This window comes from Ramlibacter sp. PS4R-6, from assembly GCF_037572775.1.
Lineage (GTDB): Bacteria > Pseudomonadota > Gammaproteobacteria > Burkholderiales > Burkholderiaceae_C > Ramlibacter.
In genome coordinates this window covers 1,222,773-1,277,575 of record NZ_JBBHKA010000001.1, presented here as the reverse complement: position 1 = coordinate 1,277,575, position 54,803 = coordinate 1,222,773, and the positions used below count along the sequence as shown (strand labels likewise).

The window sequence follows — 54,803 nt, the reverse complement described above, 5'->3', positions numbered from 1 at the left end:
GACGATGCGCGCCTCGATCAGCACCTGGCGCACGGGGATGTCCAGGCGCGCGATCATGTCGCGCACCGCGTCCAGCCGCGAGCCGATGTCGGTGACGAACACCTGGTTCGTGCGCGGCTCGGCGATCACGCTGCCGCGCGCGGTGATGATGCGCGCCGCGCCCGTGCCGGCGCTCAGTTGCGCCGCGATGTCGGCAGCCTTCGTGTAATTGAGCTGGAACGCTTCCGTGCGCACGGGCTCCAGGCTCTGGATCTGGGCGCGCGACTCGAGGTCGATCTTTTCCTTCGCGGCGATCTCGTCCTTGGGCGCGATCCACAGCACGTTGCCGGTCTTGCGCATGCCCAGGCCCTTGGCCTGCAGCACGATGTCCAGCGCCTGGTCCCAGGGCACGTCCTTCAGGCGCAGCGTGACGGAGCCGGAGACGGAGTCGGACGTCACCACGTTGAAGTTCGTGAAGTCGGCGATCACCTGCAGGAGCGCGCGCACTTCGATGTTCTGGAAGTTCAGCGACAGCTTCTCGCCCCCGAACCCCGGGCCCTGCGACAGCTTGTTCGGGTCGACCTTCAGCTGGCGCACTTCAACGACGAACTGGTTGTCGCTCTGGTAGGCGCTGTGCTCCCACAGGCCGCGCGGCTCGATGGTCACGCGCACGCGGTCGCCGACCTGCGTGGTGGTCACGGTCTGGATCGGCGTGCCGAAGTCGGTCACGTCCAGGCGGCGGCGCAGGCCCTCGGGCAGCGAGGACTTCAGGAAGTCCACGATCAGGCTCTGGCCCTGCTGGCGGATGTCCACGCCGATCTGGTTGCTCGGCAGGGAGACGATGACGCGGCCGGAGGCATCGGTGCCCCGGCGGAAGTCGAGGTCGCGGACCGGCTGCACTTCCACGTTGCGGCTCTCGGCGAACGCGGATTGCTGCGCCGGCGCCGGGGCGGCGGCCACGGCGTTGTCGAAGATCACGAGGAGCGACTTGCCCTGCAGCTGCGCGCGGTAGCCCGACGGCGCCTTGAGGTTGACGACCAGGCGCGTGCGGTCGCCGGCCTGCACCACGTTGACCGAGCGCACGTTGCCCTGGTTGATCTCCACCGTGTTGCGGCCGAGGCCGTTGGACGCGCCGGGCACGTCGAGCGCGACTCGCGCGGGCGCCTGGATCGAAAAGCCCGCGGGCACGGCGGCGAGGGGCTGCGTGAAGTCGATGCGAATGACCTCGACGCCGCCCTGGATGGAGCCGGTGACGGCCTCGACGGCATTCTGGGCGTACGCGGGAAGGGCCAGGACCGCGGTGGCGAAGGCGAGCGCGAACGCCCGGGCCTTCCCCCACGTCGTCTTCATGTTGTTGTTCATCTCGACCTCTCTTGCAGTTGCAATGTGGCTTGGCGCTCGGTCCATTCGCCCGCGGCGTCCTGCACGATCTCGCGCAGCACGATCTCGGTCTCGCTGACCTTGACGATCTTTCCGTAGTTCTGGCCGAGGTAGTTGCCGGGCTTGACCTGGTACAGGAGGTTGTCCACGCGCAGCAGCGCGACGGGCTGCCCTTCCTTGAGCAGGGAGCCGACCATCTTCATCGAGTCGAGGGGGTAGGCCTCCAGCGGTTCCTTGCGGCGCGCCAGTTCCGGCGCCACGAGCGCGGCGTTCGAGGTGGACTGCGACGACTCGCGCTTGAGCGCCTGCGTGAGCTTCACGTTCGAGAACGGGTCCGTCGTGCCTTCCTGCGTGTAGGGCTGCGGCGTGAACTTCTTGGGCTCGGGGATGGGCGTGACGTGCGGCTTGGTGGCCGAACGCTGGTCCTTCATCCACGCCTGCAATTCTTCCTGCCCGGACGCGCCGCAGCCGGCGACGAGGACGCCGGCGCAGAGGGCGATGAGGCGCGACTTCATTTCTTGGCTCCCGCGGCCGGCTTCTGGGTCTTCCGCTGGGCGTTGACCTCCTCATTGTCGAGGTAGCGGAAGGTCTTGGCCGTGGCGTCCATCACAAGAGTGCCGTCCTTGGCCGGCGTGACCTGCAGGTTGTTCAGCGTCACGATGCGAGAGAGGTTCGCGATGTCCGAGGCGAAGGAGCCGACGTCGTGGAAGCGGCCGGTCACCTTGATGGCGATGGGCAGCTCGGCGTAGTACTCGCGCACGCTCACCTGGCCGGGGCGGAACAGCTCGAAGCTCAGGCTGCGGCCCAGGCCCGCCTGGTTGATGTCCGACAGCAGGGCGTCCATCTCGGCCTTGCTGGGAAGCTGCTTCTCGAGCTGCGTCACGTATTGCTGCACCTGCTCGCGCTGCTTCTTGAGCGCATCGAGGTTGATCGCCTCGCCGAGCTTCTTCTTGAAGTCCTCGCGCAGGGCGATCTCCTTCTTTTCCTCGGCCTGCAGCTGCTCGTCGACCGTGGACAGCCAGACGAACCACAGGGCCGTGACGATGGCGGCCATGAGCGCGACGCAGATCGCGATGCGCGGCAGGATCGGCCAGGACGGGGGGTCGTTGGGGTTCAGGCCGCGGAACTGGCCGAGCAGCGCGTTCTGGAGGGCGCCGGCGTCCAACTTGGGCAGGGTGGCTGTGGCCATGGTCAGGTCCTCGCGAGGCCGGAGGCCGGGGCCGATGCAGGGGGGATCGCCGCAGCGGCGGGGATGCCGCTGGCGGCGCCGGAAGCGCCGGACGCCGCCTTCGCGGCTTCGCTGGCGCGCATCAGGCGGACCCTCATCGTGAATGCGGAAACGCGCCGCGTGTCGCGCGGCGACAGCTGCACGGAAGCCGACTGGATTTCGACCAGCTCGGGCTTGGCGATCCAGGGGCTCTTGCCGCTCAGGTTGCGCAGCAGCTCGGAGACGCGTTCGTTGGATTGCGCCATGCCGTTGATCGTGACCACCTGGTTTTCCTGCTTCATGGTGGTGAGGTACACGCCGTCGGGCAGTTGCTTCACCAGTTCGTTGAGCAGGTGCACGGGCAGGTTGCGGTCGGCCTGCAGGTCTTCCACCGCCTGCTGGCGCGCCCGCAGCGCGGCGATCTCCTGCTGCAGCGTCGCGATGTCCTTGATCTGCGCCTCGAGCTTCTTGATCTCCGACTGCAGCAGCGCGTTGCGGTCCTGCTGGTTGTTGATCTGGACCTGGTACCAGCCGTAGATGACGCCGGCGATGAGGCCGCCGATGACGGCGGAGGCGCCCAGCGAGATGAAGAACACCTCGCGGCGGCGCTTGCGGGCCGCTTCCCGGTGGGGCAGTAGGTTGATGAGGATCACTGCACGAACCTCCGCATGGCCAGGCCACAGGACGTGAGGTAGGACGGGGCCTCGCGGCGCATCTTCTTCTCGCGCACGCCCTCACCGACGTGCATGCCCTCGAAGGGGTTCGCCAGGCTGCAGGGGAACGACGTCTGCGCGGTGACGGCTTCGGTCAGGCCGGGCAGCGCCGCGGAACCGCCGGCGATCATCACGTAGTCGACGCGGTTGTGCGGCGTGCTGGTGAAGAAGAACTGCAGCGCGCGCGCCACTTCCTGCGCCATGCTCTCCACGAAAGGCTTCAGGACGCTGACCTCGTAGTCCTCGGGCAGGTCGCCGTTGCGCTTCTTGTTCTCGGCCTCTTCCGGCGAGAAGCCGTACTGGCGCACGATCAGCTGCGTGAGCTGCGCGCCGCCGAAGGCCTGGTCGCGGTCGTAGAGCACCTCGTCGTTGCGGATCACCTGCATCGCGGTGGTGAAGCCGCCCACCTCGAACAGGGCCGTCATGGCGTCCACGCCGCCATTGGGCAGCGACTGGATCAGGCGGCCGGCGGCCAGGCGCGAGGCATAGGACTCGACGTCGATGATGACGGGCTTGAGGCCGGCGGCCTCGGCCAGGCCCTGGCGGTCCTGCACCTTCTCCTTGCGGGAGGCGGCGATCAGCACCTCGACGTCGCCGCTGGACGAGGGGCTGGGGCCGACCACGCAGAAGTCCAGGCTGACCTCGTCGAGCGAGAAGGGGATGTACTGGTTGGCTTCGGCCTCGACCTGCACTTCGAGCTCCTGCTCTGACATGCCGCCGGGCAGGATGATCTTCTTGGTGATGACGGCCGAAGGCGGCAGCGCCATGGCCACGTTCTTGGTGCGAGTGCCCGCTTTCTTGACCACGCGGCGCATGGCCTCGGCCACTTCCTCGAACTTCTCGACGTTGCCGTCGGTGATCCAGCCCTTCTCGAGCGGCTCAATGGCGCAGCGCTCCAGGACGTAATTGCCATCCCGGTCGCGGCCGAGTTCGACGAGCTTGACGCTCGAGGAGCTGATGTCCAGGCCCAGCAGAGGTGCCGGCCCGGAGCTGAAGAAGGACCCCAGAGAGATCAATTGCGTCTCCTGCAACCCGATATTTCGAGGCGTAACAAACCTAAGATTTCACTTCAATGCTAGCAGTGACATCCTTGTCGCACAAAGGATTTTTCGGTTTTCTCAGCCATGCCCCGTTGCCAAAAACCGACGTCGTTACCTGCCATACTCATGAACCCCAACCTTTTCACGGAATCTCATCCGTGCCGGGAGAAGCCGTTCCTGGGCGGTCCCGACCCACCCCGGGCGGGCTTCCTAAAATGGCCCGACCCTCCCCTGGAACCGTATGTCCTCAGAGCAAAGCGCCGGTGACACCGGCACGCCTTCCCTGCTGCGCGGCCGCCCGTTGCACTGGGCCCTGCGGGGCCTGCTGTGGGCCGGGGGCATCGCCGCGGCGGGCCTGGCTTCCGTCCTGATCATCGTGGGCGTCGCGCTGGCCGTCGCCTATCCGAACCTTCCCGACGTTTCGGACCTTTCGGACTACAGGCCGAAGCTGCCGCTTCGGGTTTATTCGGCCGACGGCGTCCTGATCGGCGAGTTCGGCGAGGAAAGGCGCAACCTCACGCCGATCAACGACATCCCCAAGGTGATGAAGGAAGCCGTGCTGGCCATCGAGGACGCGCGCTTCTACTCGCACAGCGGCGTGGACTACAAGGGCCTGCTGCGCGCGGGCCTGGCCAACCTGGGCAAGGCCAAGAGCCAGGGCGCCTCGACCATCACCATGCAGGTGGCGCGCAACGTCTACCTGTCGTCCGAGAAGACCTTCACCCGCAAGCTGTACGAGGTGCTGCTCACGTTCAAGCTGGAGCACCTGCTCTCGAAGGACCAGATCCTCGAGATCTACATGAACCAGATCTTCCTGGGCAACCGGGCCTACGGCTTCGCGGCCGCGGCGGACGCCTACTACGGCAAGCCCCTGAAGGACATCTCGATCGCCGAGGCGGCGATGCTCGCGGGCCTGCCCAAGGCGCCCTCGGCCTACAACCCGATCACCAACCCCAGCCGGGCCCGCACCCGCCAGCAGTACATCATCGACCGCATGGTGGACAACGGCTTCATCACCGCCGAGGAAGGCGAGACGGCCAAGAAGGAGGAGCTGAAGATCCGCACCGCCTCCGACCGCCTGGGCTCGCACGCCGAGTACGTGGCCGAGACGGTGCGCCAGCTGGTGCACTCGCAGTATGGCGACGAGGCCTACACGCGCGGCCTGAACGTCTTCACCACGATCAATGCCGTGCAGCAGGAGGCCGCGTACAAGGCCCTGCGCAAGGGGATCATGGACTACGAGAAGCGCCAGATCTACCGCGGCCCCGAGGAGTTCGTCGAGCTGCCCGAAAGCGCCAAGGAGCTGGAAGACGCCATCGACGACGCGCTCTCGGACCACCCGGACAACGGCGACGTGATGTCGGCCGTGGTGCTCGAGGCCAACCCGAAGAAGATCGTGGCGATGCGCCAGGGCGAGCGGGTGGAGATCGTGGCCGAAGGCCTGCGCCCCGCGCGATCGGGCCTGTCGGACAAGGCGCCCCCCAAGACCAAGATCCGCCGCGGCGCGGTGATCCGCGTGATGAAGACGCCCAAGAACACCTGGGAGATCACGCAGCTGCCCGAGGTGGAAGGCGCCTTCGTGGCGCTGGACCCGCGCGACGGCGCGATCCACGCGATGGTCGGCGGCTTCGACTTCAACAAGAACAAGTTCAACCACGTCGTGCAGGCGTGGCGCCAGCCGGGCTCGGGCTTCAAGCCCTTCATCTACTCGGCCGCGCTGGAAAAGGGCTTCACGCCCACCACCGTGATCAACGACGCGCCGCTGTTCTTCGACGCCGGCGTCACCGGCGGGCAGCCCTGGGAGCCGAAGAACTACGACGGCAAGTTCGAGGGCCCGATGCCGCTGCACACGGCGCTGGCGAAGTCCAAGAACATGGTGTCGATCCGCATCCTGCAGGCCGTAGGCACGCAGAACGCGCAGGAATGGGTCACGCGCTTCGGCTTCGACGCAGAGAAGCACCCGGCGTACCTGACGATGGCGCTGGGCGCGGGCTCGGTCACGCCGATGCAGATGGCCACCGGCTATGCGGTGTTCGCCAACGGCGGCTACCGCGTCAACCCGTGGCTGGTCACGAAGATCACCGACCAGAAGGGCAAGACCCTGGTGGAAAGCCAGCCGCCGCTGCCCAACGAATCGGTGCGCGCAATCGACGCGCGCAACGCCTTCATCATGAACCGCCTGCTGCAGGAGATCACGCGCGCTGGCACGGCGGCGAAGGCGCAGGCCACGCTCAAGCGCCCCGACATCTACGGCAAGACCGGCACGACCAACGACTCGGTCGACACGTGGTTCAACGGCTACCACCCCTCGCTGGTGGCGATCGTCTGGGTCGGCTACGACCAGCCCAAGTCGCTGGGCGACCGCGAGACCGGCGGCGGCCTGAGCCTGCCGGTGTGGATCAATTTCATGGAGACGGCGCTCAAGGGCGTGCCGATCATGGAGCCGTCAGCGCCCGAAGGCGTAGTCAACGTCGGCGGCGAGTGGTACTACGAAGAATACGCGCGCGGGGGCGGCGTGAGCAACGTGGGCGGCACCTCGCTCGACGGCATCACGGGCACCGGCGCACCGCCGCCCACGCAGCCGGGCGGAACGCCCTACGACCGCGGCCCGGACGCGCCGGCAACGCAGATGAAGTCGCCCTCCTCGCCCGAGGAGCGCAAGAGCATCCTCGACCTGTTCCGGAATTAGTCGAAGGCCAGCGCGACGCCGGCCTGCTGGCTGGCGTACTGCGAGAGGTTGGCGAAGAACTCGCCGTTGCCCTTGGTGTCCATCCACGCGGCGCCGTCGAACCTGTAGTGGAAGCCGCCGGCGCGTGCGGCCATCCACACCTCGTGCAGCGGCTTCTGCAGGTTCACGATGATCTGCGTGCCGTTGCGGAAGGTGAGCGTCACCATCCCGCCCACGCGCTGGTTGTCGACGTCGGCGTCGGTCTCGTCGTTGATGCGGTCGCAGCCCGCCTCCACGCGCGCCAGCAGCGCTTCCGCGCGGTCCATGAATTCGGGGTCGGTCATTACAATCCGGCGGTGACAAAGTTCTTGCGCCCCATTCTAGGCATCGCGTTTGTCCTCGCGGCCCTCGCGGGTTGCGGGCAGAAGGGCCCGCTGTACCTGCCCACCGGCGATGCCGCCGCCGCGCGCGCAACGCTGCCGCAGACGCTCAACCCGACCCCGCCCGACTCGGCCGTGACGAACACGGGCACCGGGCAGGCCAACCCCGCGCCGCGGCCATGACGACGACGAGCCTTCCCGGCGCACCCCATTTCCACTACCAGGGCGACGAGCTCTTCGCCGAGCGCGTCCGCGTGGGGGACCTCGCACGCCGGCATGGCACGCCGCTCTTCGTGTACGCCAAGGCTTCCATGCTGGCCGCGCTGGCCGCGTACCAGCGCGGCTTCGCGGGCCGCGACTTCCGCATCTGCTACGCGATGAAGGCCAATTCGTCGCTGGCCCTGCTGCAGGTGTTCGCGCAGGCCGGCTGCGGCTTCGACATCGTCTCGGGCGGCGAGCTCGAGCGTGTGCTCGCGGCCGGAGGCAAGCCGCAGGACATCATCTTCTCAGGCGTGGGCAAGACGCGCGCCGAGATGAAGCGCGCGCTCGAGGCCGGCATCGGCTGCTTCAACGTCGAGAGCGAAGCCGAACTCGAAGTGCTCAACGGCGTGGCGGTCGAGCTGGGCCAGGTCGCGCCCATCAGCATCCGAGTCAACCCCGACGTCGACCCCAAGACGCATCCCTACATCTCCACGGGCCTGAAGGGCAACAAGTTCGGCATCGCGCACGACCGCACGCTGCATGCGTACCGCCGCGCGGCCGCCCTGCCCGGGCTGCGCGTGGAAGGCATCGATTGCCACATCGGCTCGCAGATCACCGACGAGGGCCCCTACCTCGACGCGATGGAGCGCATCCTCGACCTGGTGCAGGCGATCGAGGGCGCGGGCATCCCCTTGCACCACATCGACTTCGGCGGCGGGCTGGGCATCACCTACAAGGGCGACGCGCCGCCGGCGGCGGACGCGCTGTGGCGCAAGCTGTTCGAGCGCATCGATGCGCGCGGCTTCGGCCAGCGGCGCTTCATGATCGAGCCCGGCCGCTCGCTCGTCGGGAACGCAGCGATCTGCGTGACCGAGGTGCTGTACCTCAAGCCGGGCGAGCACAAGAACTTCTGCGTCGTCGATGCCGCCATGAACGACCTGCCGCGGCCCGCGATGTACCAGGCCTTCCATGCGATCGAACCGGTCGCGAAGCGGTCAGGCAATTCGTCGCCCTACGACGTCGTCGGCCCCGTGTGCGAAAGCGGCGACTGGATCGGCCGCGACCGCGAGCTTGCGGCACAGCCCGGGGACTTCCTCGCCGTGATGTCGGCAGGCGCGTACTGCATGAGCATGGCCAGCAACTACAACACGCGAGGCCGCGCCGCGGAGGTACTGGTCGACGGCGACCGCGCCTTCGTCATCCGCGAGCGCGAGACGCCTGCGGACCTGATGCGGGTGGAGAAGCTGCTGCCCGGGGCTTGAAGCGGTTCCACACGCGCCAGCCAAGCAGCGCGGCCAGGATGCCCGCGTAGACGAACACCTCGGCGAAGTTGTTCTTGCCGGCCCGCATCCAGAAGAAGTGCAGGATGCCCAGCCCGGCGATCACGTAGACCAGCTTGTGCAGCGCCTGCCAGCGCCTGGCGCCCAGCGCCTTGACCGCCCGGTTGAACGACGTCAACGCCAGCGGCGTGAGCAGCACGAACGCGGTGAACCCCACGAGGATGAACGGCCGCTTGGCGATGTCCTTCGCGATCTCGGACCACACCAGTTCCTTGTCGAACACGCTGTAGGCCAGCAGGTGCAGCACGACGTAGAAGTAGGTGAAGAGCCCCAGCATGCGGCGAAAGCGCGCGAGCGCGGGCGTTGCCGTGATCATGCGCAGCGGCGTGACGGCAAGCGTCAGGCACAGGAAGCGCAGCGTCCAGTCGCCGAGCGATCGGATCAAATACTCCTGCGGGTTCGCGCCGAGGTTGTCGGTGGCCGCCGCGTAGAACAGCCACGCGAACGGCAGCAGCGACAGCACGAAGACGGCGGGCTTCGCCGCCGGGTGCATCAGGGCCTTGGCGGCATTCACCGTGCGATCAGTAGAACTTCTTCAGGTCCATGCCGGCGTACAGCTGCCCGACCTGCGCCTCGTAGCCGTTGAACATGAGCGTCTTGGTGCGCTTGGCGAACAGCCCGCCGCCCTCGCCGATGCGCCGCTCGGTGGCCTGCGACCAGCGCGGGTGGTCCACGTTGGGATTCACGTTGCTGAAGAAACCGTACTCGTTGGCCGCCGCCTTGTTCCACGCCGTCTTCGGCTCGGTGGGCGAGAAGCGGATGCGCACGATGCTCTTGGCGCTCTTGAAGCCGTATTTCCACGGCACCACCAGCCGTACCGGCGCGCCGTTCTGGTTGGGCAGCACCTCGCCGTACATGCCGAAGGTGAGCAGCGCGAGCGGATGCATTGCCTCGTCCAGGCGCAGGCCCTCGACGTAGGGCCAGTCGAGGACGCGCGAGCCGACGAAAGGCATCGTGTTGCGGTCCGCCAGCGTCTCGAACTCCACGAACTTCGCGCCGCCCAGCGGCTCGACCTTTTCGACCAGTTTCGACAGCGAGTAGCCGACCCAGGGGATCACCATCGACCAGCCTTCGACGCAGCGCAGGCGGTAGATGCGCTCTTCCAGCGGCGCGAGCTTCAGCAGGTCCTCGATCGCGTACTTGCCCGGCTTCTTGACGAGGCCCGTGACCTCCACGGTCCACGGCGTCGTCTTCAGGGTGTGCGCGTTCTTCGCCGGGTCGGACTTGTCGGTGCCGAACTCGTAGAAGTTGTTGTAGGTGCTGGCGTCCTTGTAGTCGGTGACCTTCTCCATCGTGGTCGCGCCTGGGACGCCGGACTTCACCGTCTGCAACACCGCATGCTTGCCCGGGCGCGCCACCTGCGCGAAGGCTTCGCGCGAGGCCCAGGATGCCAGCACGGAACCGGCGGCGCCGGCTGCCATGAGCTTCATGAACCCGCGCCGCTGCTCGTACACCGCGCGCGGCGTGATCTCGCTGGAAAGCGGGTGGATGAATCCGTCGTCGCGTGTCCTGATCAGCATGGCAGCTTCCTTCCTGGCCTTGGTCGGGATACGCGGCCGAGTCTTACATGGATGCCAAGACCCCGCGCCGCGCTCAGAGCTTGCCGTAGCTGTGCAGGCCCGACAGGAACATGTTCACGCCGAGGAAGGCGAAAGTCGTCACCAGCAGGCCGACGCAGGCCCACCAGGCCGCGACACCGCCGCGCAGGCCCTTCATCAGGCGCATGTGCAGCCAGGCCGCGTAATTGAGCCAGACGATCAGCGCCCAAGTTTCCTTCGGGTCCCAGCTCCAGTAGCCGCCCCAGGCCTCGGCGGCCCACAGCGCGCCGAGCACTGTGGCGATGGTGAAGAAGGCGAAGCCGACGGCGATGGACTTGTACATCACGTCGTCGAGCACTTCGAGCGACGGCGTCGCCGGGTTGATGCGCGAACGCAAGGCCACCAGCGCGGCGTCGATCGCGACCAGCGTCGCCGCGATCGACATCGTGCGCAGCACGCTGGACGCGGTGTCCGCGGCGAGGCCGCCGAAAGCCAGGAACAGGGCCGGGATGCCGATGCCGAAGGCCGCGGGGAATCCCACCAGGCCGATCCACAGCGAGCGCGCGGACGCCTGCTTGAGCAGGTAGGCCAGCGACACCATCGCCGCCAGCGAGAACGTACCGTAGCCGATGAAGTTGGCGGGCACGTGCAGTTTCATCCACCAGCTCTTGAGCGCGGGCACCAGCGGCTGGATCTCGTGCGCCTCGCGCACCACCGCGTACCAGAACATGAAGCCGACCGCGGCGCTGACCACCAGCATCACGAATGCGCCGAGCGCGCGCGTGTCGTAGTGGTCCTCGAAGTACAGGTAGAAGGCGGCGGTGAGCCAGCAGAACAGGACGAACACCTCGTACAGGTTGCTCACCGGGATGTGGCCGATGTCCGGCCCGATCAGGTAGCTCTCGTACCAGCGCGCCATCGTGCCGATCAGGGCCATCGCCACCGCGGCCCAGACCAGGCCCGAGCCGATGCGGGTCATCGCCGCGGCCTGGCCGCGCGCGAAGAAGCCGATCCAGTAGAACAGCGTCGCCATCAGGAACAGCACGCTCATCCAGAGGATCGCGGACTGGCTGGAGAGGAAGTACTTGAGCCAGAAGACGCTCTCGGCCCGCGCCAGGTCGCCCGCATACGACGCGATCGACAGCAGCGCGGCGCCGGCGACCACCAGCATCAGCGCGCGCAGCGGGCGCCAGAACCAGCCGATCCAGATCGCGGCGGGAACCGCCCCGACGAGGATGCCCTTCTCGTACACGTCCATGTATTGCGCGTAGTTGGCGAAGACATACGCCCCGCCCGCGGCGACGATGGCGGCAAAGAGCCAGTCGAACCACGTGCGGGTGGACAAGTAGCCCGGCGTGAGGGTCAGGGTGGTGGTGGCGGTGTTCATGCGGCCTTCGCTGCGAGGAGCGATTCTTTCAGATGCTCGAATTCCCGGTCGGTGTCGAGGGTGCGGCGGTTGCTCGACAGCGCCATGGCGCAATGGGCGCCCTCCCCGGCCGGCGTGACCCAGCACCACAGGCGCCGCTCGCGCACGTAGAGCATGGCGAAGACGCCCAGGATCAGCAAGGCGCAGCCCAGGTAGACGATGCCCTTGCCGGGGCCGCGCGTGACCTGGAACACGCTGGCCTGCACCTGCTGGAAGTCGGCCAGTTCGAACGCGATGGGCACGGGGTAGGCGTTGACGTCGCTGAGCGCCAGCACGGCCTGCGACATGAAGGCCTGCGTCTTCTCGCTGGGCTCCAGCAGCTTCAGGCCCGCCTGCTCGCGCGTGAGCTGCGCCAGCTCGAACAGAGCCCCGCTCAGGATGCGCACCAGCACCTCGCCGGCGCGGGCGCGCTCGGGCTCGGGCAGGTTGGCCTCCATGAAATCCGAGATGGCCTGCAGGCCCGCCACCGGCTTGCCGCCGGGCCCGGGCGGCGTACCGACACCCGCGAACATCGCCAGCGCGCGGCTGGCCGACGTGACCAGCTGCGCCGCGAGCTCCGGATTCGACGGGTCGGTGGCCTTGGCCGCGTAGCGCTTCACGGCCTTCTCGCGCAGGTCGGCGTCCATCAGCGCCTGGCGCAGGCGCACGAAACCGTCGAGCCCGCCCTGGTCGTCGGCCGGGACGCGCAGGTAACGGAAGGCCTCGGCGGGCGTCTCGCGCACGCCCATCAGGTAGACCGCGACGCCGTCGCCCATGTCCACCGGCGCCATGTAGTTGTTGAACTCGCGCGCCTGGCCCGCCGCGTCGCGCAACTTGTAGCTCACGCTCGGGCCGACGTTGCGCAGCTCCTTCTTCGTCGCCGACTTGTTGGCGGCGCCCAGCTGCGCGTCGAGCGAAGCGCGCAGGTCCACCTTGCGCACGTCCGCGCCGCCCTTGTCCATGCCGCCGAAGTTCTCGACGTTGATCACGCGCAGGCCCGTGAACTCCAGCGTCATCTTCTCCGCGCCTGCGCCCGGGCCCTTGGTCAGCTGCGTGCTGCCGCCGATCACGCCTTCGACCTCGAAAGGCTTGCCGCCGTTGACGGGCACGGCGCGCAGCTTCACGCGGGAGCCTCCGTCATCGAAGCTGGCCTGGTAGATCTCGATGCCGCGCCAGCTCGCAGGGTGGTTCACTTCCACGCGAGCGGGGATCTTTTCGCCGGTGGCCTTGTCGTGGATGACGATCTCGCTGGCGAACAGCTTGGGCATGCCCGTCGAGTAGTGCTCGACGATGAACTTCTTCAGCTCGATGGCGAAGGGCAGTTCCTGGATCACGATGCCGTCGGACTGGTTCAGCACCGCGGTGCTGGAGGCCGTGCCTTCGGCGACCATCAGGTTGCCGCGGAAGGTCGGGTTGCTCGCGGGCAGCCGGTGCTGCGCCGGCACGTCGGCGATCATCCCGCCGCCGTTGAACGCCGTCTTGCCGCCCAGCCACATCTGCGCGCGCACGATCATGTCGCCGTCGAGCAGGCCGCCCAGGCACACCAGCACGATGGCGCTGTGCGCGGCGAGGTAGCCGACCTTGTTGGCCGCCCCGCGCTTGGCGGCCACCATCCAGCCCGAATCGCGCTGCTGCAGCTTCACCTTCCAGCCGCCGTGCACCAGCACCTGCGCGATGCGCGAGGCGGCCGCCTCGGGCGCTTGCGCCACCGGCGCCTCGGCGCGGTGGTGGAAGGCGCGCAGGCTCTGCTCGCGCATGTTCTCCTTGTACGCGCGCAGGTCGGTGACGATCTTCGGCGTGTTGCGCGCGATGCACAGCGACGTGCTGACGACGAGGAACGCCAGGATCACGAGGAACCACGCGGCGCTGTAGACCGCGTTGAGCTTGAGCGCCATGAACAGCTGGGCCCAGAAGGGTCCGAACTTGTCCACGTAGTTCACCAGCGGCTCCTGCTGCTGGATGATGGTGCCGATCACGGATGCGATGCAGATCACCGTCAGCAGCGAGATCGAGAAGCGCATCGACGACAGCAGCTCCACCGCCGTGCGCAGGCGCGGCGATTCGCTTCGGATCTGCAGGCCGGACGTGGCGGTGGTCATGAAAACAAAAGGGCGGGCTCCTTGCCCGCCCTTCTTAGGCTAGTTGTGCGGCGGTTGGTTCAGCTTGATTCAGCGCAACCCGGCGATGTAGTCGGCCACGGCCTTCATCTCGCGCTCGGACAGGCGGGTGGCGATGTCCACCATCTGCGGGCTGTTCTTGCGCGCGCCGGTCTGGAAGCTGACGAGCTGCGCGTAGGTGTAGTCGGCATGCTGGCCGGACAGGCGCGGGAACTGCGCGGGAATGCCGGCGCCGTTGGGGCTGTGGCAGCCGGCACAGGCAGCGACCTGCTTCTCGAGGATGCCGCCGCGGTAGATTTTCTCGCCCAGGGTGACCAGCTCCTTGTCCTTCGCGAAGCCGGTCTTGGCCTTCTGCGAGCCGGCCCAGTAGGCGATGTTGCGCATGTCGGCATCCGAGAGCTGCGCGGCCATGGGCTGCATGATGGGGCTGGGGCGCTTGCCGCTCTTGAACTCGGCGAGCTGCTTGACGATGTATTCGGGGTGCTGCTGCGCGAGCTTGGGGTTCGCGGGCACGCCGGAGTTGCCGTCGGCGCCGTGGCAGGCCGCGCACACCGCGCCGTACTTGGTGCTGCCGGCGTTCAGGTCGGGCTTGGCGGCGGCAGGGGCCGCGGCGGCCGGCTGCGGCGCGCTTCCGGCGGCGAACGACAGGGAGGCGGGCACCGCGATCAGGGCGGCAAGCACGAGGGCGAACGGCTTCATGGGCTGGGTCTTGTTTTTGGGGCGCGCGCGGGGGCGCAAAACCGCACGATTCTACAATGCGCCCCCATGACCTCCTCCCCGGCGCCGGCCGGCGCGCGCACGGCGGCGCAGGCGCTGGCCTGGATGCACACCGCGCGCTTCCTCACCACGGCGCCCACCCTCGAATTCCTGCCCGAAAGCGCCATCCCCGAGGTGGCCTTCGTCGGCCGCTCCAACGCGGGCAAGTCCACCTGCATCAACACCCTGGCGCAGCAGAAGCGACTGGCCTTCGCCTCCAAGACGCCCGGGCGTACCCAGAGCATCAACCTGTTCTCGCTGGGCAAGCAGGGCATCACGGATGCTGTGCTGGCCGACCTGCCGGGCTACGGCTACGCGGCCGTGCCCAAGCAGGACAAGGCGCGCTGGCAGCAGGTGATGGCCAATTACCTGGTCACCCGGCCCAACCTGAGGGGTGTGGTGCTCCTGGTCGACCCGCGCCAGGGCGTGACCGAGCTGGACGAGATCCTGCTGGAAGTCATCCGCCCGCGGGTCGAGCAGGGCCTGAAATTCCTGGTGCTGCTGACCAAGGCCGACAAGCTCACGCGCAGCGAAGGGGCCAAGGCGCTGTCGATTGCGCGACTGCAAGCCGGCGGCGGTGAAGTGAAACTGTTCTCCGCACTCAGGAAGCAGGGGGTGGAAGAAACCGCCTTGCTCCTGTGGAACTGGACGCACGCGGAGAACCCATGACGATCGAGACCTTCCAGCGGCAGCTGCCGCACGGCATCACCCTGAGCTGCCGCGCCGCGGGCGAGCGCGGCAAGCCCGTGCTGATGTTCCTGCACGGCTTTCCCGAGGCGGCGTTCGTGTGGGACGAGCTGCTGGAGCATTTCGGCGCGCGCGGGTACCGCGCCGTGGCGCCCAACCTGCGCGGTTTCGAGAAGTCCTCCCAGCCCGAGGAGGTGCAGCAGTACCGCGCCAAGCACATCCTGCAGGACATCGTCACGCTCATCGGCATCGAGGGCCAGCCGCTGGAATGCCTCATCGCGCACGACTGGGGCGGCGCCATCGCCTGGAACATCGCCAACCAGCGGCCCGAGGTCACGAAGCGGCTGATGATCGTCAATTCGCCGCACCCCGGCACCTTCCTGCGCGAGCTGCAGCGCAGCCCGAAGCAGCAGGCGGCCAGCGCGTACATGAACTTCCTGATCCGCGACGACGCGGCGGCGCTCCTGCGCGAAGGCGACTACCGGCGCCTGTTCGGCTTCTTCAAGGAGCACGGCGGCGAGTGGCTGACGGAATCCGTGAAACAGCAGTACCGGGAGGTGTGGGATGCCAGCCTGCAGGGCGGCCTGAACTACTACCGCGCCTCGCCGCTGCGCCCGGGGCGCGAGGGCGACCCCGCCGCGGGGGCCGTCACCTTGCCGCGCGAGATGCTCACCGTGAACATCCCGACTTTCGTGCTGTGGGCGATGCGGGACGACGCGCTGTGCCCCGAGCTCGTCGACGGGCTCGAGGAGTACATCCCAAGGCTCACGGTGGAACGCGTGCCCGACGCGACGCACTGGATCGTGCACGAGCGCCCGCGCTTCGTCGCGGACCGCCTGGCCACCTTCCTCGCCAACAGCTAGTACACCGGCGGCTCGCCGGGCGGGCGCGTCTTGAAGCGCTTGTGCACCCAGTAGTACTGGTCGGGCATCTCGTCGATGTAGACCTCCAGGCGCTTGTTCATCAGCGCCGTGTCGGCCGCGACGTCGCTCGTCGGGTAGTCGTCCCAGGCCGGGTGCAGGCGCACTTCGTAGCCCGCGTCCGTGAGCTTCGTGGTGAGCGGCACCACCTTGGCCTTGCACAGGCGCGCGAAGCGCGGCAGCGACGGCACGGTGGCGGCCTGCACGCCGTAGAACGGCACGAAGATCGAATCCTCCGCGCCGAAATTCATGTCGGGCAGCAGGTACATCGCCGCGCCGCCGCGCACGGCCGCGATCATGTCGCGCACGCCTTCGGAGCGGTGCACCGCGCGCGAATCGGTTGTGAAGCGGTGGCGGCCCTCGAAGATCCATTCGTCGACGATGGCGTTCGACTGCTTGGTGTACACGCCGAGGATGCGCCGCTGCGTGAGCAGCGTGATGGCCGTGACGCCGGCGTCGAGCCCGAGGAAGTGCGGCACGAACAGGATCACCGGCGCGTCGCCGTCGATCTCGTGCACCGAGCCGGCCAGCTGCAGGCGCTGGCGCACGACGTCGGCGGGCGCATGCCACAGCCAGCTGCGGTCCAGCCAGGCCTGCGCGAAGCGGATGAAATGCGAACGCACCGTGCGGCGGCGTTGCGCCACGGTCCACCGCGGGAAGCACAGCTCGAGGTTGCGCATCGCGATGCGCCGGCGCGGGACCACGACCACGTACAGGAAGGCACCGAGCGCGGCGCCCATCGCGCGCACCACGCCCAGCGGCAGGTGCGAGATCGCCCGCATGAAGAGGATACCCAGGCGGCTGATCACAGCGCCAGCTCCTCGCGCGGTTGCTTGTAGCGCGCGTAACCCCACATGTACTGCGACGGGCAATCGCGCACCATCGCCTCCATGCGGCGGTTGAGCTGCGCCGCCGCACCTTCGGCGTCTTCGGCCATCGGCTCGTCCCAGGGGCTGACGTGCATGCGAAAGCCGCGCCCGAACGACAGGCGCTCGCCCCAGATCAGCAGCACCCGCGCGCCGGCCTGCTTCGCCAGGCGCGCGGGCAGGTTCATGGTGTAGGCCGGCTGGCCGAAGAAGGGCGCCCACGTGCCCTGCCCGCGCGGCGGCACTTGGTCGGGCAGCAGGCCGACGGCCCCGCCGGATTTCAAGGTCTTGAGCAATTGCTTGACCCCGCCCACGGTCGTCGGTGCGACCGCGAGGTTGGGCCGCACGCGCGCGGTGGCGACGAGTTCGCGCAGCCAGGGCTTGCGCGCCGGCCGGTACAGCACCGTGATGGGCCCGAAGTCGCGCGCATAGGCCTGGGCGGTCACCTCGAAGCACCCCAGGTGCGGCGTCAGGAAGAGGATGCCGCGCCCGGCGGCCAGCGCCGCCTGCACCACCTCGCCGCCGCGCCATTCGGTGCGCGCGGGGCGGCCGAACCACAGGCGCGGGATTTCCGTCACGAGCTTGCCGCTTTCGGCCACGGCCGCCCGGATGGTCCCGAAGCGGAAACCCGCCTGGCGCGCGTTCGCCAGGAAGCGGCGGCGGTAGGTGGGCGACAGCAGGAAGGACAGCCAACCCACGGCGGCGCCCGCCGCATGCAGGACAGGCAGCGGCAGCAGCGCGAGCGCGCGCAGGAAGGTCTTCATGAAGCGGCTAGAATGTCCCCGTCGCCGAGTTATGAACTACTTGCAGGGCGACTCAAAAATAATTCTGCTAAAGCGTTCGCCCCAAGCTCCGGCACGAGGCAACGCGCCTTAGTGATTCATTGGAGTTTATCGAATGGCGAACGACTTCCTCTTCACGTCCGAATCGGTCTCCGAAGGCCACCCCGACAAGGTGGCGGACCAGATTTCCGACGCGATCCTCGACGCGATCTTCACGCAGGACCCGCGCGCGCGCGTGGCGGCCGAGACGCTGACCAACACCGGCCTCGTCGTGCTGGCCGGCGAAATCACGACCAAGCCCGGCGTGCACGTGGACTACATCCAGGTCGCGCGCGACACCATCAAGCGCATCGGCTACGACAACACTGAGTACGGCATCGACTACAAGGGCTGCGCAGTGATGGTCTGCTACGACAAGCAGTCCAGCGACATCGCCCAGGGCGTGGACCACGCCAGCGACGACTACCTGAACACCGGCGCCGGCGACCAGGGCCTGATGTTCGGCTACGCGTGCGACGAGACGCCCGAGCTCATGCCCGCGCCCATCCACTACGCGCACCGCATCGTCGAGCGCCAGGCGCAGCTGCGCAAGGACGGCCGCCTGCCCTTCCTGCGCCCCGATGCCAAGAGCCAGATCACGATGCGCTACGTCGACGGCAAGCCGCATTCGATCGACACGGTGGTGCTGTCGTCGCAGCACAGCCCCGAGATGAGCGACGGCAAAAAAATGTTGCCCTCCTTCGTCGAGGCCTGCATCGAGGAGATCATCAAGCCGGTGCTGCCGAAGGAGTGGCTGAAGGATACCAAGTACCTGATCAACCCGACCGGGCGCTTCGTCATTGGCGGCCCGCAGGGCGATTGCGGCCTGACCGGCCGCAAGATCATCGTCGACACCTACGGCGGCGCGTGCCCGCACGGCGGCGGCGCGTTCTCGGGCAAGGACCCGTCCAAGGTCGACCGTTCGGCCGCGTACGCGTGCCGCTACGTCGCCAAGAACATCGTGGCCGCCGGCCTGGCGCGCCAGTGCCAGATCCAGGTGGCGTATGCGATCGGCGTGGCCAAGCCGATGAACGTCACGGTGTACACGGAAGGCACCGGCGTGATCCCCGACGACCAGATCGCGTCGCTGGTGCACGACCACTTCGACCTGCGTCCCAAGGGCATCATCCAGATGCTCGACCTGCTGCGTCCCATCTACGAGAAGACCGCCGCCTACGGCCATTTCGGCCGCGAGGAGCCGGAGTTCACGTGGGAGCGCACCGACCGCGCCGCGCAACTGCGCGCGGCCGCCGGGCTCAAGTAAGGGTCACTGCAAGAGCGCCTGCTGGCGCTCGTACTCGCCCTTCTTCATGGCGACATACTGCGCGCGGTCCATCTCGTGCAGCTGGCGCGCGTAGCGCTCGGTCGAGTCGAACCAGGTCTGGATGCGCTTGTCGAGCTGCTCGTCGGGCGGCGCCGTGAGCGACGCCAGGTGCGCATCCACCGCCAGGTAGTAGCGCATGACGTTGCGCTCGATCGCGCCGCGCACCCCACCGATGTAGATGGGTTCGCCGTTGCCGTCCTTGCCGGCCACCGAGAAGCCCACCTTGTTGGCGCCGGCGGTGGACAGGTAGGCCTGCATCGCGAAGCGGCCCATGCCGCCGTAGGCGTACGAATAGCTCAGGTGCATGAACGTGCGCTTCGCGTCGAGCGGGATGGCCTCGATGGCGATGCGGTAGTCGCGCGTGCCCACCGGGCCCTGCGCCGCCGCCAGACGGCTTTCGAGATAGTCCGCGCCGGCGGCGACCTGCCGCAGCGCGAAGTCGATGCGGTAGGCGTCGGTCACCGGCTGGTCGGCCTTGCGGCCGATGCGCATCGCCAGCGTCGTGCCCTTGTCGCCCTTCACCGGATGGCAGTACTTGGTGTTGAACGGCAGGATCAGGATGGCGCACCAGTCGGCCGGCTCCTGCAGGCTCTTGGCGAGCGCGTCGTACGGGTGGTTCAGCACCGCGTAGATGTCGCCCTTGAGCGTGTCGCCTTGCTCGGCCGAGTCGATCACGATCGGCCGGTGGTACGGGTTGTTGCGCAGCGGCTCGCGCAGTTCGGTGTACTTGGCGCGCAGCGCGCCGGCGTCGGCCGATGCGTTGATTGCCGCCAGACCCATCAGCGCCGCAACGGCGCAGCGTGCCAGCCAGTGTTTCATAGGTGCCTCGATCCGTGCAGTTCGGGCGTGCGCGTGCGGCCGCGCCCGGAATCCTCTTCCTCCAGCACGTCCTGCACGTCGAACTGGATGCCGCCCATGAACAGCGAGTGCGGTTCCACCGCGAAGCGGAAATGCCCGCGCGGCCCCATCTCCAGGCACATCACGAGCTTCGGGTCGGGCACCTGTTCCCAGGCCTTGATCAGCCGTGCGCGCACGAGGTTGTCGGCGCACTGCAGGTAGCGCAGCTTGTGGTGGTTGTGCGCGAAGTTCACCGCGTCCAGGTAGGCGGCCGCGCTCTTGCTGCGCGTGTGGAAGTTCGGCGTGAGGTCGATGGAGAGCGTGAGCACGTTGCCTTCGACTTCCAGGACGAAGTTGCGGCCCATCAACCCGTCCGTGCCTTCGCCGTACTTGTAGGCCACGTGCAGGTGCGAAGGGGTCTTGCGCAGCGAGTACTTCATGCTTGTCTCTTTCTTCGCGTTCTCTGGACAGATTGCGCCCGCGTCCGCTGCCCGGCTGTAGGACGGGGCTGGAAACGCCTGTGCGCCCGCCCGGCGCCGCGCCACGGCGCGACCGTGGGGCTTCTCCTACAGGAGCTCTTTCGCTTCGCTGACTGCCGCGCAGGGGCACGCGCCGAAGATGGGAAATGCACCGCGCCCGCGAGGCGCACTTCATCGACACGCAAGGAGCAGAGAACATGGCTGAAGACAAGGACCTGAACCGCGACCCGATCAGCGACGAATCCGGCGCGCATCCGGTGGGCACCGGTGTCGGTGCGGTGGGCGGCGCGATCGCCGGTGCGGCGGCCGGCACGGTGGGCGGGCCCGCCGGCATGGTGCTGGGCGGCGTGGTCGGTGCGGTGGTCGGCGGGCTCGCCGGCCGCGCGGCAGCCGAGGCGATCGACCCCACGGTGGAAGAAGCGCACTGGCGCGACAACTACGACCGTGAGCCCTACTACCAGCCGGGCCGCAGCTACGACGACTACGCCCCGGCCTACCGCCTCGGCATGACCGGCCGCGGCCGCTACGAGGACTGGGACGCCGCCGAGCCGCAACTGGCGAACGAGTGGGACGCCACGCGCGGCAGCTCCAGCCTGGACTGGGACAGCGCGAAGCCGGCGAGCCGCGCCGCGTGGCACCGCGTCGACTCCTCGATGCGCGGCGGCGCGATGGCCACGGCCGGCACGGCCGACGTGACGCCGATGGAAGGCCGCGGCGCCATGGGTGCGGCAGCGGCGGTCGGCGCGGCGCAAAGCGCGGGCAACGACAGCGGCGACCGCGACGACGTCATCGACGTCCTGCAGGACCTGGCGGAATGCTCGCTGGACGGCGAGTACGGCTTCCGCGCCTGCGCCGAGCACGCCAAGCGCGAGGACCTGAAGTCCACGTTCCTGCAGCGCGCCGACGATTGCCGCAACGCCTGGATGGAACTGAACGAGCAGATCCTCGCTTGCGGCGGCAAGGTCGAGGAGCACGGCAGCGCCGCCGGCGCGGTGCACCGCGGCTGGGTCGCCGTGAAGTCGGCGCTGTCCACGTACGACGACAAGGCCATCCTGGAGGAAGCCGAGCGCGGCGAGGACAACGCGAAGGCGCGCTACATGAAGGCGCTGAAGAAGCCCTTGCCCGCCGACGTGAAGCTGATCGTCGAGCGCCAGATGCAGGGCCTGCAGCGCAACCACGACCAGATCAAGATGCTGCGCGACCAGGCGCGCGCGATGGGCTGATGGCCGACGACCGCTCGTCCGGCGCGCTCAAGACCTACCGCGAGAAGCGCAACTTCGACGCGACCCCCGAGCCAAGGGGCGGCGGGGTCGCCCATGAAGAGGCGCGCACCTTCGTCATCCAGAAGCACTGGGCGACGCGCCTGCACTACGACTTCCGGCTCGAGCTGGAAGGCACGATGAAAAGCTGGGCCGTGCCCAAAGGCCCGAGCTTCGACCCGGCGGACAAGCGGATGGCGATGCCCACCGAGGACCATCCGCTCTCGTACAACCGCTTCGAAGGGACCATCCCCGCCGGCAACTACGGCGCGGGCAAGGTGATCATCTGGGACAAAGGCCTGTGGGTGCCCACGGAGGACCCGCACAAGGGCTACCGCGACGGGCGCCTGAAGTTCGAGCTGCGCGGCCACAAGATGCACGGGCACTGGACGCTGGTGCGCATGAAGGGCCGGGGCGACGGAAAGCGCGAAGACCCGTGGCTCCTGATCAAGGAGCGCGACGGCTTCGCGCGGCCGGCCACCGAGTTCAGCGTAGTCGACGAAATGCCCGACAGCGTGAAGGACCTCGAGGATCGGCCGAAGGCGAAGGGCACGCCGGCGACCCCTGCCGCGTCCGACGGTCCGCCCGCCGGCGCGCGCAAGGCGGCCCTGCCCTCGGAGCTGCAGCCCGAGCTGGCGACGCTCGTCGACGAAGTGCCGCGCGACGCGGCCGACTGGCTCTACGAAATCAAGTTCGACGGCTACCGCATGCTCGCGCGCGTGGAGCGCGGCCGCATTGCGTTCGTCACGCGCAACGGGAACGACTGGACCGCCAAGCTCGGTCCGTTGAAGGAGGCGCTGGCGGCGATGGACCTGCCCGACGGCTGGTACGACGGCGAGGTCATCATGCCGGGCGCGCACGGCGCGTCGGACTTCCAGGCGCTGCAAGGCGCGTTCGATTCCGCGCGCACCGCGGACCTGGTCTATTACCTGTTCGACCTGCCGTACTGCGCCGGCTACGACCTGCGCGCGGTGCCGCTCGTCGAGCGTCGCGCGGTCCTGCAGCGCATCGTGCAACGCAAGCCCCACGCTCGGGTGAAATTCTCCGAGGAATTCGACGCGCCGCCCGAGCAGATGCTGGCGTCGGCCTGCAAGCTCGGCCTGGAAGGCGTGATCGGCAAGCGCCGCAACTCGGCCTATGCGAACCGCCGGTCGTCGGACTGGATCAAGCTCAAGTGCGGCTTCCGCCAGGAATTCGTCATCGGCGGCTGGACCGACCCGCAAGGCTCGCGCACCGGCATCGGCTCGCTGCTGCTGGGCGTGCACGACCGCGAGGGCCACCTGCAATACGCCGGCAACGTCGGCACGGGGTTCAACGAAGAGACGCTGCGTGACCTGCGCAAGCGCCTCGATGCGCTGGCCGCGGACAAGAGCGCATTCGCCGCCAACTCGGCCATCCCGCGCAAGTCGCACTGGGTGAAGCCGCAACTCGTGGCCGAAGTGGCGTTCGGCGAATGGACGCGCGACGGCCGCGTCCGCCATTCCGTCTTCCACGGCCTGCGCGACGACAAGAAGGCCAAGTCTGTCATCCGCGAGCAGGCGCGGCATGATGCGCCCGTGGACAAGCCCGCCAAGTCCGCCATCGTGCGCAAGTCCGCCGGGAAGGCCGCGGCGAAGCAATCGGCCGCGCCTGCGCCGGACGCGCGCCTGCCCGCATCGCTGCGCATCAGCAATCCCGACCGCATCGTCGATCCGCAGAGCGGCCTGAAGAAGATCGACCTGGTGCGCTACTACGCGCTCGTGATGCCGCTGATGTGGCCGCACCTGAAGGACCGGCCGATCGCGATGGTGCGCGCGCCCGACGGCATCGGCGGCGAGCTGTTCTTCCAGAAGCACCTGGAGCGCTACAAGCTCGCTGGCATCGAGCCGCTCGATGCGTCCGTGTCGCCCAACACGCCGCCCATGGTCTACGTCGCGCGGCAGGAAGGCCTGCTCGCGGCGGCGCAGATGAACGTGATCGAGGTGCATACCTGGAACGGCGTGCGCACGAAGATCGACAAGCCCGACCGCGTGACCTTCGACCTCGACCCCGGCGAGGGCGTGACCTGGGCGCAGGTGCAGGAGGCCGCGCAGCTGGTGCACGCCTTCCTCGGCGAACTGGGCCTGCCCGACTTCCTGAAGACCAGCGGCGGCAAGGGCCTGCACATCGTGGTGCCGCTGAAGAAGCAGTACGACTGGGACACGGTGAAGGACTTCTCGCAGGCCGTGGTGCAGCACCTGTCGCGCACGCTGCCCGACCGCTTCGTCGCCAAGTCGGGCGGTGGCAACCGCGTCGGCAAGATTTTCATCGACTACCTGCGCAACGGCTACGGCGCGACCACCGTCTGCGCGTGGTCGGCGCGAGCGCGTCCCGGCCTGGGCATCTCGGTGCCGGTTCGCTGGGACGAGCTGGCGGGCCTGAAAGGTGGCTCGCACTGGACCGTCGCCACGGTGCACGAGCGCCTGGACGTGGGCAACGAGCCCTGGGCCGGCTACGACGAGCAGCGCGCAGGCCTCGCGAAGGCGATGAAAGCGATCGGGTTCAAGCCGCGATGAGGGAGAGGCTGCACGAGACCTGGCCGCAGGTGCTGTGGGTGGTGCGGCACGGGCAGAGCGCGGGCAATGTCGCGCGCGACGCGGCCGAAGCGGCGGGCCTGCCCGTGATCGACATCGCCGAGCGCGACATCGACGTGCCGCTGTCGGAGCTGGGCCGCACACAGGCGCTGGCGCTGGGCCAATGGTTCGGCAAGCTGAAGAAGGACGAGCAGCCGGACGTGCTGCTGTGCTCGCCCTATGTGCGCGCGCGCGAGACCGCGCGGCTGCTGCTGCAGGCCTCCGGCATGGACCTGCGGCTGCGCGTGGACGAGCGCCTGCGCGAGAAGGAATTCGGGATCATCGACCGGCTCACGGTGCATGGCATCCGCGCGAAATATCCCGAGCTGCAGCAGCAGCGCTCACACGTGGGCAAGTTCTACTTCCGCCCGCCGGGCGGCGAGAGCTGGTGCGACGTGATCCTGCGGCTGCGCAGCGTGATCGAGATGGTGACGCGCGAGCACGGCGGCCAGCGCGTGCTCGTGGTGGGCCACCAGGTCATCGTCAACTGCATGCGCTACCTGGTCGAGTGCCTGGACGAGGAACAGATCCTCACCATCGACCGCCGCGGTGACGTTCCCAACTGCGGCGTGACCTCGTACCGCTTCGACCCGGCCACGAACAACCTGGTGACGGACCTGGTGAACTTCGTCGCCCCGCTGAAGGAAGCCGGCGCACCGGTCACGCGCGAGCCCGACGCGCCCGTGGCCGCCAAGCCATGACCTTCCGCCCGCTGGACGTTCGCACGTTGCGCGAATGGCCCTTGCCCGCGCTTGCGCACGACGCCGACAAGGAGGAGCGCGGGCGCGTGGTGGTGGTGGGCGGCAGCCGCGAGATCGCGGGCGCCGTGCAGCTGGCGGGCGTCGCCGCGATGCGCGCGGGTGCGGGCAAGCTCGTGATCGCGACGGCTGCGTCTGTTGCGGTGCAGGTGGGCCGGGCAGTGCCGGAGGCCCGCGTGATCGCGCTGCCGGAAAGCGGCAGCGGCGCGCTGCGGGCCGACGGCTTGGGCGTGCTCGCCGATTCGCTCGAAGGCGCAGCAGCCGTGCTCGTCGGCCCCGGCCTGATGGACCCCGAGGCCTGCGTGCCCTTCATCGTGCAGCTGCTCGCGCTGTGCCGCGGCATCCCGGTGGTGCTCGACGCCGGGGCGATGGATGCGGTAGCGGCCATGGGCCGGTTCGAGCAACCGGTGCTGGTGACGCCGCACGCCGGCGAGATGGCGCACCTCACCGGCATCGCCAAGGAGGCGATCGCACGCGATCCCGAATCGGTGGCGCGGCGCGCGAGCGCGCAGTGGAATGCGTCCGTGGCTCTCAAGGGTGCGGCGACGCTCGTCGCCACGCCCGATGGCGGCGGCTGGCGCCACGACGGCGGGCACCCGGGCCTGGCCACGTCAGGTTCGGGCGATGTGCTCGCCGGCCTCATCGCGGGCTTCGCGGCGCGCGGCGCGACGCTGGAGCAAGCCTGCGCGTGGGGCGTTGTCCTGCACGCGCTCGCCGGCCGCACGCTCGCGCGCAGCGTCGGCGCCGTCGGTTACCTCGCGCGCGAATTGCCCGGCGTGGTGCCGGGTCTGGTGGAGAAAGCGGCGCGGCCGCTCAGGCGCTCGCCAGCGCCCAAGGCAAGGTGATGCGCACGCCGCTACCCTGGCGCACGACGGCCACGCGGTCGCCCGCCGCGAGCGCCTCAACATCGGCCCACGTAATGGGGCGGTAGGTCGGCGGGTTCCCGAAGCCGGGTTCACCCTCCACGGGCGTGAGCGACAGCGAGATCACCAGGCCGTCGTTCGCGGCCTCGGCGCCGATCGCGATCTGCGCGGGGGGTGCATGTTCGTCGCTCAGCCAGAGGAAGGCGCCCGTGACGACGTTGCGGAACGACGCACGCCGCACCTCGCCCGCCACCGCACCGCCTGCGTCACGCAGGCTGAATCCGCGGAAGGTGAAGCCGGTGGCAATCAGCGACAGGCATTCGGCGATGCCCTGTTCGGCCGTGCAGCGCGCCGCCTCGTCCGGCGCGAGCCAGGTCACGACGTCGATGCAGGAGGCGAGCGCCGCGCGTGCATAGCCGCTGATCTTGCCCGCGCCCTCCTTCACCTCGGCGTAATTCGGCTCGGGCGCGCGCAGCCGCCGGTCCATGATCTCGTAGACCATGCCGATGGGCTGCAGGTTGACGACGAGGTGGTGCCGCATCGAGGGCGCCAGGCGCCGCAGCAGGGCGTAGCGCGCGGCTTCGGCCGCGGCGCTCGTCGTGGAAGAGGGTTCGCTCATGCGGGCAGCCTAACACCGCGCGAGGCGATGTCAATTTGGCTGCCCAGCCGTGGCGCGCGGCTTAGCCGTTTTTCTGGCGCGACTTCCAGTTCTCGTACGCGGCGTCCATGCGCTGGCGGCGAGTCATGTCGTTGTCGCGCGTGTCGCGGCCCGGCGCGCCCATCGCGCGCGTGTCGTCGCGGTGGTGGCGCTCGGCACGGGCGTGCTTGTCGGGGTGCTTGTCGTTCTTCGCGACGTGGCGGATCTTGTCGCCCGCGCGGTGCATGGCGTTGCGCGTCTTCTGGCCGAGGTTCTTCACGGCGCTCTTGGTGCGCTGCGCGTCGTCGGCGGGCCGGATCGTGTCGGCGCTGGCGGAATTCTCCGTGCGCGACGTCTTGTCGGCCTGTTGCGCCAGGGCGGCGGTGCCGAACGCCAGCGCGGCGGCGGCGAAGATGGCTGTGGCTCTCATGTCGGTTTCTCCCGAGTGGTGACACTCCATCAAACGTCTTCAGCGGGGAGGACGTTGTCGGAGAACACCGACTCGGCGAGTCGGAGCGCGTGATTACTCGACCGTGACGCTCTTGGCCAGGTTGCGTGGCTTGTCGACGTCCGTGCCGCGCGCACACGCCGTGTGATACGCCAGCAACTGCAGCGGAACCACGTGCAGCATCGGGCTGAGCGGCCCGTAGTGCTCCGGCATGCGGATCACGTGGATGCCTTCCTCGGACTCGATCTTCGAATCGGCATCCGCCAGCACGTACAGCACCCCGCCGCGCGCGCGCACTTCCTGCATGTTGCTCTTGAGCTTTTCCAGCAGCGCGTCGTTCGGCGCCACCGTCACCACCGGCATCTCGCTCGTGACCAGCGCGAGCGGGCCGTGCTTGAGCTCGCCCGCCGAGTAGGCCTCGGCGTGGATGTAGGTGATCTCCTTGAGCTTGAGCGCACCTTCGAGCGCGATCGGGTAGTGCAGGCCGCGGCCGAGAAACAGCGCATGCTCCTTGTCCGCGAACTGCTCGGCCCAGCCGATGACCTGCGGCTCCAGCGCCAGCACGGCCGCCAGCGCCGACGGCAGGTGGCGCATGGCCTTGAGGTGCCCGGCCTCCTGTTCCTCCGTCAGGCGCCCCTTGACCTGGGCGAGCGCGAGCGTGAGCAGGAACAGGCCGGCGAGCTGTGTCGTGAACGCCTTCGTCGACGCGACGCCGATCTCCACGCCGGCGCGCGTGATGTAGGCCAGCTTGCACTCGCGCACCATCGCCGAGGTGGCGACGTTGCACACGGTGAGCGTCTTGTTCATGCCCAGCGACTGCGCATGGCGCAACGCGGCGAGCGTGTCGGCCGTCTCGCCGGACTGCGTGATGGTGACGACCAGCGTGCCGGGGTGCGGCACGGTGTCGCGGTAGCGGTACTCGCTGGCGATCTCGACCTGCGTGGGAATCTTCGCGATGCCCTCGAGCCAATACTTCGCCGCGCAACCCGCGTAGTAGCTGGTCCCGCACGCGAGGATCAGCACCTGCTCGACTTCCTTGAACACGCGGTGCGCGCCGTCGCCGAAGAGCTCCGGCGTGATGCCCTGCACGCCTTCGAGCGTGTCGGCCACCGCGCGCGGCTGCTCGAAGATTTCCTTCTGCATGTAGTGGCGGTAGGGGCCCAGTTCGGCCGCGCCGCTGTGCGCGACCACCGTCTTCACGGGACGCGTGGTCGGCTTGTGGTCGGCGCCGACCACCCAGTACTTGCCCAGCTGCACGTCGACCACGTCGCCTTCTTCCAGGTAGACGATCTGGTCGGTCACGCCGGCCAGCGCCATCGCGTCGCTGGCCAGGAAGTTCTCGGCATTGTCCTTGCCCACGCCCAGCACCAGCGGCGAGCCGGCGCGCGCGCCCACCACGCGGTGCGGTTCGTCCTTGCAGAAGACGGCGATCGCGTAGGCGCCGTGCAATTGCTTCGTCGCCGCCTTCACCGCTTCGAACAGGTCGCCTTCGTACAGGCTGTCGACCAGGTGGCAGATCACCTCGGTGTCGGTCTGGCTGTCGAAGCCGTAGCCGCGCTTTTGCAGCGACGCGCGCAGCTCCGAGTGGTTCTCGATGATGCCGTTGTGCACGAGCGCGATGCGGCCCGCGCGCTTGTTGGCGCCGTCGCCGGGCCCGTGGCTGAAGTGCGGGTGCGCGTTGTGCACGGCCGGCGCACCGTGCGTGGCCCAGCGCGTGTGCGCGATGCCGGTCATGCCCTCGATGTGCTCGTCTTCCACCTGCTTCAGGAGCGTCGCGACGCGATCGGTGCTGCGCGCGCGCTTCAGGCCGTCGGCGTAGACCGCCACGCCGCACGAGTCGTAGCCGCGGTATTCGAGCCTCTGCAGGCCCTGGACGAGGACGGGAACGATGTTGCGCGTGGAGACGGCGCCGACGATGCCACACATGGGAAAACTCCGAACGTTTGCTGCGGTCGAGGCAATGTAGGAGCCTAAGCGCGAAATGTGGCTTCTATTATCTGGATTTCAAGAAACATTATTCCATGTATGAGATGACAAGGAATTTTATTCCGACTAATATCAGTATATGGAAGACTTGGACAGCATCGACATGGCTCTTCTGGACCAGCTCCAAGCCGATTCGTCCCTGACCAACCAGATGCTGGCGGCCAAGGTCCACATCTCGCCGCCCACTTGCCTGCGGCGCGTGAAGCGCCTGCGCGACGCCGGCCTGATCGCGCGCGAGGTCGCCCTCCTGGACCCGGACAAGCTCGCCCCGGTGCTGGGCCACGGGCTGCAGGCGGTCGTCGAGATCACGCTGGAGCGCCAGGGCGACGAGGAACTGCAAGCGTTCGAGGCGCGCGTGGTCGGCGACGACGCGGTGCAACAGTGCTACCGCGTGTCGCCCGGCCCCGACTTCGTGCTCATCGTCCACACCCGCGACATGCCCGGCTACCTGCAGCTGGCGCAGCGCCTGTTCACGAGCGATGCGAACGTGCGCAACGTCAAGGCGTTCTTTTCCGTGAAGCGTGCGAAGTTCGAGCCGCGCATCGCGATGCCGCGACCGGCGCGCTGACTACTTCTTCTCGACCTTCTTCGGCCGCTGCCAGTTGGCGAGCGACACCTGCTTGCCGCGCGCGATGGACAGCGCGCCCTGCGGCGTATCCTTGGTGATCACCGAGCCCGCGCCGACGGTGCCGCCGGCGCCGACCACCACCGGCGCCACCAGCACGCAGTTGCTGCCCACGTGCACGTCGGCTTCGATCACCGTCCTGTGCTTGTTGGCGCCGTCGTAGTTGGCCGTGATGGAACCCGCGCCGTAGTTCACGCGCTCGCCCACGCTGGCGTCGCCCAGGTACGCGAGGTGGTTGGCCTTGGCACCCTTGGCCAGCGTCGAGTTCTTCACCTCGACGAAGTTGCCGATATGAACCTCCGCGCCGAGCTGCGCGCCGGGGCGCAGGCGCGCGAAGGGGCCGACCAGCGCGCCCTCGCCCACGGTCACGCCCGCCTTCTCGCCGTCGATGTGCGTGAAGGGATGGATCACCGCGCCGGCCGCGATGGTCGCGTTCGCGATCACGCAGTTGGCGCCGATGCGTACGCCGTCGCCCAGCGTCACCCGGCCTTCGAAGACGCAGTTGACGTCAATCTCCACGTCCTGGCCGCAGGCCAGCGTGCCGCGCACGTCGAAGCGGGCCGGGTCGGCGATGCGCACGCCGGCTTCCATCAGGCGCTCGGCTTCGCGCCGCTGGTGCGTGCGCTCGAGCGCGGCTAGCTGGATCGGGCTGTTCACGCCATCCACCTCCATCTGGTTCGGGGCCTTCACCGCGACGACCGGCGCGCCCTCCTGCACGGCCAGCGCCACGACGTCGGTCAGGTAGTACTCGCCCTGTGCGTTGTCGTTCTTCAGGCGCGCGAGCCACGGCTTCAGGCGTTTCGTCGGGACCGCCATGAAGCCCGTGTAGACCTCGCGGATCTCGCGCTGCTTCGCGCTCGCGTCCTTGTGCTCGACGATGCCGACCACGGCGTCGCCTTCGCGCACGATGCGGCCGTAGCCGGTGGGGTCGGCCATCTCGATCGACAGCAGCGCGAGCTGGTCGCCGCCGCAGGCCTGCACGAGGGTTCGCAAGGTGGCCGGCGCGATCAGCGGGACGTCGCCATTGAGGATGAGCGCGATGCCGTCGTCGGGGATTTTCGGCGCGGCCGTCTGCACCGCATGGCCGGTTCCCAGTTGCGGCTCCTGGCGCACGAACGCGGTGCGGGCCTTGTGCGGCCATTGGGCCACGGCCGCTTCGACCTGGTCCGCGCCGCTGCCGGTGACGACGACCACGCTGCGCGCGTCGAGCGCGTCGACGGTGGTGATCACGTGCGCGAGCAGGGGCCGGCCGGCGAGGCGGTGCAGGACCTTGGGCTTGCGGCTCTTCATCCGCGTGCCCATGCCGGCCGCCATGATGACGACGTCGATGGATTGCATGCGGCGGATTATCCGCCGCGGGCCATGCCGCGCGCGATGGCCCGAACGGGGCCTACTTCTCGCCCTTGGAGTGGGACTTGCCCTCTTCCTCGGCCTGCTCCATGTCGCGCGCTTCCTGCTCGGACTTCGGCTTGGCGGCCTCGGCTTCCTTCTCGACGTCGTGCGTCTTCAGGAATTCCTCGGTGCGCTGGTTGTAGTCGCGCGTGCCCTCGTAGCTGCCTTCGCCCATCTGCTGCTGGCGGCCCTGCGGCTTGTCGCCCTGGAACTCGGTCGAGCCGGACTGCTGCTGCTCGCGGTCGCTCTCGCGCTCCGGCTGCTGCTGCAGGATGCGGGGGGTCTGGGACATGGTGGCTCCTCTCGGGTGGTGCGAGAGGCAGCTTAAGTGGCGCACCCCAACCTTGCTGTCGTCGCGCGGACGACGGCAGAGTCGGACAGCGCCTACAAGCTCATGCTTGCAGCGAGGCCCACATCTCCTGGTCCCTTTCGGCCGTCCAGATGCGCGGGTTCTTGATCCCGCGCGCTTCGTCGTAGGCACGGCTCACGTCGAAGGGCAGGCAGTGCTCGTAGATGAAGACGTGGCCGAACACCGGGTCCATGGACTTGCGCGTGTGCGCCATGGCGGCCTTCAGGTCCATGCCTTTCGCGGCGGCTTCCTTGGCAGCGGTGAACAGCGTCTCGACCCAGCGCTTGGTGTAGTCGAGCGCCTTGTTCACCGCGGAATTGCCCTTCATCGCTTCGCCGCGGCCGGGCACGATCGCCTCGGCGCGCAAGGCGCGCAGCGCCTCCAGCGTGGCGGGCCATTCCTCCAGGTGCGCGTCGCCGGTGTAGACGCCCGCTTCGTATTCGACCAGGTCGCCGGAGAACAGCACCTTCTCCTCCTCGACCCACGCGATGGTGTCGCCGCGCGTGTGGCCGGCGCCCGGGTGCCAGATCTGGACCTTCACCCCGCCGAGGTCGACGGTGAGTTTGCCGTCGACGACCAGCGTCGGCCAGGTCAGGCCGGGGATGGACTCGGCGTTGCGGAACAGGCGCGGGAAGCGCTCCATCTCCGACTGCATGTCTTCCTTGCCGCGCTCGACGATCAGCTCGTAGGTGCCCTGGCTCGCGATCACTTCGGTCGCGCCCTCGTCGAAGTAGGCGCTGGCGCCCAGCACGCGCACGGCGTGGTAGTGCGTGAGCAGCACGTACTTGATCGGCTTGTCGCTGACCTCGCGGATGCGCGCGATCAGGTCGCGCGCCATGGCCGGCGTGGCGGTGGCGTCGCTCACCATGATGAACTTCTCGCCGATGATCACGCCCGAATTGGGGTCGCCCTCGGCGGTGTACGCCCAGCAGTGGGCGCTCAGTTGCTCGAAGGTGATCTTCTTGTCGGCCAGGTCGGCCTGGCTGGCGAAGGCTTTGGACACGCGCGTCTCCGTAAAACGCCGATTTTACCTAAACGTAATCGATTACGGATTGTTGAATCTGAGCAGTCCGGCGACGGCCTGTGCGGCCACGTCTTCCAGCGGCCGGGTCGCATCGACCGTGACGACTCCGGGTTCGCCAGCCGGGTCCTCTAGTGCCGCGAACTGGCTCGCCACCAGGCTCGGCGGCATGAAGTGGCCCGGCCGTGACGCGACGCGGCGCTGGGCTTCTTCGACCGGCAAGGCCAGGTGGACGAACTTCAACGCAGGCACGGCCGCCCGCAGCCTCTCACGGTAGGCGCGCTTGAGCGCCGAGCAGGTGAGGACTGCACCTTGGGGCTGCGCGGCGAGTTCGCGCGCCAGCGCATCGAGCCAGCCGGCGCGGTCCTCGTCGGCAAGCGGCGTGCCGGCGCGCATCTTGGCGATGTTCGAAGGCGGATGGAAGGCATCGCCTTCGACCAGCGGCAGTTGCAGCGCCTGCGCGATGCGCTGCCCCGCTTCCGATTTGCCGCAGCCGGCCACGCCCATCACCACCACGTGAAGGTCGGTCACGCGGCCAGGCCCTTCTCCAGCATGGCGATGACCTCCTCGGCGAACTGCGAATAGCTCATGGCACCGCCCGGGCGCAGCCAGGTGAAGGTCCAGTTGATCATGCCGAACAGCATCATCGTGGCCGGCGTCTGGTTGGCCGCCGTCACGCGCTGGGGATAGGCGCGGCGCAGGAAGCGCGTCACGGCCGCGACGACGTCGCGCTGGCGGTCGAGGATGGCGTCGCGCTGCGTGTCGCCCAGGAACTTGGTGTCGTGCAGCAGCGCGGCATGGCGGGTGGCGGAGTGCTCGTACTCCTCGAGGAACGAGCGCACCAGTTCATGCAGGGCCGCGCGGTCGTCGAGGTTGCGCCGCTGCGCCGTCGCCTCGACCTGGCCGATCACCGCGAGCAGGCGCTGCGTATAGCGGTCCAGCAGGTCGTACAGGATCGCTTCCTTGCTCTCGTAGTAGTGGTACAGCCGCGCCTTCGACGTGCCGCAGGCCGCGGCGATGTCGTTCATGCTGGCGGCGTGGTAACTCTTGTCCGCAAAGCACTGCGCCGCGACGTCGAGGATCTCGTCGCGGCGCAGCTCGTGTTGCGAAGACTTGGGACGGGCCATGGGGCCCGATTATTTACGCTCCCACGCCGTGGCGCGTGCAAACCCGCTCTTCGGCGGAAATGCGCGGCCCGAACAGCGACTGCCAGCCGATCTGGCCGACACCGGTGAACAGGCGCGCCACCGCGTGCCCGCCGAAGACCAGCGCCAGGCGCAGGTCGGACAGCGGCTGCACGATGTCGGCCCATTGCATGCGGTGCACGGGGACGACGACCGGGTCCCAGCTGAAATACGCGGGGCAGCCTTCGTTCCACGCTTCGACGACGAGGCGCTGGCCCGGCTGCAGGCGCATGGTCTGGCCGGCGCCGAGGAAGAAGTCGCCGGATTCGTCCAGGCGGCCGGCATGCGGGCCGTCGAACGTGGCCCACAGCTGCCCGTGGGCGACCTTGAAAACCCCGGCCTCGCGCGGCTCCAGCGTGATCGCGCGGCCGGGTGCGAGCTTCCACGTGCCGGGCAGCGCGGGCTCGGCGCAGCGGGGGGTGAGAGCAGAGACTTGCGGCATCGCCATGGGGTTCTCCTTGGATCGGGGTCAGTGACGTTTCGGCATTGAATGATCGTCGCTGCTCCCTTGGCAGTCCAATGAAATCCCGGTACGCTATTGATTCGCTATCCGCATCAATCCCTGGCATCCTGCTGACAAGAACGGACACCCTGACAGCACGCATGCAGTACTCGCAAACGCACCTGAGGACCCGGCCGATCTCGGCCGGCTACCTGCGCGCCTTCGAGGCCGTCGCCCGCCATCTCAATTTCCGCGCCGCCTCCGAAGAGATGGCGCTCACGCAATCGGCCGTCAGCCGCCAGATCCAGGCGCTGGAGGAAGAAGTGGGCGTGCCGCTCTTCCTGCGCCACACGCGCGCGGTGGAACTGACCAGCGCCGGCGCGCAACTGCTGCTGGCGGTGACGAGCTCGCTGCCGCGCATCGACAGCGCGGTGCGCCAGATTCGCCAGAGCGCCGGCCGGCGCGCCGTCGCGCTCACCACCTTCGCGTCGTTCGCGTCGATGTGGCTGATCCCGCGGCTGGAGCAGTTCCAGCGCGACCACCCGGACATCGACATTCGCATCGACGCCTCGGACAACACGCTGGACCTGGAAGTGGCCGACGTCGACCTGGCGTTGCGCTACGGCCCCATGGCCACGATGCCGCCGCACGCCATCCGCCTGTTCGGCGAACAGCTCACGCCCGTGGCCAGCCCCTGGCTGCTCAAGGGCGCGTCGCTGAAGAAGCCGACGGACCTGGCCAACTTCACCTTGATCGAAGCCGGCGATGCGCATTCCACGCACCTGGAGTGGCTCACGTGGCGGCGCTGGTTCGACGAGAACGGCCTGACCAAGCTGCAGCCCAAGCGCTGGCTCTATTTCAACTACGCCTACCAGATGGTGCAGGCGGCGCTCACCGGCCAGGGCGTTGTGCTGGCACGCCTGCCGATGGTGGCCGAGTCGCTGGCCAACGGCGACCTGGTCGAACCGCTGCCTTCGCACCGCATGGATTCGCCGATGGCCTACTGGCTGGTGATCGGCCCGCGCAGCGGCAACCGCCCGGAGATCAAGGGCTTCTGCGACTGGCTCATGGTGCAAAGCAAGCTCACGCGCAAGTCCATCGGCGAGGTGCCCGACCCGGACACGGTGGACATGCTCGACTAGGCCGCGCCGGTCTCGTCTTCCTCTTCCAGCTGCTGCAGCAGGTACAGGCGCTGGTACAGGCCGCCGTCCACCGCCATCAGTTCGCCGTGCGTCCCCATCTCGGCGATGCGGCCGTGGTTCAGCACCACGATGCGGTCGGCGTCGCGGATCGTGGACAGGCGGTGCGCGATGGCGACGATGGTGACCTTGCCGCGCAATTCGTTGAGTGCGCGCTGCACGATCTGCTCGGTTTCGGAATCGATGTGCGACGTCGCTTCGTCGAGGAACAGGATGCGCGGCTGTCCGGCCAGTGCGCGGGCAATGGCCACCAGCTGCTTCTGCCCCACCGACAGGCGCGCACCGCCCTCGCCCAGCGGCGTGTCGTAGCCGCGCTCGAGCTGCCCGATGAAGCCGTGCGCATGCGCGGCGCGCGCGGCGGCCTCGACTTCGGCGTCGCTGATGTTGCGCCCCATCGCGATGTTCTCGCGCGCGCTGGCCGCCAGCAGGAACGGGTCCTGCGGCACCAGCCCGATGGCGTCGCGGAAGTGGTCCTCGCCGATGTCGGCAATGGGCGTGCCGTCGATGCGGATGCTGCCCGCCGGCGCCGGGTAGAAGCGCAGCAGCAGCGACATCAGCGTGCTCTTGCCGCTGCCGGTATGGCCGACGATGCCGTGGAAGCTGCCGGGCGCGATGCGCAGGTCCAGGTCGTGCAGCACCGGGTGGCCGGGGTTGTAGGCGAAGGTCAGGTGCTCGATGGCGATGGCGCCTTCGGTCACGCGGCCGTGCTCGGCGGCCACCGGCGTCTCCGCTTCCTTCAACAGCGCATGCACGCGCGCCGCGCCCACCATCGCCTGCTGCAATTGCGAGAACTGCATGGTGATCTGGATCAGCGGCTCCACCACGCGGGCGATGTAATTGATGAAGGCGTAGAGCACGCCCACCTCCAGCGCCGTCATCGCCGCCGACTGGCCGCGGTAGCCGAACACGCCGATCACGGTGGCCAGCAGGATCACGTTCAGCAGGTCCAGCACCGGCCGCAGCAGCCACGCGTTGGCGCGCAGCTCGCGCTGGCGCGACTGGTAGTGGCCTTCGTTGACCGCCGCGAAGCGCTCGCCGAAACGCTGGCCGGCGTTGCTTGCCTGCAGCACCGGCATGCCGCCGATCGATTCGGCCATCTGCGCGTTGAGCTCGCTGCGCAGCTCGCGCGAGCGCGTCACCGCGGGGGCCGACAGCTTCTGGTAGCCCGCGACGATCAGGATCACCGCCGGCACCAGCGTGGCGACGATCAGCATCAGGCGCCAATCGAGCCACACCATCGCGATCAGCGCGCCGGTCAGCACGATCACGCTGTCCAGCATCACGAACAGCACCTGCACGTAGAGCGTCTTCACCGCCTCGGTGTCGTTCGTCACCCGGCTGACGATCTGCCCGATGATGGCCTTGTCGAAGAAGCTCATGGGCAGGCGCAGCACATGGCCGTACACGTCCTCGCGGATACGCTGCACGGAGCGCATCGCCAGGCCCGCGAGCCGCGTGAGCTGCAGGTAGCGCAGCCAGCTCGCCACCGCGCCCGCAACCAGCGCGCCGAGCAACAGGCCCGCGATCGCCGGGATGTTCGCGTCGTGCGGCAGCAGGAAGCGGTCGATGAAGGTCTTGCCGATCAGCGGGCCCAGCGCTTCCAGGCCCGCGGCGACGAGCAGCCAGAAGATGCCGTGGACCAGGTGCGTGCGGTCCGGCTCGGCCGCGCGCAGCAACAGCGTCGCAGCATCGCCCAGCGTGCGGCGGCGGTCCTTCGGTGCGCTGGGCAGGCCGGGGGTCGAAATCGATTCAGCTGGCATCGAGGCTCGCCTGCAATTGCTGGTAGCGCCACTGCCGCGCGTACCAGCCGCCCTGGGCCAGCAGCGCTGCGTGGTCGCCCTGTTCGACGAGGTGGCCGCCGTGCAGCACCAGCGTGTGGTCCGCATCGGCGACGGCGCTCAGGCGGTGGCTCACGATGACCACCGTGCGGCCCACGCGCGTTTCGCGCAGGTGCGCGAGGATGCGCGCCTCGGTGTCGGTGTCGACGGCGGACAGGGCGTCGTCGAGCAGCAGCAGCGGCGCATCCGCGAGCAGCGCCCGCGCGATGGCCACGCGCTGGCGCTGGCCGCCCGAGAGCGTGACGCCCCGCTCGCCCACCGGCGTCTCGTAGCCACTGGGCAGGCGCAGGATGTCCTCGTGCACGGCCGCCAGCCGCGCGGCCTTCTCGATGTCCTCGCGCGACGCGCCGGGCCTGGCCAGCGCGATGTTGTCCGCGACCGTTGCCGAGAAGAGGAAGGCCTCCTGCGGCACCCACGCGATGGCGCCGCGCAGCGCGGCCAATGTGTAGTCCTGCAGGTCGACGCCGTTCCATTGCAGCGTGCCGGCCTGCGGCGCGTAGTGGCGCAGCACCAGCTTGACCAGCGTGGACTTGCCTGCGCCCGTCGGGCCGACCAAGCCCAGCGTGCGGCCCGCCGGCAGGTCGAACGCGACGCCCGCCAGCGCGGCCTTCTGCTGCCCCGGGTAGCTGAAATGCAGCTCGCGCGCGGCGATGGGGCCGGGCGCGACGCGGGGAATCGTGCCGTGGTCGTCGATGGACAGCGGCGCATCCAGCACCGGCTGCAGGCGCGCCCAGGCGGCCTTGCCGCGCTCGAGCAGCGACAGCACCCAGCCCGCCGCGAACATCGGCCAGATCAATTGCCCGAGGTACAGCGAGAAGCTCGTGAGCTGGCCCACCGTCAATTCGTTGTGCCACACCAGCCAGCCGCCCACGCCCAGCGTGAGCACCATGGCGGCGCTGAGCGTGAAGCCCACCGCCGGCTCGTACGACGCTTCCCAGCGCTGCGCGTCGAAGCTCGCGTCGGCTGCCGCCGTGGCGAGCTTGGAGAACTGCGCCTGCGTGCGCGGCATCAGCCCCAGCGCGCGCACGGTGCGCACGCCCGACAGCGTCTCCTGCACGTGGTCGTTGAGCGAACCGAAGCTGTCGAGCGACAGGCGCCACGAGGCGTGCACGTGGCGCGAGATCCACCAGAAGCTCCACGCCATGAAAGGGAACGGCAGCAGCGCGAAGGCGGCTAGCCGCGCGTCGACGCCCAGCGCCATCATCGCCACCACCAGCACCAGCGTGAGCGAGCCGTCGAAGCCGGCCAGCATCGCCTCGCCGGCTGCCATCTCCACCGCGTCGATGTCGTTGGTGGCCAGCGCCATCAGGTCGCCGGTGCGCTGCTTCTGGAAGAAGTGCGGCCCTTGCAGCGACAGGCGCGCGTACAGGCGCTGGCGCAGCTCCACGCCCAGTTGGTAGGCCGCGGCAAATAGCTTCAGGCGCCAGCCCACGCGCAGGAAGTACACGATGACGCCCGCGCCCACGAGCTTCGAGAGCTCGAACAGCAGTTCGTCGGTGCCCAGCGTGTGCGCGGCGAGACCATCGACCAGGTGCCCGATCTGGCGCGGGATCCACACGATCAGGCACGCGATGCCCGCGAGCATCAGGCCCGACGAGGCATACGAGGTCCAGTGGCGGCGCAGGAAGCCGCCGATGAGGCGGTACAGGGACATGGGGACGGCGAAAGAGGGGCGGAGCATACCCCCGCCATCAAAACCGCGCTGTCAGCAGCCTAGATCGGCCACACCACGCCGTTCTCGTTCAGGATCGCATCGAGCGGTTCGTCGTGCGGCTCGGGCTCGAAGTCGTCGACGAAGCCGTTCGTGAAGCCCAGGCCCACGGTGAACGGCTTGGGCCGCAGCTGGGCGAGCGTCTTGTCGTAGAAGCCGCCGCCGTAGCCCAGGCGGTAGCCACCCGGCCCGTAGCCCACGCAGGGGACGAACAGCAGCGTGGGATGGATGACTTCCGTGTCTTTCGGCTTCGGGATGCGGTACGCGTCCTCTTCCATCGGGCAGCCGGGGAACCAGGCGTGGAACTTCAGGGTCCCATGCAGCTTGTCGACGACCGGCAGGCCGATGCGGCGCAATTGCGGTTCGTCCAGCAGCTCGCCGTCTTCCTTCCAGCGGTGCAAGGCGGGCAGCGGGTCGAACTCGCCCTTGATCGGCCAGTAGGCGCCGATGGCGGTGTCCTTGCGGCCCACCAGCCAGATGCGCATCACCTGCTGGAGCTGGTCGCAGGCCGCCAGGCGCCCGCCCCACGCCTGCCGCTCGGCGACGAGCTGCTTGCGCAAGGCCTTCTTCTGTTCCGACTTGTCCATAATGAGACGGTGATGTTCGCAAGGATTTTGGCACTGATCGCCTCTTTGCTCGTCGGGGGCGCCGGGGCGCAGGCCCCGAAGGGCGAGGCGGCCGTCCTCGACGCCTACCAGGCGTGGAACCAGCGCAACCGCGTGCGCCTGGCGCAATTGCTGCCGCAGGCGCAGGGCCATGCGCTCGAGCCATGGGTGGCGTACTGGGAGCTGCGCGTGCGCCTGGACACCGCGCAGCCGCAGGAAGTGCAGGACTTTTTCACGAAGTACGCCGGAACCTACCAGGAGGACCGCCTGCGCAACGACTGGCTGCTGCTCCTGGGCCAGCGGCGCGACTGGGCGGCCTTCGAGGCCGAGTACCCCAAGTACCGCATGAACGACGACCGCGAGGTGCGCTGCTACGCGCTCTTCGTGAAGGCGTCGAAGGAAGGCGGCACGCAGGCGATCGCCGACGAGGTGCGCAAGCTCTGGTACGCGCAGCGCGAGGCCGACGACGGCTGCGCGCTGGCGGCCGCGCAGGTGCTCAAGGGCGACGACGTCTGGCACCGCGCACGCCTGGCGCTGGAGGCCAACCGCCCGCGCGCCGCGCAGCAGGCCGTGCTGATGGCCGCGCCCGATGCGCTGCCGCTGTTCAACGAGCTCAACGCCACGCCGACGCGCTTCCTCACCAGCCGCATCACGGTGCTGCGCAAGGCGCGCAAGGAGATGATCTCGCTGGCGCTGATCAAGCTGTCGTCGACCGACCTCGAGAACGCCGCCAACCAGCTCGATTCGAAATGGGGCCCTCAGCTGGCGCCCGAGGAGCGCAACTGGCTGTGGGGCGTGATCGGCAAGCAGGCGGCGCAGCGCCTGTCGAACGATGCACTGGATTACTTCGCGAAGGCCTCGCGCGACCGCGACCTCACCGACGACATGCTGGCGTGGAAGGTGCGCGCCGCGTTGCGCTGGCCCAAGGGCCCGCAGTGGCAGCTGGTGCACGACACGATCAACGCGATGAGCGAGGAGGCGCGCGCCGAACCCACCTGGGTCTACTGGAAGGCGCGTGCGCTGCTGGCGCGCGGCGGCGACGACCGCAAGCTGGAGGCCACGAAGCTGCTGCAATCGATCGCATCCGTGCGCGGCTTCTACGAGATGCTGGCGCTGGAAGAGCTGGGGCAGAAGGTGGTCGTCCCGATCAAGCCCACCCCGCTCACGCCGGATGAAAAGGAAGCCGCGCGCCTGAACGCGGGCTTGAACCGCGCGGTCTACGCGATCGCACTCGGCATCCGGCCGGAGGGCGTGCGCGAGTGGAACTACACGACCAACCTGCACACCGCCGGCGGCCTGACCGACCGCGGCCTGCTCGCCGCGGCCCAGTTCGCGTGCGACAAGGAGGTTTGGGACCGCTGCATCAACACGAGCGAGCGCACCAAGGGCGAGATCGACGTCGACCAGCGCTTCCCCATGCCGTTCCGCGACGCGGTGGTCAAGCGCGCGCAGGAGATCGCGCTGGACCCGGCGTACGTGTACGGCCTGATCCGCCAGGAAAGCCGCTTCGTCATGGACGCGCGCTCGAACGTCGGGGCTTCGGGCCTGATGCAGGTGATGCCGGCCACCGCGCGCTGGACGGCGCGCAAGATCGGCTTGAACAACTTCACGGTCGACCAGCTGACGGACCGCGACACCAACATCGCGATCGGCACGGGCTACCTCAAGCTCGTGCTGGACGACTTCGGCGGCTCCATGCCGCTCGCCGCAGCGGCCTACAACGCGGGCCCGAGCCGCCCGCGCGCGTGGCGCAACGGCTCGGCGGTGGAGGCGGCCGCGTGGGCCGAGAACGTGCCCTTCTCGGAGACGCGCGACTACGTGAAGAAGGTGCTGGCCAACACCACGATGTATGCGGCCATCCTCACCGGGCAGCCGCAGTCGCTGAAGGCGCGGCTGGGCATCGTGGGCCCGCGGGACGCGGCGCAGCCGCCGTCGAATACGGAACTACCCTAGGTTCGCGCGGCATCAATCGCGCGGTTTTTTTGCATCAATCCGCGCGCGACGGCTGGCTAGCATCCTCGCATCCCAAACCGGAGGGCAGCCATGCTCCAGCTCTACATCAGCAACAAGAACTACTCGTCCTGGTCCATGCGCGCGGGGGTTCTGCTCAAGCAGGCCGGCATCCCGTTCCAGGAACACCTGGTCGAGTTCGACACCTTCAACGACCCGAACTCCGACTTCAAGCAGGCCATCCTCAAGGTCAACCCCGCCGGCCGCGTGCCGGCGCTGGTCGACGGCAACTTCGTCGTGTGGGATTCGCTTGCCATCGCGGAGTACGTCGCGGAGAAGTTCCCGGAAAAGCAGCTGTGGCCGCAGGACGCGAAGAAGCGCGCACGCGCACGCAGCGTCTGCTGCGAGATGCACTCGGGCTTCTCCGCCCTGCGCGGCGCCTGTCCGATGAACGTCGAAGCGTCGCTGCACGAAGCCGGCGCCGTGGTCTGGCGCGACAAGCCCGGCGTGCGGGCCGACGTGCAGCGCATCGTGCAGATGTGGACCGAGCTGCTGGAGCAGAACAAGGGCCCCATGCTGTTCGGCGAGTTCAGCATCGCCGACGCCTTCTTCGCGCCGGTGTGCATGCGCATCAAGAACTACGCGCTGCCGGTGCCGGGCCACATCACCGACTACGTGCGGCGCGTCATCGCGCTGCCGGGCGTGAAGGCCTGGATCGACGACGCACTGCTCGAAAAAAAATTCGTCGCGGAGGATGAGCCCTACCGGGCCTCCCGGTGAGCGGCGAACCGGCCATTCGCCGGCCGCGCCGCTGGGGGCGCGTGCTGACGGCGATGGTCACGCCCTTCGACCGCGAGTCGCGCCTGGACCTCGACGCGGCGCGCCGGCTGGCGCGATGGCTGGCCGAACGCGGCAGTGACGGCCTGGTGCTGGCGGCGACGACCGGCGAAGCACCCACGCTTTCCGACGCCGAGCGCGCCGATCTCGTGCGCGCCGTGAGCGAAGCCGTGACGGTTCCGGTGATCGCGGGCACGGGCACCTACGACACGGCGCACACGGTCGCCCTCACGCGCGCCGCGAAGTCCTGGGGCGCAGCTGGCGTGATGCTGGTGTCGCCCTATTACAACCGCCCGCCGCAGGCCGGCATCGAGGCGCACTACCGCGCCGCCGCCGCGGCCACGGACCTCCCGGTGATGCTGTACGACGTGCCCACCCGCACCGGGCGCCGCATCGCGCGCGAGGTGCTGGTGCGCCTGTTCCGGGAAGTACCGAACATCGTCGCGTTCAAGGACGCGACGGGCGACCCGCCCGCGGCGGCCGCGCTCGTCGCGCAGGCGGGCGAGCACTTCGACCTTTACTCGGGTGACGATGCGTACACCTTGCCGCTCGCGGCCGTCGGCGCCGTCGGCCTCGTCGGCACCAATACGCACTGGACCGGGCCCTGGTTCCAGCGCATGTTCGCCGCGCTCGAGCGCGGCGCCCTGCAGCAGGCCATGCGCATCCAGGCGCAGCTGCAGGAGTCGTTCGAGTTCAGCAACAGCGACGCCAGCGTGTTCTCGATGTCGGTGAAGGCCATGCTGCGCGCGCTGGACATGGACGTCGGCGACTGCCGCCTGCCGCTGCCGCCCGCGCCGCCGGAGATGGCCGAACGCGCCCGGTCTGTTTGGAAGAGGTTGCAGCAGCCGTAAACTGCCGTGCATGCAGACCTACATCGTCGGCGGCGCGGTGCGCGATGCCTTGCTCGGCCTGCCCGTCAACGACCGTGACTGGGTGGTGGTCGGCGCGTCGCCGCAGCAATTGATCGCCGCAGGCTTCCTGCCGGTGGGCAAGGACTTCCCGGTGTTCCTGCATCCCGAGACGCGCGAGGAGTACGCGCTGGCGCGCACCGAGCGCAAGACCGCCCGCGGCTACCACGGCTTTGCCTTCCACGCCGAGCCGACGGTGACCTTGGAGCAGGACCTCGCGCGCCGCGACCTCACGATCAACGCGATGGCGCAGGACCCGCAGGGCCGCATCGTCGACCCCTTCCAGGGCCAGCGCGACCTGAAGGCCCGCGTGCTGCGCCACGTGACTGAGGCTTTCCGCGAAGACCCGGTGCGCATCCTGCGGCTGGCCCGCTTCGCTGCGCGCTTCAGCGACTTCCGCGTGGCGCCGGAGACGCTGCACCTGATGCGCGGCATGGTCGATGCCGGCGAGGCCGACGCCCTGGTGGCCGAGCGGGTGTGGCAGGAATTCGCGCGCGGCCTGATGGAGCGCGAGCCGGCCCGCATGTTCGACGTGCTGCGCGAATGCGGCGCGCTGGCGCGGCTGCTGCCGGAGCTGGATGCGCGCTGGGACGCGGCGCTGGCGCGCGTGCTGGCCGAAGCGGCGCACCGCGACGCCCCGCTGCCCGTGCGCTTCGCCTGCCTCGTGCACGGCCTCGGCGAAGGGCTGCGCGGCGTGTGCGAGCGCCTGCGCGTGCCCACCGAGTGCCGCGAGCTCGCCGAGGTGGTCGCGCGCGAGCACGGCAACGTCGACGCGAGCGGGCAGGCCGACGCCGAAACGCTGGTGCGCCTGCTCGAACACTGCGATGCCTTCCGCAAGCCGCAGCGGTTCGACGCCGTCCTGCTCGCTTGCGAGTGCATCGCGCGCGGCCACGGCGCGAAGGACTACCCCCAAGCGGCACGCCTGCAAGGCGCGCTGGCCGCGGCGCAGGAAGTGCCGACGCACGAGATCGCCGAAAGCGCGCAGGCGCAGGGCCTGAAGGGCCCGCAGGTCGGCGAGAAGATCCAGCGCGCCCGCGTGGAAGCCGTGGCGCGCGCGCTCGGCGGCTAGACCAGCAAGGCCAGCGCGGCGTAGTCGCCGACCTTGTCCTGCAGGCCCGCGCCCACGAGCTCGCAGCCGTCGGTCAGGGCGGGCAACTTGCCCCTCACCTGCGACTTCAGCTTGGGCAACAGGTAGTCGCGGTTGTGCCAGAACACGCTGCCGCCGATGCTGATGCGCTCGAGGTCCAGCGTGGCGATGAGGTTGTAAAGGGCGCGGCCCAGCACACGGCACAACTCGTCGACCTTGGCGTCGGCGTCACGATCGCCCTGCTGCGCCAGGCGGAACAGCGTCGGCGCATCGGCGCCGAAACGGCGGGCGATCGCGTTGCCCGCCGTGAGCGCTTCGACGTCGCCGATGTTGCCGCAGCCGCACAGCGCCTCGGTGTCGTCCGAGACGAACATGTGGCCCGCATGGCCCGCGTTGCCGTTCTTGCCGCGCAGCACGTGGCCGTCCACGCACAGGCCGCAGCCGATACCCGTGCTCCAGGTGATGTAGGCGCAGTGGTCGAAGCCCTGCAGCGCACCCCAGCGCCGCTCGGCCTCCAGCGCCGCGACGCAGTCGTTCTCCACGCGCACCTCGCGGAAGCGCTCGCGCAGCGGCGCTTCCAGCAAGGCGGTCTTCCAGTCGTTGGGCAGGCCGCGCGCCGGGCCCGCGATGCCGCCGCAGATGTTGGGCGCGGCGATCTCGATCAGGCCATGGCGCATCACGAACGGCCCGCACGACGACACGCCCGCGCGTTCCACCGAGCCCGGCGCGAGGTCCACTTCCGCGCAGGCCGCGTCGACCATGCGCACGATCTGGCGCGCGAGCGCGTCGTTCGTGCCTTCCTTGGCCGTGGGTTCGCTGCGCCGCGCGATGAGCTCCAGGCCCGCGCCGCTGTTCAGGCTCACCGCCACCTTGGTCCCGCCGATGTCGATGCAAGCTTTCATGTCAGATCACCTTCGCGACCAGGCTGACGAGCAGGCTCAGGACGATGGTGCTGGTGACGGGCAGGAACCATTCGCGCCCGAGCCAGCGGAAGCGGAAATCGCCCGGCAGCTTGCCGAAGCCGACGCGCTGCAGCCAGGGCGTGAGCGCGTTGATGAGCAGCAACGCGAGGAAGACGACGATGAACCAGCGAATCATCCGTGCGAGTTTGCCCGACTACAGTCGATCCGTGCGGTCGCCTTCGCTGAAACAGATCGCGTCCCACCACTCGCCCTTGTGGAAGGCGATCACCTTGAAGAGCTCGCCCATCTCGTGTTCCGCCACCAGGCGGTGCCCCGCCGCCCGATCGGGCAGGTCGGCCTCGGCGAGCCACTTCGCGATGCCGCAGTTGAGCAGGAAGCGGCCCTGCGTCGTGAAGCCCAGAGCCAGCAGGCCGGCTTCCTGCGCCGCCATCGCGATGCCGGTGAAATTCACGTGGGCCGTGATGTCCTTCTCGCCGACGCGCGTCAGCGGGTCGGGGTCCGCCATGTGGCCGCGGTGGGTCATCAGCGTGCCCATGTAACGCTGCGGGTGGTAGTACTCGGCCTCGGGGAAGCCGTAGTCGATGAAGAAGGCCGCGCCGCGCTCGAGCCGGTCGGCCAGCGTGCGCACGAAGGCCTCGGCCTGCGCATGCACCTCGGTCACGTAATCGTGCTCGCCCTCGATCGGCGCCGGCGGGCGCAGGAAGGTGGGCTGGTCGTTCCACACGAAGCCCTCGTCCCCGCACGACACGGCACGCTCGTGCCACTTGCCATCCACGCGCGCCAGCAATTTGACCGGCATCGCGTCGAGCACCTCGTTGCCCACCACCACGCCCGACATGCGCTCGGGCAGTTCCAGCGCCCACTGCACCTTGTCGCCGAAGGCAGCCACGCGTTCGCGTTGGCGGCGCTGCAGCGTCGCCGACACGTCGACGATGGTGTAGCGGCGCACGCGGTCGCCCAGCTCGTAGAGCAACTGCTCGGCCAGCGCGCCCGAGCCGGCGCCGAATTCCCAGACCTCGTCCGTGCCGGTGCGGTCCAGCGCTTCGCGCAGCTGCACCGCCAGCGCCCGGGCGAACAGCGGCGTCATCTCGGGCGCGGTGACGAAGTCGCTGCCCGAGGAGGGCATCTGGCCGAACTTGCGCGAGGCATTGGCGTAATAGCCGAGCCCCGGCGCGTACAAGGCCCAGGCCATGAAGCGGTCGAAGGGCAGCCAGCCGCCGGCGCGGGCAATCTCCTCGCGCAGGATCTGCGCGAGTTCCCTCGCTACACTGGGCGTTTCGCCGGCCATCGCCGCATTGTCCGCCAATGAACGCCCCCGCCCGCACCGCACTCGTCACCGGCGCCGCCAAGCGGCTCGGCCGCGAGATCGCGCTGGGCCTGGCGGCCGGCGGCTGGCAGGTGGCCGTCCACTACCGCAGCTCCGCGGACGAGGCGCAACAGACGCTGCAGGACTGCCGGAAGCTGGCGCCGGGCCTGCGCTTCGAGAGCTTCGCCGCGGACCTCGCCGATGAAGCCGCCGCGCGCGCGCTGGTGCCGCAAGTTGCCGGCCGCTTCGGCACGCTGGACGCCGTGGTCAACAGCGCCTCGCTGTTCCAGCACGATTCGTTCACCACCTTCGGCGCCGATTCGCTGCGCGCGCACATGCGCACCAACACCGTCGCGCCCATCGTGCTCGCCACCGCCTTGCACGAGCACGTGTCGGCGCGCAACGGCAGCGGCGTGGTCGTGAACCTGCTCGACCAGAAACTCTGGAACACCAACCCCGACTTCGTGAGCTACACGCTGTCCAAGGCCGCGCTCGAGTCCGCGAACACGATGCTGGCGCTGGCGCTGGCGCCGCGGGTGCGCGTGGTCGGCGTCGCGCCCGGACTCACGCTCACCAGCCACATGCTGACGCAGGCGCAGTTCGAGCAGTTGCACCGCCTGTCGCCGCTGGGGCGCTCGTCCACGCCGCAGGACGTGGCGGCGGCGGTGCGTTTCGCGCTGGAGAACGCATCCATCACCGGCACCACCCTGTTGGTGGACGGCGGCCAGCACCTGATGAAGTTCGACCGCGACTTTTCCCTGATGCCCGAGACGAAATGAGCAAGGCCGGCCAGCAGATCCTCACCCTCACCGGCCTGAAGTTCGAGGCCAACCTGGGCATCCTCGACCACGAGAAGTCCTCGCCGCAGCCGATCATGGTCGACGCCGAACTGAACCTCGGCCCGCAACCGCTGCTGCCGCGCGACGACGACATCAAGCACGTGCTGGACTACCGCAAGGTGCGCCGCATCATCATCGAGGAGTGCAAGGCCGAGCACGTGAACCTGCTCGAAAGCCTGATCGGCAAGCTGGCCCACCGCCTCATGCAACTGCCCGGCGTGGTCGGTGTGCGCGTGCGCATCGCCAAGCTGGAGATCTTCGAGGATTGCGAAGTCGCGATCCGTATTGAAACGGGACTTTGGTAATGACACACGACAACCCCCTCCTGCAGGACTGGCACGGCGCCTGGGCCGTCCCGCCTTTCGAATCCGTTCAGCCCACACACTTCGAACCCGCGTTCGACGTCGCGATGAAGGAACACCGCGACGAGCTCGACGCGATCGCGAACGACGCAGCACCGGCGAGCTTCGACAACACGCTGGCCGCCTTCGACCGCAGCGGTGCGCGCCTGTCGCGCATCGAGGCGCTGTTCAGCAACCTGTGCCACTCGCACACCAACCCCGAGCTGCAGGCCGTGCAGCGGCGCATGGCGGTGCCGCTGGCCGCGCACGAGAGCGCGATCTACATGCACCGCAAGCTGTTCGCGCGCGTGCAGGCGGTGCACGAAACGCGGCAGAAGGCCGGGCTTTCCAGCCAGCAACTGCGCCTGCTGGAGCGCGTGCACCTGGACTTCGTGCGCGCTGGCGCCATGCTCGCGCCCGCGGCGCAGGAGCGCTACAAGGAAGTGACACAGAAACTCGCCGAGCTCACCACGGCTTTCGGGCAGAACGTGTTGCACGACGAATCGACGTGGCAGCTGGTGCTGAAGACGGAAGGCGAACTGGCCGGCCTGCCCGAGTTCGTGCGCAGCGCCGCGCGATCGGCGGCGCAGGAGCGCGGCATCGAGGGTTACGCGATCACCTTGTCGCGTTCGCTGATCGTGCCCTTCCTCACCTTCTCGCAGCGGCGCGACCTGCGCGAGACCGCGTGGCGCGCCTGGGCCGCGCGCGGCGAGCATGCAGGCGAGCACGACAACCGCCCGCTCATCGCGCAGATCATCGAGCTGCGCCAGGAACAGGCCCAGTTGCACGGCTACAAGAGCTTCGCCGACTACGCCCTCGTCGACCGCATGGCCCGAGAGCCCAAGGCCGTGCACCAACTGCTCGACGACGTGTGGGACCGCGCAAAGCAGAAGGTGGAAAGCGAACGCGCGCAGCTGAAGGCCGCGCAAGCCGCCGACGGCGCGACGGGCGAGATCGAATCGTGGGACTGGCGCTACTGGGCCGAGAAGGTGCGCCAGCGCGACTACGCCATCGACGACGCGCAGGTGAAGCCCTATTTCGCGCTGGAGGCGATGGTGAACGCCGCGTTCGACACGGCGCAGCGCCTCTTCGGCATCCGCTTCACGCCGCGTCCCGACCTGCCGGCCTACCACCCCGACGTGAAGGTCTACGAGGTGCACGACGCGCAGGGCGGCCCCGTCGGCCTGTTCTTCCACGACAACTACGCGCGCCCCAGCAAGCGCAGCGGCGCCTGGATGAGCACCTTCCTGCGCCAGGGCCGCAACGGCGGCACGCTGCGGCCGCTGGTGGCGAACAACAACAATTTCGCCAAGGGCGCGCCCACGCTGCTGTCCTTCGACGACGTGCGCACGCTGTTCCACGAGTTCGGCCACGGGCTGCACGGGCTGCTGTCGAACGTCGACTACGTGAAGCTCTCGTGCACATCGGTGCTGCAGGACTTCGTCGAGCTGCCTTCGCAACTGTTCGAGCACTGGATGTCCGAGCCCGAGGTGCTGCGCCGCCACGCGCGCCACGTGCAGACCGGCGAGCCGATCCCCGACGCGCTGATCGACAAATTGCAAAGGGCGGCGAAGTTCGGCCAGGGCTACGAGACCGTGAGCTACGTCGCCAGCGCGCTGGTGGACATGGCAGTGCACACGCACCCCGATCCCGCGTCGGTCACCGACTGGAGCGCCTTCGAGGCGCAGGTGCTGCGCGAGCTGCGGCTGCCGCCGGCCGTCGACACGCGCCACCGGCTGGTGCATTTCCAGCACCTGTTCTCCGGCGACGCCTATGCCGCGGGCTACTACGTGTACATGTGGGCCGAGGTTCTGGATGCCGACGCTTTCGGTGCCTTCAAGGAGGCCGGCAACCCCTTCGACGCGCAGGTCGCCGCGCGCCTGAAACAGTGGATCTATTCCAGCGGCAACAGCGTGGAGCCGGGCGAGGCCTATGCCTCGTTCCGCGGCCGCGCGCCGAAGGTCGAGGCGCTGCTGGAAAAGCGCGGCCTCCTTCAGCCGGCCTGAGGCAGTTGCAACAGGCAACGTCGGGGCGCAGAATGGGCCGAAACGCCGGATGCGCCCCGGCCTGGGAGACAAAAGCGTGGTTTCTCCGGTTGCCGTCAGCGACGACCCCTCCGACTGGATGGAGTCGACGCAGCTGGCCGACCTGCACGACACGAAACTGCGCCTGAAGGCCCAGTCGCTCACGCAGCTGTGCCGCAGCGAGCGCGAGAAGGTGCTCACGATCTACGGCGCGGTCAAGCGCATCCCCTTCGCCAAGCCCGTCAAGCTGCGCCTGCGCACCGCGCACGAGGTATTGCGCGCCAAGCGCGCCGATGCCGAGGACAAGGCGACGCTGTTCCTCGCGCTGCTGCGCACCGTGGGCGTGCCGGCGCGGCTGCGCTACGTCGAGCTGCACGGCGACATCCTGCGCGGGCTGACCAACGCGATTGCCAGCGCGGGCCGCCCCGTGATGGAGGCCTGGCTCGACGGCCGGTGGCGCTGCACCGACACCTACATCTTCGACGCGCAGTACGTCGCCGCGGCGCGCGCGCGCCTGCGCGCGCAGACCTGGGACTGGGGCTACGGCCTGCACCGCCGGGGCGATTCGCTGTGGGACGGGATCGGCGACGCCTACCTCACGGGCAACGAAGCCATGTCGGCATCGATCTCGCTGGGTGTGCTGGGGACCTTCCACGACCCCTACGACTTCCAGGTGTCGGCGGCTTACCGCGACCGCTACCCGCACGTCACGCGCACCATGCGCTGGAACGTGCTGGCCCCAGGCATGAACCGCGCGGTGAAGAACCTGCGCCAGACGCAGCCGGGGCGCCTGGGCTCGCTCGAGACGCTCTAGGCGGCAGGCGCGACGCTCGCGCCTTCGATCTTGTGGTGCGCCAGCGCCTGTGCGACGAAGCCGCCGGACTTCATCTCCTCGACGAAGCGCGCGAGTTCGGCAACGGCTTCCGGCCCGCGCGAGCGCTGGCAGCCCATCGCCTGCTGGATCACCATGAAACGTCCCGGCAGCAGGCGCAGGCCGCCAAGGCGCTTCGCGTCCATCTCCAGTTGCTGCTTCACGTTGGCTGCGACGTCGGCCTTCTCCTCCAGGAAGAAGTCGACCACCGCCGGCGACGACGGCGCGCGCAACAAGGTCGCGCTCTTTACCTCGCGCGTGAGGTACAGGTCGTAGGCGCTGCCCTGCCCAACGACGACGGTGCGGCCCGGCTGGTCGACCTCCTCGTTGGCGCGCAGCGGCGAGTCTTCGCGCACGAGGTATGCGCCTTCGATGTGCACATAGGCAGCCGTGAAGGCAATGTGCTCGGCACGCTTCGGGTCGATGGCGAAGAAGCCGATGTCGGCTTGGCCGCCCACGACCACATCGACCGACTTCGCCGCCGTGTCGACCACGACGAATTCGACCGGCACGCCCAGCCGCTGCGCGAACGCCGTCGCGAGGTCCACGGACACGCCCGTCGGCGCGCCGCCGGCCGTGTCCTTGCGCGCGAGCACGGCGTTGCCGGTGTTGATCGCGGCGCGCAGGCGCCCGGTGGGTGCGAAGGTCGTGGCGAGGCTCATGCGGGAATGGTAGCCGGTGAGACAATACGGGGACCATGAGCGCCGTCTGGAACGAACAGCCCGCAGCCCCCGTCTCGCACGAGAAGGAGCGCAGGATCGAGCGCGAGACGCACAAGCTCGAGAAGCGCCTGTGCCGCCTCGTGGGCCAGGCCATCGCCGACTACAACATGGTCGAGGCCGGCGACAAGGTGATGGTGTGCCTGTCGGGCGGCAAGGACAGCTACGCGCTGCTGGACATCCTGCTGAAGCTGCGGGCGCGCGCGCCGATCTCGTTCGACATCGTCGCCGTCAACCTGGACCAGAAGCAGCCGGGCTTTCCGGAGCACGTGTTGCCGGAGTACCTCACGCAGCTGGGCGTGCCTTTCCACATCGAGGAGCAGGACACCTACTCCATCGTCAAGGACAAGATTCCCGAGGGCAAGACGATGTGCAGCCTGTGCTCGCGCCTGCGCCGCGGCATCCTGTACCGCGTGGCGGATGAGCTAGGCGCCACCAAGATCGCGCTGGGCCACCACCGCGACGACATCCTCGCCACCGTGTTCCTCAACATGTTCTTCGGCGGCAAGCTCAAGGGCATGCCGCCCAAGCTCTGCAGCGACGACGGCAAGCATCTGGTGATCCGCCCCCTCGCCTACGTGGCCGAGAAGGACCTGGTGCGCTGGGCCGCGCACCGGGCCTTCCCCATCATCCCGTGCACCCTGTGCGGCAGCCAGGACAACCTGCAGCGCCAGCAGGTGGGCGAGATGCTGCGCGAGTGGGACCGCAAGTACCCCGGGCGCCTGGACAACATGTTTTCCGCGCTCCAGAGCGTCGTTCCTACACACCTGGCCGACGGAACCCTCTACGATTTCAGGAATCTGAAAGTAACGGGTGAAGCCAGCGACCACGGCGACAAGGCGTTCGACGACGACGAGTTCCCGGCGCCCGCCGCGCTGCCGAGCCTGCAAGTCATCAAGATGTGAAGCCGCCGGGCTTCACTGCAGAGGTGTGCAATGAAGTCCAAACGCATCGCTTCCTGGATCGCCGTCGCAACCCTGGCCCTGCTCGCGGGCTGCGCCGGCACCTACACGGTGGACAACACCGTCCAGTCGTTCAGCCAGATCCCCACGCTGCCGCAACCGGCCACCTATCGCTTCGAGCGCCTGCCCTCGCAGCAGGACGTGAACCAGCCGCAGCTCGAGGCGATGGCCGACCCCGCGCTCAATGCCGCCGGCCTGCGCCGCGACGACGCGACCCCGCGCTTCTCCGTGCAGATCAGCGCCCGCACCGAGCGCACCGTGTCGCCTTTCGCCGACCCCTGGGACCGCTTCGGCTGGGGCTTCGGCGCCTGGGGCCGGCGCCGCCACTTCGGCATGGGCGTGGGCTTCGGCTACCCGTCGTCGGAGCCGTCCTGGTTCCACCGCGAGGTCAACGTGGTGGTGCGTGACCTCAGCAACAACCGGGTCGTCTACGAGTCGCGCGCGATCAGCGACGGACCCTATTTCGACGGCGCGAAGGTGTTCCCGGCCATGTTCACGGCGGCCCTGCAGGGCTTCCCCAACCCGCCCGCCGGCCCCCGGCAGGTGAACATCCAGATACCCAGCTAAAAACCCGCCTTCCGCGGCCTTTTGACGCCACCCCTCGCCGTTGGCGAGAATGGGGGTGTGGAAGCCACGCGAATCATTGCGATCCGGCATGGCGAAACGGCGTGGAACGCCGATTCCCGTATCCAGGGCCAGCGCGACGTCGGCCTGAACGAGACCGGGCGCTGGCAGGCGCGCCGCGTCGGCGTCGCCCTGGCCGGGGAGGACATCGCCGCCGTCTATTCCAGCGACCTCGGCCGCGCGCACGAGACCGCCCGCGAGATCAGCGAAGTCACCGGCCTGCCGGTGGTGCGCAGCGAGGGCCTGCGCGAGCGCGCCTTCGGCATGTTCGAGGGCAAGACCTTCGACGAGATCCACGAGGCCTGGCCCGACCATGCGCAGAACTGGCGCCGGCGCCTGCCCGAGTGGCAGCCGCCCGAAGGCGGCGAGTCGCTCGTGGAACTGCGCGCGCGCGTGCAAAGGACCATGGAGGAACTGGCGGCGCGCCATCCCGGCGAGCAGATCGTCGTCGTGGCCCACGGCGGCGTGCTCGACGCGCTGTACCGCATCGCCACCGGGCAGGAAGTGAATTCGCCGCGCACCTGGGAGTTGCCCAACGGCGCCATCAACCGGCTGCTGTGGACGCCGGAAGGCTTCACCCTGGTCGGCTGGTCCGACACGCAGCACCTCGATTCGGAAGCCGAGGACGATGCCACCTCCTTCTGAGCGCCTGCAGGCGCTCGTCGGCCGCGGCGTCGCGGAGATCGACACCCCCGCCCTGGTCGTGGACCTCGATGCGATGCACCGCAACGTGGCCCGCATGGCCGAGTTCGCGCGAAAGCACGGCGTGCGCTGGCGGCCGCACGCCAAGATGCACAAGAGCGCCGAGCTCGCCCGGCTGATGGTAGAGGCCGGCGCCATCGGCTGCTGCGTGCAGAAGACGGCCGAAGCCGAGGCGATGGCGGCGGGCGGCGTGCACGACATCTACATCAGCAACGAAGTGGTCGCGCCGCACAAGCTGGCGCGCGTGGCTGTGCTGGCGCACCAGCTCGCGGCCGAAGGCGGCCGGCTCGCCATCGCGGTCGACAGCATCGAAGGCATCCGCCGGCTCGCGCAGGCAATGGCGAACGCGCACGCGGCGATCGACGTGTTCGTCGAGATCGACGTCGGGCAGAACCGCTGCGGCGTGCCGCCCGGCCCGGAAGCCGTCACGCTGGCGAAGGCGGTGGCCGAGCACGCGGCGCTGCGCTTCGCGGGCTTGCAGGCCTACCACGGCCGCGCGCAGCACCTGCGCGGCGCGCAGGAGCGGCGCGACACCATCGCCGTCGTGATCGAGGACGTGGTGCACACGCGCAAGCTCATCGAAGCGGAAGGCATCGCGGTCGAACTCGTCACCGGCGCGGGCAGCGGCACGATGGTGTGCGAAGCCGCCAGCGGCGTGTACGGCGAACTGCAGGCCGGCTCCTTCCTCTTCATGGACGCGGATTACGCGGCGAACGAACGCGATCCCGCGCAGCCGCAGTTCGAGCACGCGCTCTTCGTGAAGACACAGGTGATCGGCGTGCACAAGGACCGCGCGATCTGCGACGCCGGGCACAAGAGCCACGCCATCGACTCGGGCCTGCCCAAGGTGCTGGCGGTGGACCCGGACAGCGAGCTCGAATACGGCAACGGCGGCGACGAGCACGGCATCCTGCGGCCGTTCCGCGGCGGGCATCGCCTGCCGGCGATCGGGCGCTTCCTGTGGCTGATCCCGGGCCACTGCGACCCCACCGTCAACCTGCACGACGCCCTGGTCGGCGTGCGCGGCGGCCTGCGCAGCGGCACGGTGGAACGCATCATCAGGGTTGACGCCAGAGGCGCCCTGACCTGAGCAGCCGGACAATGCTGGTATGTCCCAGTACCAGATCATCGTCTACGCGACGCC

At 68.8% G+C, this 54,803-nt stretch carries 56 protein-coding genes (2 of these 56 cut by a window edge); 25 read left to right on the top strand and 31 right to left on the bottom strand.

Annotated elements, in window-relative coordinates:
* The 5 genes in view from pilQ to WG903_RS06285 are tightly spaced (at most 2 nt apart) and all read right to left on the bottom strand, a layout consistent with a single transcriptional unit that may run on beyond the window.
* A protein-coding gene (gene pilQ / locus WG903_RS06305; RefSeq protein WP_340073390.1) for a type IV pilus secretin PilQ crosses the window boundary here: on the bottom strand, positions 1-1,341 show its 5' portion. The gene continues 786 nt to the left of window position 1, outside the view; the window shows 1,341 of its 2,127 coding nt (coding positions 1-1,341); its start codon is at positions 1,339-1,341; its stop codon lies beyond the left edge, outside the window.
* Positions 1,338-1,874 (bottom strand): pilus assembly protein PilP, encoded by a 537-nt coding sequence (locus tag WG903_RS06300; protein WP_340073389.1) that lies wholly within the window; start codon positions 1,872-1,874, stop codon positions 1,338-1,340. The genes pilQ and WG903_RS06300 overlap by 4 nt, the downstream gene beginning before the upstream one ends.
* Positions 1,871-2,548 (bottom strand): type 4a pilus biogenesis protein PilO, encoded by a 678-nt coding sequence (locus WG903_RS06295; protein ID WP_340073388.1) that lies wholly within the window; start codon positions 2,546-2,548, stop codon positions 1,871-1,873. Before WG903_RS06295 ends, WG903_RS06300 begins: the two co-directional genes overlap by 4 nt.
* 2 nt (positions 2,549-2,550) lie before the next feature.
* Positions 2,551-3,219, bottom strand: a complete 669-nt coding sequence (locus WG903_RS06290) for a PilN domain-containing protein (protein ID WP_340073387.1) — start codon at positions 3,217-3,219, stop codon at positions 2,551-2,553.
* The gene (locus WG903_RS06285) at positions 3,216-4,295 is read right to left on the bottom strand and encodes a pilus assembly protein PilM (protein WP_340073386.1); all 1,080 of its coding nucleotides are present in this window, start codon (positions 4,293-4,295) and stop codon (positions 3,216-3,218) included. The genes WG903_RS06290 and WG903_RS06285 overlap by 4 nt, the downstream gene beginning before the upstream one ends.
* Positions 4,296-4,560: 265 nt before the next feature.
* On the opposite strand from WG903_RS06285, the gene WG903_RS06280 reads away from it, so the two are divergent.
* Positions 4,561-7,008 carry a penicillin-binding protein 1A gene (locus WG903_RS06280; RefSeq protein ID WP_340073385.1) on the top strand — a complete coding sequence of 816 codons (2,448 nt, stop codon included), beginning with the start codon at positions 4,561-4,563 and terminating at the stop codon, positions 7,006-7,008.
* Here the strand turns inward: WG903_RS06280 and cyaY are convergent.
* Positions 7,005-7,331 (bottom strand): iron donor protein CyaY, encoded by a 327-nt coding sequence (cyaY, locus tag WG903_RS06275; protein WP_340073384.1) that lies wholly within the window; start codon positions 7,329-7,331, stop codon positions 7,005-7,007. The two genes, WG903_RS06280 and cyaY, sit on opposite strands and share 4 nt — an antisense overlap.
* Before the next feature lie 12 nt (positions 7,332-7,343).
* Between cyaY and lptM the strand changes: the two genes are divergently transcribed.
* On the top strand, positions 7,344-7,550 hold the full coding sequence (gene lptM / locus WG903_RS06270; protein ID WP_340073383.1) for an LPS translocon maturation chaperone LptM: 207 nt from the start codon (positions 7,344-7,346) through the stop codon (positions 7,548-7,550).
* A complete protein-coding gene (gene lysA / locus WG903_RS06265) occupies positions 7,547-8,830 on the top strand; it encodes a diaminopimelate decarboxylase (protein ID WP_340073381.1) in 1,284 nt (427 codons plus the stop codon). The genes lptM and lysA overlap by 4 nt, the downstream gene beginning before the upstream one ends.
* On the opposite strand, the gene WG903_RS06260 is transcribed toward lysA, so the two are convergent.
* From WG903_RS06260 to WG903_RS06240, 5 genes are all read right to left on the bottom strand, one after another.
* Positions 8,766-9,401, bottom strand: coding sequence for a sulfite oxidase heme-binding subunit YedZ (locus tag WG903_RS06260; protein ID WP_340078203.1), 636 nt, complete (start codon positions 9,399-9,401; stop codon positions 8,766-8,768). The two genes, lysA and WG903_RS06260, sit on opposite strands and share 65 nt — an antisense overlap.
* Before the next feature lie 28 nt (positions 9,402-9,429).
* On the bottom strand, positions 9,430-10,428 hold the full coding sequence (gene msrP, locus WG903_RS06255; protein WP_340073380.1) for a protein-methionine-sulfoxide reductase catalytic subunit MsrP: 999 nt from the start codon (positions 10,426-10,428) through the stop codon (positions 9,430-9,432).
* A 73-nt stretch (positions 10,429-10,501) separates the two neighbouring features.
* The gene (gene ccsB, locus WG903_RS06250) at positions 10,502-11,833 is read right to left on the bottom strand and encodes a c-type cytochrome biogenesis protein CcsB (protein WP_340073379.1); all 1,332 of its coding nucleotides are present in this window, start codon (positions 11,831-11,833) and stop codon (positions 10,502-10,504) included.
* Positions 11,830-13,950: a cytochrome c biogenesis protein ResB gene (locus WG903_RS06245; protein WP_340073378.1), complete on the bottom strand. Its 2,121-nt coding sequence runs from the start codon at positions 13,948-13,950 to the stop codon at positions 11,830-11,832. Before WG903_RS06245 ends, ccsB begins: the two co-directional genes overlap by 4 nt.
* A gap of 69 nt (positions 13,951-14,019) precedes the next feature.
* Positions 14,020-14,667: a c-type cytochrome gene (locus tag WG903_RS06240; protein WP_340073377.1), complete on the bottom strand. Its 648-nt coding sequence runs from the start codon at positions 14,665-14,667 to the stop codon at positions 14,020-14,022.
* A 66-nt stretch (positions 14,668-14,733) separates the two neighbouring features.
* Between WG903_RS06240 and yihA the strand changes: the two genes are divergently transcribed.
* Positions 14,734-15,393 carry a ribosome biogenesis GTP-binding protein YihA/YsxC gene (gene yihA / locus WG903_RS06235; protein WP_340073375.1) on the top strand — a complete coding sequence of 220 codons (660 nt, stop codon included), beginning with the start codon at positions 14,734-14,736 and terminating at the stop codon, positions 15,391-15,393.
* Positions 15,390-16,274, top strand: coding sequence for an alpha/beta fold hydrolase (locus WG903_RS06230; protein WP_340073374.1), 885 nt, complete (start codon positions 15,390-15,392; stop codon positions 16,272-16,274). Before yihA ends, WG903_RS06230 begins: the two co-directional genes overlap by 4 nt.
* On the opposite strand, the gene WG903_RS06225 is transcribed toward WG903_RS06230, so the two are convergent.
* Both WG903_RS06225 and WG903_RS06220 read right to left on the bottom strand, forming a co-directional pair.
* Complete coding sequence (locus WG903_RS06225; RefSeq protein WP_340073373.1) at positions 16,271-17,140, bottom strand: LpxL/LpxP family acyltransferase; 870 nt, start codon at positions 17,138-17,140, stop codon at positions 16,271-16,273. The genes WG903_RS06230 and WG903_RS06225 overlap by 4 nt on opposite strands.
* A complete protein-coding gene (locus tag WG903_RS06220) occupies positions 17,137-17,961 on the bottom strand; it encodes a lysophospholipid acyltransferase family protein (protein WP_340073372.1) in 825 nt (274 codons plus the stop codon). The genes WG903_RS06225 and WG903_RS06220 overlap by 4 nt, the downstream gene beginning before the upstream one ends.
* Positions 17,962-18,094: 133 nt before the next feature.
* On the opposite strand from WG903_RS06220, the gene metK reads away from it, so the two are divergent.
* Positions 18,095-19,282 (top strand): methionine adenosyltransferase, encoded by a 1,188-nt coding sequence (gene metK, locus WG903_RS06215; RefSeq protein ID WP_340073371.1) that lies wholly within the window; start codon positions 18,095-18,097, stop codon positions 19,280-19,282.
* Between the two features lie 3 nt (positions 19,283-19,285).
* Here metK and WG903_RS06210 read toward each other — a convergent pair whose 3' ends face one another.
* Entirely contained in the window at positions 19,286-20,161 is an 876-nt protein-coding gene (locus WG903_RS06210) for a hypothetical protein (protein WP_340073370.1), read from the bottom strand.
* Entirely contained in the window at positions 20,158-20,619 is a 462-nt protein-coding gene (locus WG903_RS06205) for a hypothetical protein (protein ID WP_340073369.1), read from the bottom strand. Before WG903_RS06205 ends, WG903_RS06210 begins: the two co-directional genes overlap by 4 nt.
* A gap of 236 nt (positions 20,620-20,855) precedes the next feature.
* On the opposite strand from WG903_RS06205, the gene WG903_RS06200 reads away from it, so the two are divergent.
* The 4 genes from WG903_RS06200 to WG903_RS06185 are packed head-to-tail and all read left to right on the top strand — an operon-like array spanning position 20,856 to position 26,111.
* Positions 20,856-21,881, top strand: a complete 1,026-nt coding sequence (locus tag WG903_RS06200; RefSeq protein ID WP_340073368.1) for a ferritin-like domain-containing protein — start codon at positions 20,856-20,858, stop codon at positions 21,879-21,881.
* Positions 21,881-24,451: a DNA ligase D gene (ligD, locus tag WG903_RS06195; protein WP_340073367.1), complete on the top strand. Its 2,571-nt coding sequence runs from the start codon at positions 21,881-21,883 to the stop codon at positions 24,449-24,451. Before WG903_RS06200 ends, ligD begins: the two co-directional genes overlap by 1 nt.
* Entirely contained in the window at positions 24,448-25,209 is a 762-nt protein-coding gene (locus WG903_RS06190) for a histidine phosphatase family protein (protein ID WP_340073366.1), read from the top strand. Before ligD ends, WG903_RS06190 begins: the two co-directional genes overlap by 4 nt.
* Entirely contained in the window at positions 25,206-26,111 is a 906-nt protein-coding gene (locus WG903_RS06185; protein ID WP_340073365.1) for an NAD(P)H-hydrate dehydratase, read from the top strand. The genes WG903_RS06190 and WG903_RS06185 overlap by 4 nt, the downstream gene beginning before the upstream one ends.
* On the opposite strand, the gene WG903_RS06180 is transcribed toward WG903_RS06185, so the two are convergent.
* The 3 genes from WG903_RS06180 to glmS all read right to left on the bottom strand — a co-directional run bounded on the left by WG903_RS06180 (position 26,080) and on the right by glmS (position 29,140).
* Positions 26,080-26,748 carry a hypothetical protein gene (locus WG903_RS06180; protein WP_340073364.1) on the bottom strand — a complete coding sequence of 223 codons (669 nt, stop codon included), beginning with the start codon at positions 26,746-26,748 and terminating at the stop codon, positions 26,080-26,082. The genes WG903_RS06185 and WG903_RS06180 overlap by 32 nt on opposite strands.
* 61 nt (positions 26,749-26,809) lie before the next feature.
* A complete protein-coding gene (locus tag WG903_RS06175) occupies positions 26,810-27,196 on the bottom strand; it encodes a hypothetical protein (RefSeq protein ID WP_340073363.1) in 387 nt (128 codons plus the stop codon).
* Between the two features lie 93 nt (positions 27,197-27,289).
* Positions 27,290-29,140: a glutamine--fructose-6-phosphate transaminase (isomerizing) gene (gene glmS, locus WG903_RS06170; protein WP_340073362.1), complete on the bottom strand. Its 1,851-nt coding sequence runs from the start codon at positions 29,138-29,140 to the stop codon at positions 27,290-27,292.
* A 139-nt stretch (positions 29,141-29,279) separates the two neighbouring features.
* On the opposite strand from glmS, the gene WG903_RS06165 reads away from it, so the two are divergent.
* Positions 29,280-29,768: an Lrp/AsnC family transcriptional regulator gene (locus WG903_RS06165; protein WP_340073361.1), complete on the top strand. Its 489-nt coding sequence runs from the start codon at positions 29,280-29,282 to the stop codon at positions 29,766-29,768.
* On the opposite strand, the gene glmU is transcribed toward WG903_RS06165, so the two are convergent.
* The 6 genes from glmU to WG903_RS06135 form a co-directional block, all read right to left on the bottom strand.
* Positions 29,769-31,163, bottom strand: a complete 1,395-nt coding sequence (gene glmU / locus WG903_RS06160; RefSeq protein WP_340073360.1) for a bifunctional UDP-N-acetylglucosamine diphosphorylase/glucosamine-1-phosphate N-acetyltransferase GlmU — start codon at positions 31,161-31,163, stop codon at positions 29,769-29,771. It abuts the gene before it with no gap.
* Positions 31,164-31,215: 52 nt separating this feature from the next.
* Complete coding sequence (locus WG903_RS06155) at positions 31,216-31,509, bottom strand: hypothetical protein (protein ID WP_340073359.1); 294 nt, start codon at positions 31,507-31,509, stop codon at positions 31,216-31,218.
* A gap of 100 nt (positions 31,510-31,609) precedes the next feature.
* Positions 31,610-32,569 (bottom strand): MBL fold metallo-hydrolase, encoded by a 960-nt coding sequence (locus WG903_RS06150; protein WP_340073358.1) that lies wholly within the window; start codon positions 32,567-32,569, stop codon positions 31,610-31,612.
* A 42-nt stretch (positions 32,570-32,611) separates the two neighbouring features.
* Positions 32,612-33,094, bottom strand: a complete 483-nt coding sequence (locus WG903_RS06145; RefSeq protein WP_340078202.1) for a gluconokinase — start codon at positions 33,092-33,094, stop codon at positions 32,612-32,614.
* Positions 33,095-33,114: 20 nt separating this feature from the next.
* Complete coding sequence (locus WG903_RS06140) at positions 33,115-33,714, bottom strand: TetR/AcrR family transcriptional regulator (protein WP_340073357.1); 600 nt, start codon at positions 33,712-33,714, stop codon at positions 33,115-33,117.
* Positions 33,715-33,727: 13 nt separating this feature from the next.
* Positions 33,728-34,219 (bottom strand): DUF2917 domain-containing protein, encoded by a 492-nt coding sequence (locus tag WG903_RS06135; protein ID WP_340073355.1) that lies wholly within the window; start codon positions 34,217-34,219, stop codon positions 33,728-33,730.
* 155 nt (positions 34,220-34,374) lie between these two features.
* Between WG903_RS06135 and WG903_RS06130 the strand changes: the two genes are divergently transcribed.
* Complete coding sequence (locus WG903_RS06130; protein ID WP_340073354.1) at positions 34,375-35,355, top strand: LysR substrate-binding domain-containing protein; 981 nt, start codon at positions 34,375-34,377, stop codon at positions 35,353-35,355.
* Here WG903_RS06130 and WG903_RS06125 read toward each other — a convergent pair.
* Genes WG903_RS06125 through WG903_RS06115 form a run of 3 tightly spaced genes read right to left on the bottom strand, consistent with a single transcriptional unit; the run spans position 35,352 to position 39,548 of the window.
* The gene (locus WG903_RS06125) at positions 35,352-37,172 is read right to left on the bottom strand and encodes an ABC transporter ATP-binding protein (RefSeq protein WP_340073353.1); all 1,821 of its coding nucleotides are present in this window, start codon (positions 37,170-37,172) and stop codon (positions 35,352-35,354) included. The genes WG903_RS06130 and WG903_RS06125 overlap by 4 nt on opposite strands.
* On the bottom strand, positions 37,162-38,904 hold the full coding sequence (locus tag WG903_RS06120; protein ID WP_340073352.1) for an ABC transporter ATP-binding protein: 1,743 nt from the start codon (positions 38,902-38,904) through the stop codon (positions 37,162-37,164). Before WG903_RS06120 ends, WG903_RS06125 begins: the two co-directional genes overlap by 11 nt.
* 59 nt (positions 38,905-38,963) lie before the next feature.
* Positions 38,964-39,548, bottom strand: a complete 585-nt coding sequence (locus WG903_RS06115) for a 5-formyltetrahydrofolate cyclo-ligase (protein WP_340073350.1) — start codon at positions 39,546-39,548, stop codon at positions 38,964-38,966.
* A 12-nt stretch (positions 39,549-39,560) separates the two neighbouring features.
* Between WG903_RS06115 and WG903_RS06110 the strand changes: the two genes are divergently transcribed.
* The 4 genes from WG903_RS06110 (at position 39,561) to WG903_RS06095 (ending at position 44,330) form a co-directional block, all read left to right on the top strand.
* Positions 39,561-41,519 (top strand): lytic transglycosylase domain-containing protein, encoded by a 1,959-nt coding sequence (locus WG903_RS06110; protein WP_340073349.1) that lies wholly within the window; start codon positions 39,561-39,563, stop codon positions 41,517-41,519.
* A 90-nt stretch (positions 41,520-41,609) separates the two neighbouring features.
* Entirely contained in the window at positions 41,610-42,296 is a 687-nt protein-coding gene (locus WG903_RS06105) for a glutathione S-transferase family protein (RefSeq protein ID WP_340073347.1), read from the top strand.
* Complete coding sequence (dapA, locus tag WG903_RS06100) at positions 42,293-43,204, top strand: 4-hydroxy-tetrahydrodipicolinate synthase (RefSeq protein WP_340073346.1); 912 nt, start codon at positions 42,293-42,295, stop codon at positions 43,202-43,204. The genes WG903_RS06105 and dapA overlap by 4 nt, the downstream gene beginning before the upstream one ends.
* A gap of 10 nt (positions 43,205-43,214) precedes the next feature.
* A complete protein-coding gene (locus WG903_RS06095) occupies positions 43,215-44,330 on the top strand; it encodes a multifunctional CCA tRNA nucleotidyl transferase/2'3'-cyclic phosphodiesterase/2'nucleotidase/phosphatase (RefSeq protein ID WP_340073345.1) in 1,116 nt (371 codons plus the stop codon).
* Here WG903_RS06095 and WG903_RS06090 read toward each other — a convergent pair.
* From WG903_RS06090 to WG903_RS06080, 3 genes are read right to left on the bottom strand one after another with little or no spacing between them, the layout of a single operon-like run.
* Positions 44,327-45,250 (bottom strand): ROK family protein, encoded by a 924-nt coding sequence (locus tag WG903_RS06090; protein ID WP_340073344.1) that lies wholly within the window; start codon positions 45,248-45,250, stop codon positions 44,327-44,329. The two genes, WG903_RS06095 and WG903_RS06090, sit on opposite strands and share 4 nt — an antisense overlap.
* 1 nt (position 45,251) lies before the next feature.
* The gene (locus WG903_RS06085; protein WP_340073342.1) at positions 45,252-45,446 is read right to left on the bottom strand and encodes a DUF2905 domain-containing protein; all 195 of its coding nucleotides are present in this window, start codon (positions 45,444-45,446) and stop codon (positions 45,252-45,254) included.
* Positions 45,447-45,464: 18 nt separating this feature from the next.
* Positions 45,465-46,559: a class I SAM-dependent methyltransferase gene (locus WG903_RS06080; protein WP_340073341.1), complete on the bottom strand. Its 1,095-nt coding sequence runs from the start codon at positions 46,557-46,559 to the stop codon at positions 45,465-45,467.
* Between the two features lie 17 nt (positions 46,560-46,576).
* Here WG903_RS06080 and WG903_RS06075 point away from each other — a divergent pair, with 17 nt between their 5' ends.
* The 4 genes from WG903_RS06075 (at position 46,577) to WG903_RS06060 (ending at position 50,595) form a co-directional block, all read left to right on the top strand.
* The gene (locus WG903_RS06075; protein ID WP_340073340.1) at positions 46,577-47,356 is read left to right on the top strand and encodes an SDR family oxidoreductase; all 780 of its coding nucleotides are present in this window, start codon (positions 46,577-46,579) and stop codon (positions 47,354-47,356) included.
* Positions 47,353-47,721 carry a dihydroneopterin aldolase gene (locus WG903_RS06070; RefSeq protein ID WP_340073339.1) on the top strand — a complete coding sequence of 123 codons (369 nt, stop codon included), beginning with the start codon at positions 47,353-47,355 and terminating at the stop codon, positions 47,719-47,721. The genes WG903_RS06075 and WG903_RS06070 overlap by 4 nt, the downstream gene beginning before the upstream one ends.
* Positions 47,721-49,763: a M3 family metallopeptidase gene (locus WG903_RS06065; protein ID WP_340073337.1), complete on the top strand. Its 2,043-nt coding sequence runs from the start codon at positions 47,721-47,723 to the stop codon at positions 49,761-49,763. Before WG903_RS06070 ends, WG903_RS06065 begins: the two co-directional genes overlap by 1 nt.
* Positions 49,764-49,839: 76 nt before the next feature.
* Entirely contained in the window at positions 49,840-50,595 is a 756-nt protein-coding gene (locus tag WG903_RS06060) for a transglutaminase-like domain-containing protein (RefSeq protein ID WP_340073336.1), read from the top strand.
* Here WG903_RS06060 and WG903_RS06055 read toward each other — a convergent pair.
* Complete coding sequence (locus tag WG903_RS06055) at positions 50,592-51,314, bottom strand: ABC transporter substrate-binding protein (RefSeq protein ID WP_340073335.1); 723 nt, start codon at positions 51,312-51,314, stop codon at positions 50,592-50,594. The two genes, WG903_RS06060 and WG903_RS06055, sit on opposite strands and share 4 nt — an antisense overlap.
* Before the next feature lie 35 nt (positions 51,315-51,349).
* On the opposite strand from WG903_RS06055, the gene ttcA reads away from it, so the two are divergent.
* The 5 genes in view from ttcA to WG903_RS06030 are tightly spaced (at most 57 nt apart) and all read left to right on the top strand, a layout consistent with a single transcriptional unit that may run on beyond the window.
* Complete coding sequence (gene ttcA / locus WG903_RS06050; RefSeq protein WP_340073334.1) at positions 51,350-52,276, top strand: tRNA 2-thiocytidine(32) synthetase TtcA; 927 nt, start codon at positions 51,350-51,352, stop codon at positions 52,274-52,276.
* Between the two features lie 30 nt (positions 52,277-52,306).
* A complete protein-coding gene (locus tag WG903_RS06045; RefSeq protein ID WP_340073332.1) occupies positions 52,307-52,900 on the top strand; it encodes a DUF4136 domain-containing protein in 594 nt (197 codons plus the stop codon).
* Positions 52,901-52,957: 57 nt separating this feature from the next.
* The gene (locus WG903_RS06040) at positions 52,958-53,602 is read left to right on the top strand and encodes a histidine phosphatase family protein (RefSeq protein ID WP_340073330.1); all 645 of its coding nucleotides are present in this window, start codon (positions 52,958-52,960) and stop codon (positions 53,600-53,602) included.
* Positions 53,586-54,749: a DSD1 family PLP-dependent enzyme gene (locus tag WG903_RS06035; RefSeq protein WP_340073329.1), complete on the top strand. Its 1,164-nt coding sequence runs from the start codon at positions 53,586-53,588 to the stop codon at positions 54,747-54,749. Before WG903_RS06040 ends, WG903_RS06035 begins: the two co-directional genes overlap by 17 nt.
* 19 nt (positions 54,750-54,768) lie before the next feature.
* A protein-coding gene (locus tag WG903_RS06030) for a lysoplasmalogenase family protein (protein WP_340073328.1) crosses the window boundary here: on the top strand, positions 54,769-54,803 show its 5' portion. Its footprint extends 1,702 nt past the window's final position; the window shows 35 of its 1,737 coding nt (coding positions 1-35); the start codon lies at positions 54,769-54,771; its stop codon lies beyond the right edge, outside the window.

Excerpts from the sequence above, each read along its gene's own strand:
- WG903_RS06300 (WP_340073389.1), bottom strand. The coding sequence starts at position 1,874 with ATGAAGTCGCGCCTCATCGCCCTCTGCGCCGGCGTCCTCGTCGCCGGC.
- WG903_RS06295 (WP_340073388.1), bottom strand. The coding sequence starts at position 2,548 with ATGGCCACAGCCACCCTGCCCAAGTTGGACGCCGGCGCCCTCCAGAAC.
- WG903_RS06280 (WP_340073385.1), top strand. The coding sequence starts at position 4,561 with ATGTCCTCAGAGCAAAGCGCCGGTGACACCGGCACGCCTTCCCTGCTG.
- cyaY (WP_340073384.1), bottom strand. The coding sequence starts at position 7,331 with ATGACCGACCCCGAATTCATGGACCGCGCGGAAGCGCTGCTGGCGCGC.
- lysA (WP_340073381.1), top strand. The coding sequence starts at position 7,547 with ATGACGACGACGAGCCTTCCCGGCGCACCCCATTTCCACTACCAGGGC.
- WG903_RS06260 (WP_340078203.1), bottom strand. The coding sequence starts at position 9,401 with ATGCACCCGGCGGCGAAGCCCGCCGTCTTCGTGCTGTCGCTGCTGCCG.
- msrP (WP_340073380.1), bottom strand. The coding sequence starts at position 10,428 with ATGCTGATCAGGACACGCGACGACGGATTCATCCACCCGCTTTCCAGC.
- ccsB (WP_340073379.1), bottom strand. The coding sequence starts at position 11,833 with ATGAACACCGCCACCACCACCCTGACCCTCACGCCGGGCTACTTGTCC.
- WG903_RS06245 (WP_340073378.1), bottom strand. The coding sequence starts at position 13,950 with ATGACCACCGCCACGTCCGGCCTGCAGATCCGAAGCGAATCGCCGCGC.
- WG903_RS06240 (WP_340073377.1), bottom strand. The coding sequence starts at position 14,667 with ATGAAGCCGTTCGCCCTCGTGCTTGCCGCCCTGATCGCGGTGCCCGCC.
- yihA (WP_340073375.1), top strand. The coding sequence starts at position 14,734 with ATGACCTCCTCCCCGGCGCCGGCCGGCGCGCGCACGGCGGCGCAGGCG.
- WG903_RS06230 (WP_340073374.1), top strand. The coding sequence starts at position 15,390 with ATGACGATCGAGACCTTCCAGCGGCAGCTGCCGCACGGCATCACCCTG.
- WG903_RS06220 (WP_340073372.1), bottom strand. The coding sequence starts at position 17,961 with ATGAAGACCTTCCTGCGCGCGCTCGCGCTGCTGCCGCTGCCTGTCCTG.
- metK (WP_340073371.1), top strand. The coding sequence starts at position 18,095 with ATGGCGAACGACTTCCTCTTCACGTCCGAATCGGTCTCCGAAGGCCAC.
- WG903_RS06210 (WP_340073370.1), bottom strand. The coding sequence starts at position 20,161 with ATGAAACACTGGCTGGCACGCTGCGCCGTTGCGGCGCTGATGGGTCTG.
- WG903_RS06205 (WP_340073369.1), bottom strand. The coding sequence starts at position 20,619 with ATGAAGTACTCGCTGCGCAAGACCCCTTCGCACCTGCACGTGGCCTAC.
- WG903_RS06200 (WP_340073368.1), top strand. The coding sequence starts at position 20,856 with ATGGCTGAAGACAAGGACCTGAACCGCGACCCGATCAGCGACGAATCC.
- ligD (WP_340073367.1), top strand. The coding sequence starts at position 21,881 with ATGGCCGACGACCGCTCGTCCGGCGCGCTCAAGACCTACCGCGAGAAG.
- WG903_RS06190 (WP_340073366.1), top strand. The coding sequence starts at position 24,448 with ATGAGGGAGAGGCTGCACGAGACCTGGCCGCAGGTGCTGTGGGTGGTG.
- WG903_RS06185 (WP_340073365.1), top strand. The coding sequence starts at position 25,206 with ATGACCTTCCGCCCGCTGGACGTTCGCACGTTGCGCGAATGGCCCTTG.
- WG903_RS06180 (WP_340073364.1), bottom strand. The coding sequence starts at position 26,748 with ATGAGCGAACCCTCTTCCACGACGAGCGCCGCGGCCGAAGCCGCGCGC.
- WG903_RS06175 (WP_340073363.1), bottom strand. The coding sequence starts at position 27,196 with ATGAGAGCCACAGCCATCTTCGCCGCCGCCGCGCTGGCGTTCGGCACC.
- glmS (WP_340073362.1), bottom strand. The coding sequence starts at position 29,140 with ATGTGTGGCATCGTCGGCGCCGTCTCCACGCGCAACATCGTTCCCGTC.
- WG903_RS06165 (WP_340073361.1), top strand. The coding sequence starts at position 29,280 with ATGGAAGACTTGGACAGCATCGACATGGCTCTTCTGGACCAGCTCCAA.
- glmU (WP_340073360.1), bottom strand. The coding sequence starts at position 31,163 with ATGCAATCCATCGACGTCGTCATCATGGCGGCCGGCATGGGCACGCGG.
- WG903_RS06155 (WP_340073359.1), bottom strand. The coding sequence starts at position 31,509 with ATGTCCCAGACCCCCCGCATCCTGCAGCAGCAGCCGGAGCGCGAGAGC.
- WG903_RS06145 (WP_340078202.1), bottom strand. The coding sequence starts at position 33,094 with ATGGGCGTGGCCGGCTGCGGCAAATCGGAAGCGGGGCAGCGCATCGCG.
- WG903_RS06140 (WP_340073357.1), bottom strand. The coding sequence starts at position 33,714 with ATGGCCCGTCCCAAGTCTTCGCAACACGAGCTGCGCCGCGACGAGATC.
- WG903_RS06135 (WP_340073355.1), bottom strand. The coding sequence starts at position 34,219 with ATGGCGATGCCGCAAGTCTCTGCTCTCACCCCCCGCTGCGCCGAGCCC.
- WG903_RS06130 (WP_340073354.1), top strand. The coding sequence starts at position 34,375 with ATGCAGTACTCGCAAACGCACCTGAGGACCCGGCCGATCTCGGCCGGC.
- WG903_RS06125 (WP_340073353.1), bottom strand. The coding sequence starts at position 37,172 with ATGCCAGCTGAATCGATTTCGACCCCCGGCCTGCCCAGCGCACCGAAG.
- WG903_RS06120 (WP_340073352.1), bottom strand. The coding sequence starts at position 38,904 with ATGTCCCTGTACCGCCTCATCGGCGGCTTCCTGCGCCGCCACTGGACC.
- WG903_RS06115 (WP_340073350.1), bottom strand. The coding sequence starts at position 39,548 with ATGGACAAGTCGGAACAGAAGAAGGCCTTGCGCAAGCAGCTCGTCGCC.
- WG903_RS06110 (WP_340073349.1), top strand. The coding sequence starts at position 39,561 with ATGTTCGCAAGGATTTTGGCACTGATCGCCTCTTTGCTCGTCGGGGGC.
- WG903_RS06105 (WP_340073347.1), top strand. The coding sequence starts at position 41,610 with ATGCTCCAGCTCTACATCAGCAACAAGAACTACTCGTCCTGGTCCATG.
- WG903_RS06095 (WP_340073345.1), top strand. The coding sequence starts at position 43,215 with ATGCAGACCTACATCGTCGGCGGCGCGGTGCGCGATGCCTTGCTCGGC.
- WG903_RS06090 (WP_340073344.1), bottom strand. The coding sequence starts at position 45,250 with ATGAAAGCTTGCATCGACATCGGCGGGACCAAGGTGGCGGTGAGCCTG.
- WG903_RS06085 (WP_340073342.1), bottom strand. The coding sequence starts at position 45,446 with ATGATTCGCTGGTTCATCGTCGTCTTCCTCGCGTTGCTGCTCATCAAC.
- WG903_RS06080 (WP_340073341.1), bottom strand. The coding sequence starts at position 46,559 with ATGGCCGGCGAAACGCCCAGTGTAGCGAGGGAACTCGCGCAGATCCTG.
- WG903_RS06075 (WP_340073340.1), top strand. The coding sequence starts at position 46,577 with ATGAACGCCCCCGCCCGCACCGCACTCGTCACCGGCGCCGCCAAGCGG.
- WG903_RS06070 (WP_340073339.1), top strand. The coding sequence starts at position 47,353 with ATGAGCAAGGCCGGCCAGCAGATCCTCACCCTCACCGGCCTGAAGTTC.
- WG903_RS06065 (WP_340073337.1), top strand. The coding sequence starts at position 47,721 with ATGACACACGACAACCCCCTCCTGCAGGACTGGCACGGCGCCTGGGCC.
- WG903_RS06055 (WP_340073335.1), bottom strand. The coding sequence starts at position 51,314 with ATGAGCCTCGCCACGACCTTCGCACCCACCGGGCGCCTGCGCGCCGCG.
- ttcA (WP_340073334.1), top strand. The coding sequence starts at position 51,350 with ATGAGCGCCGTCTGGAACGAACAGCCCGCAGCCCCCGTCTCGCACGAG.
- WG903_RS06045 (WP_340073332.1), top strand. The coding sequence starts at position 52,307 with ATGAAGTCCAAACGCATCGCTTCCTGGATCGCCGTCGCAACCCTGGCC.
- WG903_RS06035 (WP_340073329.1), top strand. The coding sequence starts at position 53,586 with ATGCCACCTCCTTCTGAGCGCCTGCAGGCGCTCGTCGGCCGCGGCGTC.